Annotated in this window: 41 protein-coding genes (2 of these 41 running past the window's edge); 17 read left to right on the top strand and 24 right to left on the bottom strand. The window is 41.4% G+C overall.

Features of this window, described 5'->3' with window-relative positions:
• From CTN01_RS13145 to hemL, 7 genes are all read right to left on the bottom strand, one after another.
• Positions 1-88 carry the 5' end (the start) of an ABC transporter permease gene (locus tag CTN01_RS13145; RefSeq protein WP_045149114.1) on the bottom strand. Its footprint begins 956 nt before the window's first position, so only the first 88 of its 1,044 coding nucleotides appear in the window; the start codon lies at positions 86-88; the stop codon falls past the left edge of the window.
• 2 nt (positions 89-90) lie between these two features.
• Entirely contained in the window at positions 91-1,077 is a 987-nt protein-coding gene (locus CTN01_RS13140) for an ABC transporter permease (protein WP_045149115.1), read from the bottom strand.
• Between the two features lie 148 nt (positions 1,078-1,225).
• Positions 1,226-2,902 carry an ABC transporter substrate-binding protein gene (locus CTN01_RS13135; protein ID WP_005369739.1) on the bottom strand — a complete coding sequence of 559 codons (1,677 nt, stop codon included), beginning with the start codon at positions 2,900-2,902 and terminating at the stop codon, positions 1,226-1,228.
• A gap of 779 nt (positions 2,903-3,681) precedes the next feature.
• On the bottom strand, positions 3,682-7,068 hold the full coding sequence (locus CTN01_RS13130) for a response regulator (RefSeq protein ID WP_045149117.1): 3,387 nt from the start codon (positions 7,066-7,068) through the stop codon (positions 3,682-3,684).
• Positions 7,069-7,366: 298 nt separating this feature from the next.
• On the bottom strand, positions 7,367-8,389 hold the full coding sequence (gene rsmC / locus CTN01_RS13125) for a 16S rRNA (guanine(1207)-N(2))-methyltransferase RsmC (RefSeq protein WP_045149118.1): 1,023 nt from the start codon (positions 8,387-8,389) through the stop codon (positions 7,367-7,369).
• Between the two features lie 145 nt (positions 8,390-8,534).
• A complete protein-coding gene (locus CTN01_RS13120; RefSeq protein ID WP_005369736.1) occupies positions 8,535-9,620 on the bottom strand; it encodes an AI-2E family transporter in 1,086 nt (361 codons plus the stop codon).
• 346 nt (positions 9,621-9,966) lie between these two features.
• Positions 9,967-11,277, bottom strand: coding sequence for a glutamate-1-semialdehyde 2,1-aminomutase (gene hemL, locus CTN01_RS13115; RefSeq protein ID WP_045149119.1), 1,311 nt, complete (start codon positions 11,275-11,277; stop codon positions 9,967-9,969).
• A 325-nt stretch (positions 11,278-11,602) separates the two neighbouring features.
• Here hemL and clcA point away from each other — a divergent pair, with 325 nt between their 5' ends.
• A complete protein-coding gene (gene clcA, locus CTN01_RS13110; RefSeq protein WP_045128344.1) occupies positions 11,603-13,006 on the top strand; it encodes a H(+)/Cl(-) exchange transporter ClcA in 1,404 nt (467 codons plus the stop codon).
• A 61-nt stretch (positions 13,007-13,067) separates the two neighbouring features.
• On the top strand, positions 13,068-13,409 hold the full coding sequence (erpA, locus tag CTN01_RS13105) for an iron-sulfur cluster insertion protein ErpA (RefSeq protein WP_005369727.1): 342 nt from the start codon (positions 13,068-13,070) through the stop codon (positions 13,407-13,409).
• 76 nt (positions 13,410-13,485) lie between these two features.
• Here the strand turns inward: erpA and CTN01_RS13100 are convergent, their stop codons facing one another.
• On the bottom strand, positions 13,486-14,790 hold the full coding sequence (locus CTN01_RS13100) for a peptidoglycan DD-metalloendopeptidase family protein (RefSeq protein ID WP_045083706.1): 1,305 nt from the start codon (positions 14,788-14,790) through the stop codon (positions 13,486-13,488).
• A gap of 126 nt (positions 14,791-14,916) precedes the next feature.
• Between CTN01_RS13100 and tyrS the strand changes: the two genes are divergently transcribed.
• Together tyrS and CTN01_RS13090 are read left to right on the top strand one after the other, a co-directional pair.
• Entirely contained in the window at positions 14,917-16,104 is a 1,188-nt protein-coding gene (gene tyrS, locus CTN01_RS13095) for a tyrosine--tRNA ligase (protein ID WP_045149120.1), read from the top strand.
• A gap of 212 nt (positions 16,105-16,316) precedes the next feature.
• On the top strand, positions 16,317-16,937 hold the full coding sequence (locus tag CTN01_RS13090) for a DedA family protein (RefSeq protein ID WP_005369721.1): 621 nt from the start codon (positions 16,317-16,319) through the stop codon (positions 16,935-16,937).
• A 53-nt stretch (positions 16,938-16,990) separates the two neighbouring features.
• Here the strand turns inward: CTN01_RS13090 and CTN01_RS13085 are convergent, their stop codons facing one another.
• The 8 genes from CTN01_RS13085 to gltB (CTN01_RS13050) form a co-directional block, all read right to left on the bottom strand.
• Positions 16,991-17,602, bottom strand: coding sequence for a trimeric intracellular cation channel family protein (locus tag CTN01_RS13085; RefSeq protein ID WP_045083709.1), 612 nt, complete (start codon positions 17,600-17,602; stop codon positions 16,991-16,993).
• Positions 17,603-17,700: 98 nt separating this feature from the next.
• Positions 17,701-18,543: a vitamin B12 ABC transporter substrate-binding protein BtuF gene (gene btuF / locus CTN01_RS13080; RefSeq protein WP_045149121.1), complete on the bottom strand. Its 843-nt coding sequence runs from the start codon at positions 18,541-18,543 to the stop codon at positions 17,701-17,703.
• A complete protein-coding gene (locus CTN01_RS13075) occupies positions 18,543-19,499 on the bottom strand; it encodes a cobalamin biosynthesis family protein (protein WP_045083711.1) in 957 nt (318 codons plus the stop codon). Before CTN01_RS13075 ends, btuF begins: the two co-directional genes overlap by 1 nt.
• Before the next feature lie 72 nt (positions 19,500-19,571).
• Positions 19,572-20,270, bottom strand: a complete 699-nt coding sequence (mtnN, locus tag CTN01_RS13070) for a 5'-methylthioadenosine/S-adenosylhomocysteine nucleosidase (protein WP_045083712.1) — start codon at positions 20,268-20,270, stop codon at positions 19,572-19,574.
• Positions 20,271-20,433: 163 nt separating this feature from the next.
• Positions 20,434-21,846, bottom strand: a complete 1,413-nt coding sequence (locus tag CTN01_RS13065; protein WP_045149122.1) for an FAD-dependent oxidoreductase — start codon at positions 21,844-21,846, stop codon at positions 20,434-20,436.
• Positions 21,847-21,860: 14 nt separating this feature from the next.
• Entirely contained in the window at positions 21,861-26,324 is a 4,464-nt protein-coding gene (gene gltB, locus CTN01_RS13060) for a glutamate synthase large subunit (protein ID WP_045149123.1), read from the bottom strand.
• Between the two features lie 384 nt (positions 26,325-26,708).
• Positions 26,709-28,175 carry a glutamate synthase subunit beta gene (locus CTN01_RS13055; protein ID WP_045149124.1) on the bottom strand — a complete coding sequence of 489 codons (1,467 nt, stop codon included), beginning with the start codon at positions 28,173-28,175 and terminating at the stop codon, positions 26,709-26,711.
• Positions 28,168-32,715, bottom strand: a complete 4,548-nt coding sequence (gene gltB, locus CTN01_RS13050; RefSeq protein WP_045149127.1) for a glutamate synthase large subunit — start codon at positions 32,713-32,715, stop codon at positions 28,168-28,170. Before gltB (CTN01_RS13050) ends, CTN01_RS13055 begins: the two co-directional genes overlap by 8 nt.
• Before the next feature lie 648 nt (positions 32,716-33,363).
• On the opposite strand from gltB (CTN01_RS13050), the gene mnmL reads away from it, so the two are divergent.
• Both mnmL and arcB read left to right on the top strand, forming a co-directional pair.
• Positions 33,364-34,302 carry a tRNA modification radical SAM protein MnmL/YtqA gene (gene mnmL / locus CTN01_RS13045; RefSeq protein WP_045149128.1) on the top strand — a complete coding sequence of 313 codons (939 nt, stop codon included), beginning with the start codon at positions 33,364-33,366 and terminating at the stop codon, positions 34,300-34,302.
• 150 nt (positions 34,303-34,452) lie between these two features.
• Positions 34,453-36,822, top strand: a complete 2,370-nt coding sequence (gene arcB, locus CTN01_RS13040) for an aerobic respiration two-component sensor histidine kinase ArcB (protein ID WP_045149129.1) — start codon at positions 34,453-34,455, stop codon at positions 36,820-36,822.
• 72 nt (positions 36,823-36,894) lie between these two features.
• Here arcB and arcA read toward each other — a convergent pair whose 3' ends face one another.
• Positions 36,895-37,614, bottom strand: coding sequence for a two-component system response regulator ArcA (gene arcA, locus CTN01_RS13035; RefSeq protein WP_008988472.1), 720 nt, complete (start codon positions 37,612-37,614; stop codon positions 36,895-36,897).
• A 715-nt stretch (positions 37,615-38,329) separates the two neighbouring features.
• On the opposite strand from arcA, the gene CTN01_RS13030 reads away from it, so the two are divergent.
• On the top strand, positions 38,330-38,827 hold the full coding sequence (locus tag CTN01_RS13030) for a putative 4-hydroxy-4-methyl-2-oxoglutarate aldolase (protein WP_045083718.1): 498 nt from the start codon (positions 38,330-38,332) through the stop codon (positions 38,825-38,827).
• Positions 38,828-38,841: 14 nt separating this feature from the next.
• Here the strand turns inward: CTN01_RS13030 and CTN01_RS13025 are convergent, their stop codons facing one another.
• Together CTN01_RS13025 and aceK are read right to left on the bottom strand one after the other, a co-directional pair.
• The gene (locus tag CTN01_RS13025) at positions 38,842-39,309 is read right to left on the bottom strand and encodes a hypothetical protein (RefSeq protein ID WP_045083719.1); all 468 of its coding nucleotides are present in this window, start codon (positions 39,307-39,309) and stop codon (positions 38,842-38,844) included.
• 173 nt (positions 39,310-39,482) lie between these two features.
• Positions 39,483-41,201, bottom strand: a complete 1,719-nt coding sequence (gene aceK / locus CTN01_RS13020; RefSeq protein WP_045083720.1) for a bifunctional isocitrate dehydrogenase kinase/phosphatase — start codon at positions 41,199-41,201, stop codon at positions 39,483-39,485.
• A gap of 423 nt (positions 41,202-41,624) precedes the next feature.
• On the opposite strand from aceK, the gene thrA reads away from it, so the two are divergent.
• The 3 genes from thrA to thrC are packed head-to-tail and all read left to right on the top strand — an operon-like array spanning position 41,625 to position 46,334.
• Positions 41,625-44,084 carry a bifunctional aspartate kinase/homoserine dehydrogenase I gene (gene thrA / locus CTN01_RS13015; RefSeq protein WP_045149130.1) on the top strand — a complete coding sequence of 820 codons (2,460 nt, stop codon included), beginning with the start codon at positions 41,625-41,627 and terminating at the stop codon, positions 44,082-44,084.
• Position 44,085: 1 nt separating this feature from the next.
• Positions 44,086-45,042: a homoserine kinase gene (gene thrB, locus CTN01_RS13010; RefSeq protein WP_045083722.1), complete on the top strand. Its 957-nt coding sequence runs from the start codon at positions 44,086-44,088 to the stop codon at positions 45,040-45,042.
• Positions 45,043-45,044: 2 nt separating this feature from the next.
• Entirely contained in the window at positions 45,045-46,334 is a 1,290-nt protein-coding gene (gene thrC / locus CTN01_RS13005) for a threonine synthase (RefSeq protein WP_005369694.1), read from the top strand.
• A gap of 131 nt (positions 46,335-46,465) precedes the next feature.
• Here the strand turns inward: thrC and grcA are convergent, their stop codons facing one another.
• Complete coding sequence (gene grcA, locus CTN01_RS13000; RefSeq protein ID WP_005369692.1) at positions 46,466-46,843, bottom strand: autonomous glycyl radical cofactor GrcA; 378 nt, start codon at positions 46,841-46,843, stop codon at positions 46,466-46,468.
• A gap of 322 nt (positions 46,844-47,165) precedes the next feature.
• On the opposite strand from grcA, the gene nfo reads away from it, so the two are divergent.
• Both nfo and ung read left to right on the top strand, forming a co-directional pair.
• Positions 47,166-48,014: a deoxyribonuclease IV gene (gene nfo / locus CTN01_RS12995; protein ID WP_045149190.1), complete on the top strand. Its 849-nt coding sequence runs from the start codon at positions 47,166-47,168 to the stop codon at positions 48,012-48,014.
• A 92-nt stretch (positions 48,015-48,106) separates the two neighbouring features.
• Positions 48,107-48,769, top strand: coding sequence for a uracil-DNA glycosylase (gene ung, locus CTN01_RS12990; protein WP_045083724.1), 663 nt, complete (start codon positions 48,107-48,109; stop codon positions 48,767-48,769).
• Positions 48,770-48,839: 70 nt separating this feature from the next.
• Here the strand turns inward: ung and CTN01_RS12985 are convergent, their stop codons facing one another.
• Positions 48,840-49,022 (bottom strand): DUF3545 family protein, encoded by a 183-nt coding sequence (locus tag CTN01_RS12985; protein ID WP_005369686.1) that lies wholly within the window; start codon positions 49,020-49,022, stop codon positions 48,840-48,842.
• Positions 49,023-49,466: 444 nt separating this feature from the next.
• On the opposite strand from CTN01_RS12985, the gene CTN01_RS12980 reads away from it, so the two are divergent.
• Both CTN01_RS12980 and yaaA read left to right on the top strand, forming a co-directional pair.
• Complete coding sequence (locus CTN01_RS12980) at positions 49,467-50,894, top strand: alanine/glycine:cation symporter family protein (RefSeq protein ID WP_045083725.1); 1,428 nt, start codon at positions 49,467-49,469, stop codon at positions 50,892-50,894.
• Positions 50,895-51,003: 109 nt separating this feature from the next.
• Positions 51,004-51,777: a peroxide stress protein YaaA gene (gene yaaA, locus CTN01_RS12975; RefSeq protein ID WP_045083726.1), complete on the top strand. Its 774-nt coding sequence runs from the start codon at positions 51,004-51,006 to the stop codon at positions 51,775-51,777.
• 78 nt (positions 51,778-51,855) lie between these two features.
• Here the strand turns inward: yaaA and srmB are convergent, their stop codons facing one another.
• Both srmB and CTN01_RS12965 read right to left on the bottom strand, forming a co-directional pair.
• Positions 51,856-53,106: an ATP-dependent RNA helicase SrmB gene (gene srmB, locus CTN01_RS12970; protein WP_045083727.1), complete on the bottom strand. Its 1,251-nt coding sequence runs from the start codon at positions 53,104-53,106 to the stop codon at positions 51,856-51,858.
• A gap of 194 nt (positions 53,107-53,300) precedes the next feature.
• Complete coding sequence (locus CTN01_RS12965) at positions 53,301-54,023, bottom strand: tRNA1(Val) (adenine(37)-N6)-methyltransferase (protein WP_045149132.1); 723 nt, start codon at positions 54,021-54,023, stop codon at positions 53,301-53,303.
• Between the two features lie 378 nt (positions 54,024-54,401).
• Between CTN01_RS12965 and brnQ the strand changes: the two genes are divergently transcribed.
• Positions 54,402-55,715 (top strand): branched-chain amino acid transport system II carrier protein, encoded by a 1,314-nt coding sequence (brnQ, locus tag CTN01_RS12960; RefSeq protein WP_045149134.1) that lies wholly within the window; start codon positions 54,402-54,404, stop codon positions 55,713-55,715.
• Positions 55,716-55,789: 74 nt separating this feature from the next.
• Here brnQ and fldB read toward each other — a convergent pair whose 3' ends face one another.
• Positions 55,790-56,311 carry a flavodoxin FldB gene (gene fldB, locus CTN01_RS12955; RefSeq protein WP_045128359.1) on the bottom strand — a complete coding sequence of 174 codons (522 nt, stop codon included), beginning with the start codon at positions 56,309-56,311 and terminating at the stop codon, positions 55,790-55,792.
• A 213-nt stretch (positions 56,312-56,524) separates the two neighbouring features.
• Here fldB and xerD point away from each other — a divergent pair, with 213 nt between their 5' ends.
• Both xerD and dsbC read left to right on the top strand, forming a co-directional pair.
• Complete coding sequence (gene xerD, locus CTN01_RS12950; RefSeq protein ID WP_005369667.1) at positions 56,525-57,421, top strand: site-specific tyrosine recombinase XerD; 897 nt, start codon at positions 56,525-56,527, stop codon at positions 57,419-57,421.
• 160 nt (positions 57,422-57,581) lie between these two features.
• Positions 57,582-57,671: the start of a bifunctional protein-disulfide isomerase/oxidoreductase DsbC gene (dsbC, locus tag CTN01_RS12945; RefSeq protein ID WP_045083731.1), read on the top strand. 639 nt of this gene lie beyond the right edge of the window; the window shows 90 of its 729 coding nt (coding positions 1-90); the start codon lies at positions 57,582-57,584; the stop codon falls past the right edge of the window.

Genomic DNA, 57,671 nt, shown 5'->3' with positions numbered 1-57,671 from the left:
AAATAGCCGCTAGAACAAATATAGTGATGATACTAAGGCCAAACATTGCCTTAGGGTTACTAGATAATAATTTAAATAAGGCTTTCATAATTATTTGCCTCCTTTACGTAGGCGAGGGTCTAGCACAACGATCAGGATGTCGGCCATGAAGTTAAAGAACAGCATGAACATGGTCATAATCAGTAATTGTCCCTGAAGAACTTGGTAGTCACGAGAGTGAATAGCATTAAGCATTACTGTGCCAAGGCCTGGGTAGTTAAAGATGATTTCAACAATTAGCTGACCACCGATAGCCATACCCAATGCCATAGAAAGTGCCGTTACACTTGGTAGCATTGCGTTACGTGCTGCGTAGTTAAATACCACACGGTTTTCACTTAAACCCTTACCTTTTGCCATAGTGATGTAATCTTCGTTTAGCAGGTTGATCATGTTATTACGCATATTGATCAAGAAACCGCCGATTTGAATGACTGTGGCACAGAATAGTGGCAGTGCTGCGTGGTAAAGTACGTCTTTGTAGAAAGCCCAACTTGACCAGTCAGGAATAACGCCCGGAGTATATGCATTGCCTGTAGGGAACCAACGCAAGCCGATCGCAAAGGTGAACATCACAAGCATTGCGATTACAACTGGTGGAACCGCTTGAATAACCAACATACCTGGAGAAATGAAAGCATCATAAGTACTGCCACGTTTCCATGCAGCGAAAATACCTAAGACCGAACCAATACAAAAAGAAAGGATTACAGCAGAGCCTGCTAAAAATAGTGACCAACCGATGGCACCGCCTAACAGTTCATTAACTGATAGTGGATAAAATTTGATTGAGGTACCTAGGTTCCAAGTAAATACATTAGATAGATACGTGAAATATTGCTCATACCAAGGGCCATCAACAAAGCCTAATAGCTTTTGCATTGCAGCAATACGCTCAGGGGTTACCTGCGCAGTTGCGTTGGCGAACATCATGGTAACTGGGTCACCAGGCATCGCACGCGGAAGAATAAAGTTTAGCGTTGCCGCGAAAATTAGCGCGATAAAATAAAACGATAAACGACGTAGAAAAAATCCCATAACTCACACCTTACACATCCAGCTTGCCTTCCTGAGCTGAATTCAGGACGTAAAACCCCCTGACGCAAGGCGCCATACCTTTTATAGAAGAAAGGATTTAGGGGAAGAGGCGGTGCACAAGGTGTGCACCGCAAATATTAAGCAGATATTATGCTTTTGGTTTTAGATCCAGTACTTGAAGTAGACGCTCAGGAACACCTGCCCATACCATTGGACGGCCTTGAGGGTTCTTCTCATTCCACCAACCAGTGAAGCGAGTTTCGTTGTATTGGAAGTTGTTCGCACCAGACATTACTGGAACCGTAACTTGGTTTTCAGCGATGATTTTCTGGATGCTATGAGCAATCTTAGTTTGCTCACCTTTATCAGCAGTCTTATAGAAGCTGTCTAATAGCGAGTCTAGCTCTGCATTCTTGAAGAAGTGCATTGCAAAACGAGGCATGCCATCACCAGACTGGTAGCGTGAGTTGTATGCGCTATCCCAGTATAGGTAAGGATCAGCACCGTTGAAGTAGTTTGTGTAAGCTACATCGTAAGTACCGTTTAGCATTGCTTCGTTGTAAACAGCGAAGTCAGGTGTACTTGCTTTCGCGTTAATACCTGCTTCTTGAAGCTGCTCTACACCTAGCTGTACAGTATTGTTGAAGTCAGTCCAACCGTTTGGAGATTGAACTGTAAGTTCGATCTTCTTGCCTGTTGGTGATTCTACAAAACCGTCGCCATCAGTATCTTTAAAGCCAGCTTTCGCTAGAAGTTCTTTAGCACCTTTCACATTGTATGTGTTAAATGCTTTGTACTTGTTGTGTACAGCTTCATCAGACCAAGTTTTGAAACCATCACCTAGGCCCGATGCGTAATCGTTCGGAGTACCCGCACCGTAGAATGCGATATCGATGATTGTTTGACGGTCGATAGCCATTGAGAACGCACGACGGAAATCAACGTTGTTGATTGCTTCTTTGTTACCCGCTTTTGGCGACTTGAAGTTCAACATGAATGACTGAGTACCTGCTGCTGGGTACCAGTATTTGTGATTTGGGTTCGCCGCAGCGTAAGTGCTATCGATGTCAGGAATGAACGATGAAGTCCAATCTAGCTCTGAGTTGATGATCTTCGTTAGCAACTGATCGTTGTTCGCGATCTGAGGAACACGTAGACAGTCAACTTCTAGGTTGTCGTTATCCCAGTAGTTAGGGTTACGACATTGAACGTATAGCTGAGGAGTAAATGTATCAATCTCAGTAAACGGACCTGTACCTACTGGGTTTTCGTTAGTGAAAGTTGATGGATTTTCAACTTTGCTCCAGATGTGTTTAGGCACTACTGGTACGAAAGAAATTTCGAAAGGAACGTTCGAGTTCGCTTCAGTTAGATCGAAGATAACCTTGTTACCGTCTTGCTTAACTGATTTAACCCACTTGTTGATACCACGTTGATCTAGTTCTGGGTTCTTTTTAATTAGATCAAAAGAATAAACTACATCATCAGCAGAAAACGCTTTACCGTCAGACCACTTAACACCATCACGGATTTCGAACGTAACTTGCATTAGGTCGTCAGACATGTAGTAGTCTTTCGCCAAACGCATAACTGGCTCATTACCTTTCATTTGGTTGAAAACAACCAATGGCTCGTAAACGAAGTCACTTGTAGTGTGTAGGTTTGTCGATAGGTACGGGTTAAAGTTGCGTACCATTGTAGGGTAGAAATTTGGTACGACTGTTAGTTCACTTTTTTCTGCTGCAGATACTACTGGTGCTGTAAAAGCGGTTGCTGCTGCAACAACGGCAAGTGCTAACTTAGTTTTGTTAATATTGGCAAGCATAGCTGTTCCTTACTCTTAGCTCTGTTTCACTTAATGGAAATTAAATTGCTCCATCATTGGAGCCCTTGAACTTACTTCATCGGAACTGAGTAACGCTGAACCGGTGAATGGCCTTGTAAGCTCTCAGTGGTTTAAATATTCGCTGTAATAGATAAATCGTCAATCAGGCTTCTCGTCAAAATCGTCAAAATAACTAATGACAACGTCAAAAACGTTAATTTCTGTTTTTGTTGTTATCGATAGGTAGATGTTAACTGTGTGTTACATCACATTTATTTCTTATGTTAACGAAATCATACTAAAAAGCACGGGCGGATTAAGTGATTGTTTTTGTTTGCTTTAATTTGCTTTAATTTGGTTTTTTTTGGTGTTGTCTATGTAATAAGAGTTTTTTAAGGCATTATTTCTGTGTGTAAAATTTATCGTCAATGTTTGTTGTGATTCGCTTCTCATAAACAAAAACTAATTACCTTTTCTATCGTTAAGAACCTAATTTAGCTAAAATTGCTTTAAAAATAGTCAGAAAATAGAGTGTGATTCATGTCATTTTATGGCTTTTAATGCGATATTTTTTTATTAAAAAAAACAGTTTCATCGGGTGAATCATAATAAAAAAGACCACATAGTTATGGTGCTAGATGAGGCTCATCTGACGTGAATATTTGCTTATGGATGTAATGCTAAAGAAGTAATAAGGGGACTAGTTTTCACATTTGTATCTTACAGGCATAAAAAAGGCTCCCGTAAGAGCCTTGATATTTAGTATTTAATAAACTTAATCAGCTGGTACTAATTGTATGGTGCAGTTTGTCTCGCATTGCTACAACATGTTGACGCTCTACTGTGGTTTGAGTACAACGCTCTAATACGTAATCCATTGTGTTGATCACTGTTCGCCAACGTGGGGTTTTAGGTAACGTATCGATATGTAGATATTTATCGAGGGTACGAGTTTGTAAGGTGCTGCGATCAAGATACACTCGCCATAATCCACTTTCCTCAGCTAATTCAAATTTGGTTTTCTTAGCGTCATTTTCCCATAATGAAAGCGTCATCGTCATCGACTCAACCATAAGTTGACGAATAAGATCCCCTTTATTTTGTCCGCTACCATCCAGCTTATCAGCCAAGCGTGTGAATTCACCACCAAGCTCTCTGAGTTGTTGTAAGTTATTCTTGTCGCCGTTAAAAGCAAACTCTGACAACATATCAACAGCATTTTCTAGTAAGCCTATACGATGATCTGCCGAAGGACCTTGGTTATCAAAAACAAACATTTGTTTAAGTCCTGATTCTTCAGGAAGGTTAATAATGTCGGTTGATAATGTTTGGATCTCATCATTAATAATGAAGCTCAACTTACCATTGTAATGGTGGCTGTCGTTGATACTTATCGGTAGCTCTGTAGCGATAATATCCGAAATGGTATGGCGCTCTAGTTGCTCTGGTGAGCGTTTAAATAACTTACCAGCGGCACTATTAACATAGCGAATACGACCTTCACTTTGTACACAGATAATCGCTTCATTGGTCGAGTCAAGAAGCCCTAGCAAGCGGCTTTGAGCTTCAATTAAGCTGATTTCTACTTGCTCTCGACGATGGATCTCTTGTTGTAAGCTTTGGTTCTTTTGCTTTTCATGTTCAGTCTTACTGGCTTGTAGATAAGCTTGAATACGAGCAATTAACTCTTCTTTATTAAAAGGTTTAGTTAAGTAGTCATTAGCCCCACACTCAAAGCCTTTAATGCGATCTTGAATTTGTCCAAGTGCAGACAACATCATTATTGGTAATTCAAAAATAGAGTACTGCTTTCTTAATAGGGTACAGACTTCGTAACCACTCATCTCCGGCATCATAATATCGAGTAAGATCAGATCTGGACGTTGTTGCTGCACAATATCTAATGCCTGATGACCGCTCTCCGCTGTTTTTACTCGATAGCCAGCAAGCCGTAGGAAATTATTTAAAATCTGAAGGTTTACGGGCTCATCATCCACTACAAGAATAAGATCACCTTCAGGGTTTTCAGGTAAATTGGTGCTTTCACAACTTCTAGAGTCTAGCGACGGTACTTGGAAGTGCTGGAGTATAGAGTCATTAGATATCGCATTGATCTGCTCATTGGTTGCAAGGTTTAAGGTAAAGCTAAAAGTAGTGCCAATCATAGGCTGACTACTTACATATAAGCGTCCGCCCATTAATTCAATAAGTTGACGACTAATCGATAAACCTAGACCAGCCCCTTGTCGGTAGTTTGCCGAATTTGAGTTTGCTTGAATGAGGGGTTCAAAAATATGCTCTAACTGTTCACTTGGAATACCTTGCCCCGTATCGACGACTTGTACACGTAATTGCTGTTCTAATACTGTGGCAGAGATAATGATCTTACCTTCAGATGTGTACTTAATCGCGTTACCAACAAGGTTGTAAAGAACTTGTTCTAAACGTTGTTCATCAGCATCAACGAGTGGCAAATTTGCTGGAATTTGATTAATGATCCTTACCGGTTTGTTACCAAGCAAATGACTAGAAAGCTCCAGTACTAATCTCACTGCTGCAGACAGATCAATCGCATGGCGATGAATGTCTAAATCACCATAACGCATTTTGTGGTAATCCAGCAGATCATCAACAAGGTTAGTTAAACGTTGTCCACTGTTGATGATCATTTCTAACTGACGACGTTGAGAATCTTTTACGGGTCCATTCGCTCCAGCAAGTAAAGATTCTGCAATCCCGACCATACCATGAAGTGGGGTGCGTAACTCATGGGATGTGGTTGCAAGGAACTCATCTTTAAGTTTATCTGCCGTCTGTAGTTCATTGTTTTTCTGCTTGATAATTTTAAGGCTTTGTTCTAACTCGTCATTTTGAGTTTTAATTAAACCTATTTTTTCGCGAATAGAGCGCTGCATACGTGAAAAGCTTATCGCAAGGCGACCAATTTCATCACTACGCTCAGTGCCTTCGATGACTTGGTCTAAATCGCCGCCAGAGGCTTTTTCTGCCGCCCAAGTTAACCGCAGTAAAGGTGCTGTAATTGAATTAGACAATAAGTGAGAAGCAAAGATCACCAAAATAATAGCGGTGATCATTGCTACACCGAATATTTTTTCTAATTCAGTAATACGAGCAAAGGCTTCTTTTTCTGGTAGTTCAACGACTAGTGCCCATTTATTGTTAAGGATATCGAGTGGTGAAAAGGCACTAAGTACTGAAATGTTATCGTAGTTTTTAAAGCTACCTACACCTGATTTGCCAGCCAGTGCTTCACTGATACTTTCACTTTTTAACGTTGTGGGAACCCCTGTTTCTGCAGAGAAACGCAGTTTGTGATCTTGACCAATCAATAAGGTTTGAACGTAGTTCGCATTATTACCAAGATCTTGAATAAGTTCAGAAATCGCCTTATTACTTAACTCCATAAAGACATAACTGTGCAAGTAGCCTTGCTGAATGATCGGTGCGGCGAACCATGCGGTTGTGTCGTCGGTGTTTGTGGATTGACTAAAATCGGTAAAAGTAACCGGTACCTGATCTGGTTTAGCCTGACTTTGTTTGGTTTTTTCAGTAATCGCTTCAAAGGTTTGTTTTAAAGCTGGCGATGCTTGGGCGTTGGTAAGTAAATTGACGCCAAATAACTGGTGATTGTGAACGGAGTAAACCACGTTTCCTGAACGATCAACTAACATGATATCTTTGAAGTCAGAGCGTTTTAAATACTCTTTATAAACAGCGTTGTAGCGCTTATACATCAAACGATAGCGCTCATGTCCTACATAAGTCGTTTTATTATGGGATTCATTTTTTTTGGTGAGGGTTTGCGAAAAATAATTAGCATGCCCTTGAGATGCAAGTTGCTGCTCTATATCACCGAGTTGATGGTAAGCACCGACTAAGCCATAAAAACGACCGCCACTGTTATTCGATAATTCAGAGCGAGCGAAACTCTTCACCTCGGATTCTTTGGCTGCGAAAAAGCTATAAAGTTGCTTTTGCTTATTATCACGTAAAGAAGCTAAGTGATTGATGCTTTGTTCAGCAAGATCTTTGGTATGAGAGTTAAGAAAATATAAGGCAGATAAAACCAAAGGTGTGATGCTAAGAACAATAAAAGCCAGCATTAACGTATGCTGGAGACGTTTAAATCGTTTAGTATTCTGCATTCCGGTGCCTGAATAAAATGATTATCGTTCGATTTGGATTGAGGGTCAGAGACTAACGTTAAATTATAAAACGTTTTAAAAGTAACGTTTTTGACAATTTTTCCGTTCGTTAGAAATCACTAAGTCCATATATATTAATATAATACTGCTTATACTGACTTATTTAAAGTGATCAAGCACAGCGATAATGAAGCGTGTTGTAAAACACAGAATTAACGGTTTTGACGGAGTTTTAATTATAAAAAAGGGACAATAATGTCCCTCTTTAGATAAATGTTCCGTTAAAATAAATTAACGGTTATTTGGTTGCGGCGTAAATATTAAATTTGTTTGTTTTAGCCGTAATATTGCACTCACCAAGGCTTGCTTCAATTAATGGCGGATATTGTAAGAAGCTGTTGGCTACAATGACGAGTTGACCATTATGGCTAAGGTATTGTGGTGCATCATTGATAAATAGCTCAGTTGCGGCATAAAACGTTTTTAACCCCGCATGGAACGGTGGGTTGCTGATCAAGAACTGGTAAGGGCCCGTTAACGTCTTATAGACATCGGTAGCAGTGAACTTGCTCGCTTCAAGGTTATTGACCTTAAATGTTTCTTTTGCCGATTCAATGGCTAGCGCACTGATATCACACAGCTCTAAATCAATAGTCTGGTATTTAGCTTTCATCACCGCGCCAATCACACCAGCACCACAGCCAAAATCTAATACTTTACCGTGTAATTTAGGTAGATTGTTAAGCAGTAATTCTGAGCCTTTATCAAACTCACCGTGGCTAAATACGCCAGGTAATGAGCGCACAGTAAGTTGTACGCCTGCAATATCGATAGGATAACTACGGAACCAATCTGATAGGTTGAAGGCTTTTGGCGTGTTATCACAACGCCCCCAGTAAAAACTGCAGCGACGTGCAGAATCATATTTTGTCAGTGGGCCATATTCTGCAAAGAGTTTTTCTGCACTGCGAACCCCTGAGCGGTTTTCACCAACGATACAAATTTCAATGCCTTTACCGAACTTATTCAGTAGCATAGTTAACAAGTAATCTGCTTCTGCTTTTGCTTTAGGCCAGTAAAGCAGGATCATATCGATATCTAATGTTTCTGTTAATTCAGCCCCGAAGTAACTACTTACATTGTTAAAACGTTTGATATCTGAGTAGAAGCCATAGTTTGTGGTAAATACCGATACCGTTTGAGCGGTTTGAGATAGCTCTGATGCGAAGGTATCACTTAATTCGCCAGCGATAAGGACTTTACGGTTTTCAAAAAACTCAGATTGACGAGCAACAACCTGGCTCGCGGCGCAATAAGACATGTAACTGGCCTCAATGTAGACATCATAAATTTGGGAGCGAATTGTTCCATAATTATGTGCCGTTGAAAAGAAATCAGCAGTAGAGAGGAAGATTGAATAGAAGAAAAATGCCGCCCTAGAATAGAGACGGCATTGTAATGACGGATTAGTTAGAATCTTGTTGTTCTAAGAAGTCTTTAAATTCAACTTCATACATTTTAAACAACACTAATGTTACGCCAAAAATGATTGGACCGTAAATCATACCGATCAAACCAAATAATTGGATCCCCCCAATGATTGAGAAGAAGATCAGTAGGGTATTCATGCTTGAACTGCCTTGCATCAGCAATGGACGGACAACGTTATCGATTGAACCGACGACAAGCACTCCCCAGCCAGCTAAGAATAATGCCCATTCCCATTGACCGACTAACAGTAAGTATAGAGATGCAGGTAGCCAGATAAGTGCGGTACCTACGACAGGGATTAATGAAGCAAAAGCCATCATTGAGCCCCAGAACAGCCCTGGGAATCCGCATAGCCACATTGCAAAACCACCGGCTAAACCTTGCGCAACGGCGGTTAGAAATGAACCAAGTACGGCAGATTTTGCGACTTGTTCAACTTCTTCCATAATCGCATCTTCTTGACTGCGAGATAGTGGGATCACATGGCGGATCGCGGCAATCATCTTGTCGTTATCACGTAGCAGGAAGAACAATACAAATAGCATCATCATAAAGTTAACCAATATGCTAGTGGCGTCTCCAAGAATACGTGCACTAATGTTTATTGCTTGAGAGCCCACTTGAGATGCTGTGGTTGCAATTTTCTGAATGATGACCTGAGGATCAAAATCATGGAACGGCGAGTACTTATCAATATAAAACAATACTTTTTGAGCGTAAGGATGAGCAAATAGTTCTTTCGGGCCACCGGATGTGATCCATTGATAGCTTTCTTTAGAAACGGTTGTACCTTGATGAACAATGGATGAAAACACCACAAGTAGTGGGATCACAATAATGACGGTAAGCACAAAGCAAGATAGCATGGCAGCAGTATTTGCACGGGTTGGCATTAACGCTAATAAACGTTTATGTAGCGGTGCAAAGAGTAATGAAATAATAAAGGCGAGAACAATCGGCCCTAAATAAGGTTCGATGAGTTTGTAACTGGCAAATGCAGCAACAAATAAAGCAATAATAAGGAGCCAATGGCGTGGCTCGATTTTAAATGGCTGTGGCACTGTATGTTTCCTTTAATTAATAAGCGTCTTCATTACTGCTTTTATTGATAAAGATTATCATTATAATCATTGTCGCTATAACTTATCGATTATACCCTTTATCGCGGAGATGGCTTATGGGATGTTGTAATTGTGGCTGTGATGACAAAAAAAAGCGCAGACCACCGATTGCACTAATTATTTTAGTCATCATGGTACTGCTTGCGTTATATTTTTGGCAATAACCTAGCTTTTATCTACGGCAGTAGTTAAATACAATTTCTGTGTTTTAGATACTAAAATAATGTCATAAAAAAAGGTCACTAATTGTGACCTTTTTTATTATTATTTATTTCAGCTTTCTGAATTATTCAGGGCTGTTTTCATGTGCAAGCGTTGCAAAAGCAAAGTCAGCTGCTTCAAGTGTTGCATCAATGACTTGATCTGTGTGTGCTAGCGAAGTAAAGCATGCTTCATATGCAGAAGGTGCAAGATATACCCCTTTTTCTAGCATTAAATTAAAGAAACGCTTGAAACGCTCTACATCGCATTTTGTTACATCTTCGTAGCACGTTACAGTTTCTTGCTCAGTAAAGAAGAAGCCAAACATCGCACCTACTTGATTAACGGCCAGTGGAACACCGTGCTTATCTGCTAATGCTTTAAAGCCATCAGCAAGACGTTTAGTGGTATTAGCAAGGCGTTTTTCATTACCGTCTTCAGTTAACACGCTTAAACACGCGTGACCTGCCGCCATTGCAACAGGGTTGCCTGATAGCGTACCCGCTTGGTAGACAGGACCTGTTGGTGCAACAAATTCCATCACTTCACTACGACCACCGAATGCACCGACTGGCATACCGCCGCCGATGATTTTACCTAGTGTTGTTAGGTCTGGTTTAATGTTGTAGTAGCCTTGAGCACCACCTTCTGATACGCGGAAGCCTGTCATTACTTCATCAAGAATTAATAGCGCGCCAAATTCATCACAGATGTCGCGTAGTCCTTCAAGGAAGCCAGGTACAGGCGGAATGCAGTTCATGTTACCTGCAACAGGTTCAACGATAATACAAGCAATCTCTTCTGGGTGAGTTGCAAACGCTTCACGGACAGAATCTAGGTCGTTATAGGTTGCTGTTAGAGTATGTTTTGCAAAATCTGCAGGTACACCAGGCGAGCTTGGTTGACCGAGGGTTAATGCGCCAGAGCCTGCTTTAACAAGTAGACAATCAGCATGGCCATGGTAACAACCTTCAAATTTTAAGATCTTATCGCGACCAGTAAACCCGCGTGCTAGACGAATAGCGCTCATGGTTGCTTCAGTACCAGAGCTCACCATGCGTACCATTTCCATCGATGGTACTAGCTTTGATACAAGATCAGCCATGGTGATTTCCATTGCTGTTGGCGCACCAAAACTTAAACCTTGTTGCGCTGCATCGATCACTGCATCACGAATAGCGGCATGGTTATGGCCTAAGATCATTGGACCCCAAGAGCCAACGAAATCGATGTATGCATTGCCATCAGCATCAAAAATATAAGCGCCATCGGCACGCTCAATAAAGAGTGGTGTGCCACCAACACCAGCGAACGCTCTCACTGGAGAATTAACGCCACCTGGAATTTTTTGTTTTGCTTTGGCAAATAAATCAGCCGATTTGCTCGTTTTGCTCATTGTGAGATCCTATATAAAATAATCAGGCGTAGATCCAATCCACATAGTTTTCTGTCCTAGGGATTGTAGGCCAGAGAAGTGTGTAGATTGTTATTAATCTATTGTACCTAAAAGGATGCAATTTAGGGAGGGCGATTTATGGTAGTTATTTGAGCGTATTGAACAATTAATTACAGCAATATTGCAACACAAGTCACAGTTGGAAAGCTATTTTTCAACATTAGCAGTATAATAAACGCCCATCTTGGATTACTCTTCTAAATCCAATAGTTTTATTTATCCTTCCTGCATTCTATATGCAATCTTTTAACAATACGGCCGAAAAATGACTGATAAAACGCATGGGATCCACATGCCTCCTCATCTTCAACCTCGCGTTTTTGTAAGGCAACTGCTTACTCGTGATAAAACGCCTGTCTCTGTTCTATTTTTATCAGCTCTTGTCGGTATTTTAGCGGGCTTTGTCGGAACCTTGTTTGAAATTGGTGTCAACTGGGTAACCGATCAGCGGACAGAGTGGTTACGTGATGAAATAACCAGTGTACTTCCTCTGTGGCTTGCAGCGTTCATTGTCAGTGCCTCGCTCGCTTTTGTTGGCTATTACCTTACAAGTCGTTTGGCCCCTGAAGCTGGTGGTTCTGGTATTCCTGAAATTGAGGGGGCGATGGAAGAAATGCGCCCTGTTCGCTGGTGGCGCGTGATCCCAGTTAAGTTTTTCGGTGGTTTAGGTGCGTTAGGCTCGGGTATGGTGCTGGGGCGTGAAGGTCCAACCGTGCAAATGGGCGGTAATATTGGACGAATGATCTCTGATATCTTTCGTTTAAAAGATAAAGAAGGCCGACACTCTTTACTCGCTGCAGGTGCTGCAGGAGGCTTAGCAGCAGCATTTAATGCCCCGATGGCGGGGATCATGTTTGTACTTGAGGAGATGCGTCCGCAGTTTCGTTACAGTTTAATTTCGGTAAAATGCGTAATGATCTCTGCGGTAATGTCAAATATCGTCTTTCGTCTGTTACGTGGTCAAGAAGCCGTAATTTCGATGCCGCAATATGATGCTCCGGCACTGAAATCATTATGGTTATTCTTAGTGTTAGGGATGCTATTTGGTGGTTTTGGTGTCCTATTTAATCGGATGATTATTTTTGCGTTAGATAGCTTTGTTAAAATTCACCGTAATGAGCATAAGCGTTACCTTATCACTGGCGCATTAATTGGTGGTTGTTTCGGTTTACTTCTGTTGTATTTTCCTGAGTTAACCGGTGGCGGCATTTTCCTTATTCCTCACGCGACTAACGGTGACTACGGTTTAGGTATGTTAATGCTGTTGTTTTTTGCGCGTATTGCAACAACATTACTGTGTTTTGGCTCTGGTGCACCTGGCGGTATTTTTGCTCCAATGTTGGCGTTAGGGACATTGTTTGGTACTTTCTATGGCATGATCACACAGGGCATTTATCCTGATTTAGGCATTGATCCTGGGCTATTTGCTATCGCTGGTATGGGAGCGCTTTTTGCTGCAACGGTACGTGCGCCTATTACGGGGATTTTGCTGGTTATTGAAATGACCAACAACTATCACCTTATTTTACCATTGATTGTTACCACTCTCGGTGCGACTATGCTTGCTCAGATGTTAGGCGGACAACCGATTTATTCGCAGTTGCTACACCGAACAATTAAAAAAGAGCGTTTACGCCATGATTCTCCAACAAGTGAGCCTAATACTTGAACAACATAGTCAGGTATTGGATAATCAGCGTAATTAACGGAAGTGTGTGAGAGGTTTTGTAATGAGCGATGCTAATTTGCCGCTAACTTTTTCTGATGTTGCAGCGAATAAAGTAAAAACACTGATCGCTGAAGAAGAAAACCCGAATCTAAAGCTACGTGTTTATATCACTGGTGGTGGCTGTAGTGGCTTTCAATATGGTTTTACTTTTGATGAAAAAGTAAATGATGGTGATATGACCATTGAAAATAGCGGTGTAACGCTAGTGGTTGATCCTATGAGTCTCCAGTACCTAATGGGTGGTACGGTTGATTACACTGAAGGTCTAGAAGGTTCGCGTTTCTTTGTAAACAACCCAAATGCAACAACGACTTGTGGTTGTGGCGCATCATTTAGTGTTTAATCTTAACTCAATAATTATTGAATTAAATAAAAGCCGACAATATTGATTGTCGGCTTTTTTGTATCTAAACAATGGCTTAGTTTAATAATATGTCATTGTTAGCAACCAAAGTGCTCAATTGCTGAATATGTTCAAGTTGTTGTTTAGCTTGCTTTTTAAACGTGACTTGCTCGTTGCCTGATAATGAATTGGCTTGTGGTAAATCTACCGTACGAGGGTTTTTATGCTGACCATTAACCAAGAATTCATAGTGTAGGTGGGGGCCTGTGACGCGACCAGTACCTCCTAAAGTACCGACGGTATCCCCTTGTTTTACTCGTTGCCCTTTTTTTACCGTACGCTTGGTTAAGTGAAGGTATTTGGTGACATATTTAGCACTATGCTTGATAAAAACGTAGTTACCATTGTATTTGTTATACGCCGACTCTAACACTACACCATCACCTGCCGCCCAAATTGGTGTGCCAACAGGAGCAACATAATCAGTGCCTCGGTGCGGCTTTACTTTTCCTGTAACAGGGTGGAGACGACGCGGATTGAAGTTTGAACTAACATAACGGAAGTTTACAGGAGAGCGTAAGAAAGCTTTACGCATCGCTAGCCCGTCTTTATCGTAATATTTGCCGTCGTTATTGCGAACTGCGGTAAAAGTTTGCCCCATATTGGTAAAGGTTGCGGCTAAAATCTCACCGCGATCGACTGGATTACCATCTAAATAGTGCTGTTCAAATAACACTTCAAATTTATCACCAGCCCGAATATCGAGAGCAAAATCAATATCCCAACCAAATAGCGCGGCGATTTCCATGATCTGATTGGCGGTTAATCCTGCTTTATCTGCGGCATTCCAAAAACTGGTTTCAATGGTGGCATGAGAGAAATTGGTATGAGTTTTAATTTCTTTTTTATCCATCTCACTGGAAAAGGTATTGCCATCATGGCGTACAATCAAGGTTTCTAAATGATTGCGAGGTTGGCGAAGTTCAACTAATTTCCCTTCTTTATTAAAGCCAAATTTAAGGATATTGCCTGGACGAAGTCTTTCTAATTGTTTTGTATTGTCATCGGTATTGATAAGGGAATGTAGAGTTTTACTATTTAAGCCGATGTTATCAAATGCGATCGCTAAACTCTCTCCACTTTCAATAACGTGCTTTTTCCACGTAAGCTTATCTGTTTTATCCTTACCTGAAAGAGGTGTTGCCGAAGCGGTTGCAATGGAAATAGGGTAAGGTGTGCCAATTTTAAATTTACGCTCAGCTTGAGAAGTGGTTTCTTGCTCAGCACTCGGCATTAGCGCAAGCCCTAGCATTGCTATGCTGATCAATATGATAAAAAAGATGTTCTTCCGTGGAAAACGAGGTGATGAAGTTCCTTTCATACTGAATTTTTCACATATATTCCGAAAAAATAAACGACCTTCAGTCTAACTGGTTTCAAAAAAGCCTGCTATTCAAGTAAGATGGTCGGCTTATTATTTTTGCCAATTTTGTGGGAGCGAACAAGAATGGCCAGCATTGAACAAGCACTTATTGAGATAAAACGTGGGGTAGAAGAACTTATCCCGGAAGCTGAGCTAATTGCAAAGCTAAAAGAAAACCGTCCATTACGTATTAAATTAGGTGCCGATCCAACGGCGCCAGATATTCACCTTGGACACACGGTTATTCTTAATAAGTTGCGTACTTTTCAGGAATTAGGCCACGAAGTCACTTTCTTGATTGGCGATTTTACTGGTATGGTCGGCGACCCTACGGGTAAGAACGCGACACGCCCGCCACTTACGCGTGAAGATGTATTACGCAATGCGGAAACATATAAAGAGCAGGTATTTAAGATCCTTGATCCTGCTAAAACTACGATTGCGTTTAACTCTACATGGTTATCAGAGTTAGGTGCTGAGGGAATGATCCGTTTAGCGTCTAATCAAACCGTTGCTCGTATGCTAGAGCGAGACGATTTTAAAAAGCGTTACGGCGAGAATCGTCCAATCGCGATCCATGAATTCATGTATCCATTACTACAAGGTTACGATTCAGTAGCAATGGAAACAGATGTAGAGTTAGGTGGTACTGATCAGAAGTTCAACTTGTTAATGGGTCGTGAGTTACAAAAATCGCACGGTCAAAAACCACAGGTTGTACTGACGATGCCATTGCTGGTGGGTTTAGATGGCGTGAAGAAAATGTCTAAATCGGCGCATAACTACATTGGTGTTGCCGATGCGCCAAGCGACATGTTTGGTAAGATCATGTCTATCTCTGATGATCTGATGTGGAGCTACTTTGAATTGCTTTCATTCCGTCCATTGGATGAAATTGCTCAGTTTAAAGCTGATGTCGATGCAGGTAAAAACCCACGTGATGTGAAGTTCCTACTAGCAAAAGAGATCATTGCACGCTTCCATTCAGAAGAAGCGGCAGAAGCGGCATTGCAAGAATTTATCAGTCGCTTCCAAAAAGGTAACCTACCTGATGAAATGCCTGAGTTTGAATTCGAAGCAGGTCTTCCTATTGCGAACTTATTAAAAGAAGCAGCATTGGTTAATTCAACGTCTGATGCAATGCGTATGATCCGCCAAGGTGCTGTGAAGCAAGATGGTGAGAAAGTAGGAGATACTAAACTAGTACCGACTGCTGGCAACTATGTTTTCCAAGTGGGTAAACGTAAATTTGCTCGTGTGATGATTAAATAATCACATTTATCTCGCAGCGTTATTCAAATAAAAAAGGATGCATTTGCGTCCTTTTTTATTATCTATCAAATAGTCTTAATTAATAATAACTTGGCTTTAAATCTTAATGTTTGGTGGTTTATGAAAGCTTACTTTCTAGCTTTGATCATTATGCCGACGACAAGAGACAAGCTACTATAAAAAATTACTCTTCATTTTTATATCAACTGGCTATGGAATCGATTCAACATATTATTACTGATCTCACCCCGCTGCTGCAGCAATACGGGTACTATATTTTGGCATTGGCAATTGCTGTTGAAGGTATGGGGATCCCAGCGCCTGGTCAGTCGTTATTAATCGTCGCGAGTTTATTGGCTTCGTCAGGTAAAATGTCGTTACCTATGGTGCTATCTGTTGCTTGGGCAAGTAGCTTTATTGGTAACAGTATTGGCTACTTTATTGGACGCCAATTTGGTCATATCTTAACGAAGAAAGAATGGATTAAACCGCGAACGCTGACCAAGTTACATCAGTTTATTGACCGCTATGGCATGCTAGGGCTTGTGATCAGTCGCTTTGTTGAAGGCATTAAACAGTTCATGTGTATTGGCTGTGGTATTGCGCAAATGCCAGTTCAACTTTTCTTATTAGGTAACTTCTTAGCAGTAACGATCTGGCTATTGGTATTTGGCGTAGCTCCTGCTTATTTACATGACGAATTAGGGCCTATTTTAGCCTTCTATCATAAATATCAGATGCAATGTTGGTCTGTCGTCGTTGTACTTGCTTGTATACTTGGATGGTGGCTTGTCCGTCGATTCAAACGCCGTAAAATCTCGATTGAAGAATAAGTTAGCCTTGTTTGTATCACATTAAAAAACCGCCAGTGTTGGCGGTTTTTTTGTTAATTACGCAGTGCAAAAATAGGCAGAGACAGATTCCACTTAATGGCTGCAAGTCTTATGGTGAGTGTAGTAAAGATACCGATCACTGCAGCAACAGAAGGCAGTACGCCTAAAGATAAGCCTATGGTGTGTACCATACCACCTAGAATACAGGCTGTTGCATAAACCTCTGTACGTAATACCATTGGTATTTCTCGTCCGAGTACATCTCGGATTACGCCACCACCACAACCTGTTATTACACCCATGATCACAGCGACCATTGGCGATGCACCATAACGTAATGACTTTTCGACACCTATAGCAACAAAGACTGCTAATCCAATCGCATCAGCGACAGGAAGAAAATACCATGGCATCCGTTTGGGGCGTTGAGTGGCGAGCATAGTAATAATACAGGTAATAAAAATCACCCATAAGTAATTGGTATCTTTGATCCAAAACACAGGGGTAGCACCTAATGCCATATCACGAATAGTGCCGCCACCAATAGCTGTTACGCTGGCTAGCACGACAACGCCAAAAGGATCCATGCGTAATCGTCCAGCCATGAGTACTCCCGAGGCTGCAAAGATTGCAGTACCAAACATATCGAGAATATAGATGAGCATGTTTATCCCTATTTAATAGAAAAGGGGGGAAGTAGGCAGGCGATTGTACTGCCTACGTAGCTAGGTACAACTATAAAATCCACCTTTAGTGAGGTTATTCACAGCAAAGGTAGGGTTTTTCTTGCATTTTCCAGTAGTTGACACACTTGCTTTACGGCTTTAAGAGTGCGAAGTGTCGGGCGGTTTAACCAATCACTATTGAGTTGATAAAGCTGATGATTATCAACTGCAGGCAGTTTTCCTTGCCACTGTAACCATGGGCTATTTTCTTTTGATGTTGCATGACGTGAACCGAAAATGACGCTGGGTTGGCGAACAACAACTTGCTCTTGATTGACTTGTGGGTATGCCGCGGTGCTGGTGGCAAAAATATTTTCTCCACCGCAAATATCAAAGACAGGACTCGGCCAGTTGCCATCTGAAATCGTCAACATAGGGCTATCACTTAATTGATAAAAGTAACGTACAGGAGACTTGTTCTGATAGCGTGCTTTAATTTTGGCGAGTTGTGTTCTAAATGTTGTAGCTGCAGTAATCGATTGACTTGGATCATCAGCAAATTTACCCAGTTTGATAATCGTATCTGCAATATCGGTTAATTGCGTTGGATTTGAGTAAAAGATCTTAATCCCAAGTTGCTGTAAACGAGTCATTTCACGACTGGGGTTCCCTCCTTTCCATGCCAAAATTAAATCAGGCTTTAAAGTAATAATTCGTTCCATTTTGATGCCGCGATAATTTGCAACACGTTCTAATTTTTTCGCTTGCTCTGGGAAATCACTGTAGTCGCTAGCTGCGATGAGTTTGTTTCCCAAACCAGCGCTATAAGCGAGCTCCGTCATGTGTGGCGATAAGCTAATGATGCGTTGAACAGACTGTGATTGTTCAGCAAAGGCAGAGGTAAATGGGAATAGAACAACAATGAGAAGTAGGAAGCGCATTAAGCTAGTCCGTGAAAAATAATCAGTAAGCCACTTTCAATAATGATCCAACACCATAAACGACTTGTCATTAATTGCTGAATTTGTGCAAGGTGTAACGATGCGGGGGCAATTTTCCCTCCAATACGCGGTCGTTCCATTTTCACTTGGTTGTACATTGCAGGACCGCCAAGGGATAAAGACAGTTTGTGTCCGGTTGCGGCTAATAACCAACCCGGCCCTGGTAGTTGCCAATTCTCACCTTGCTGCATTAAACCATGAAAAGCATTTTTGGCATTTTGACCAAGAGTAATTAATAGAGCAAACAGGCGAAGCGGAACAATATCTAAAATAAGTGCGATGCGAATCGCGGGTAAACCAAAAAAGCGGAACTGTTCACGGCTTGGTGACCAAGATCGCGCAAGGCTAATGGCTAAACGATACATAATCGCCGCAATACCACCACCAATGGCATACCAGAATAAGACGCCAATGACATTACGGCCGTAACCAAGTAATAGGGTTTCAGCACCCGCTTTACCTAGTCCAAGTAATGATAAATTTTCAGTATTACGATTAACGTGATCGGCTAATAACTCACGGCATCTGCCTTTGTGTTCAAGGTTATAGGCTTGGTTAAATTGTTTGCCTAATTTAGCAGATGTTTGCCAGTCTATTGCCATCCACAACAGGGTCATCTGGAAAATCGTCTGATACCAAACCAGTTGGCTAAAAGCGAACAATAAGATCAGTACCGTGCCTGACATTAAAAACCAAGCAAGTGAGCCAGCGAGAATACGTTGAGAGGGATTTTCTTTCGGGTGATTAACACGCTCTGCAATGAGCAGTGCGAGACGTTGCCAAATAACAATGGGGTGAAGCGGGTAGGGAATGGGTAAAACCCAATGCAATAATAACGCTCCCCACAAAGCGAGTAGGGAGCTATTAGTTGTGAGTAACGCAACAAGTGATTCCATCATCCGTGACAGCTATTCTCGTTTTAGGCTAGATGCTAAGCAAGGCCACTTAAATTAGTTACTACAATGAGGTTACTTAAGTAACTCAACCATTTTCTCAACCATGATTGATGAGCTTTTTGCTGCAAGAGGCAGGAACTCATCAAAGCTCATTGGCGATTCTTTATCTGCAACATCAGAAATGGCACGAACCACAACAAATGGTACTTTGAATTGGTGACAAGCTTGAGCAATAGCCGCTGCTTCCATTTCAACTGCAACTACTGATGGGAAGTGAGTGCGAATGAATTTTTGTTTTTCAGTACTACATACAAATGCATCGCCAGTACAGATCAGTCCGCGAACAGCGTGTGGCTTTTCAGGTAAAGCAGATAGTGCTTGCTCTGCTACATCCATCAGTTTTTCGTCAGATAGGAAAGCGGCTGGCTGCTGTGCCATTTGACCGATCTCATAACCAAATGCTGTCACGTCTGCGTCGTGGTAGCGAACTTCCGTTGAGATCACAACATCACCAACGTTAAGGCTTGATTCAAAACCGCCTGCAGAGCCTGTATTGATCACAACATCAGGTTGGAACGTTTCAAGTAATACGGCTGTGCCTACTGCTGCTGCAACTTTACCAATACCAGATTGTAACAAGACAACATCAGCACCATTTAGCGTACCAGTGTAGAGAGTACAACCTGCTTTGTTGTGTGTTTCGCAGTTTTCTAGTTGTGATTTTAGGATCGCAACTTCTTGCTCCATTGCGCCAATAATGCCGATTTTCATTGATTCGTTCTCTTGTTGTTCAAGCTGTGCACCGAGGGTGCTGTCGTGTTAATTAGTGTACCATGAGCAATAGAATTTATACCAAAAGTTATCGAACGCTAATTTTTAATCAATAAAAAAGCGGAAGGTTGCCCATCCGCTTTAGTTTTTTTAATTAACGTATTTAAACGTTCAGATAGTCCAGTATGCCATCAGCTGCTTTACGGCCTTCATCAATGGCTGTTACCACTAAATCTGAACCACGAACTGCGTCACCGCCGGCAAAGATTTTCGGATTTGTGGTTTGATAGGCAAAGTGTGCATCGAATGAGGTTTTGATCCGTCCCCATTGATCCAGTTCAACATCATATGGTGTAAGCCATGGCATCGCATGAGGTTGGAAACCAAACGCCATGATCACAGCATCTGCACCTAATACGTGCTCACTACCAGAGACAGGTTCAGGGCGACGACGTCCAGCGCTGTCTGGCTCACCTAACGCTGTTTTCACTACTTTAACGCCAGTTACTTTGCCTGAATTATCCACTTCAATACCTAATGGCTGAAGGTTAAACATAAAGTTTACGCCTTCCTCGCGGGCATTTTTTACCTCACGTTTTGAACCCGGCATATTGGCTTCATCACGACGATAAGCACATACCACATCTTTTGCACCTTGGCGGATTGATGTACGCACACAGTCCATCGCGGTATCACCACCACCGAGTACGACCACGCGTTGATCTTTCATATCTAAGAATGTCGATGGACTTTCTAGTTCCATTACCTTGTAAGTATTAGAAATCAAAAATGGCAATGCGTCATATACGCCTGTTGCTTCTTCATTTTCCAATCCTGCACGCATGTTTTTATACGTGCCGACACCTAAGAACACCGCATCGTAGTCAGCTAGTAGAGATTCCATCGTGACGTCTTTACCGATTTCAGTATTGAGCTGAAACTCAACTCCCATTTCAGTAAAGATTTTACGACGGTTAATCATTACATCTTTTTCAAGCTTGAATGATGGGATACCAAAGGTCAGCAAGCCACCAATTTCAGGGTAGCGGTCAAATACCACGGGTTTTACGCCGTTACGAACAAGAATATCAGCACAAGATAATCCGGCAGGGCCTGCACCGATGATCGCAACTTTTTTATCTGTCCACTCTACCCCTGACATGTCAGGTTTCCAGCCCATCTCAAAGGCTTTATCGGTAATGTATTTTTCAACATTACCAATTGTCACCGCACCAAAGTCTTCGTTTAAGGTACAAGAACCTTCACATAGCCTGTCTTGAGGACAAACACGACCACATACTTCCGGTAAAGTATTCGTCTGATGAGAAAGCTCAACGGCTTCAATAATACGCCCCTCATTGGCCAATTTTAGCCATTGAGGAATATAGTTATGAACAGGACATTTCCATTCACAATAAGGGTTACCACAATCTAAACAACGATCCGCCTGCGCACCTGCCTGCTGTTTGGTAAACGGTTCGTATATTTCAACGAACTCGATTTTACGTACATTTAGCGGTTTCTTTGGTGGGTCGATACGTTCGACGTCAATAAATTGGTAAACATTCTGGCTCATTCGGTTTCCCTCCCTTATTGCGCCTGAAGACGTAGTTCAGAAGCTGAACGACTTTGGTGACCCAGCAGGGTGTTAATGTCTGCTGACTTCGGCTTCGCAAGATAGAATTTCGGGATCCATTGATCAAAGTTCGCCAAAATTTCTTGTGCTCGACTTGAACCTGTTTCTTGTAGGTGACGGTCGATTAAACCACGTAAATGTTCTTGGTGGATTTGTAGCTCGTCAAGAGGTAATGCTTCAACTAGCTCTGGATTCACGCGTCCTGCGAAATCGCCATCTTCATCAAGAATATAAGCAAAACCGCCCGTCATACCTGCGCCAAAGTTAACGCCTGTTTTACCTAAAATAGCAACGATACCGCCGGTCATATATTCACATGCGTTATCACCAGCACCTTCTACAACGGTAATGGTGCCAGAGTTACGCACAGCAAAACGCTCACCCGCTTTACCTGCAGCAAATAACTTACCGCCCGTTGCGCCATACAAACAAGTATTACCAATGATGGTCGCTTCACTTGATTTAAATGCAGAACCTTGTGGTGGACGAATAGTAATAATACCGCCCGTCATGCCTTTACCCACATAGTCGTTTGCATCACCTGTTAATTTCAGGTTTAGACCGCCTGCATTCCACACCCCGAAAGACTGACCCGCAGTACCGGTTAAGTGCAGTGTTACTGGACTTGCAGACATACCTTGGTTGCCATAACGCTGGGCGATTTCACCAGATAAACGTGCGCCAATAGAGCGGTCGGTATTACAGATATCAAAGTAGAAATCACCACCACTACGACTTTCAATCGCAGGTAAGATTTGATCGACTAAAGTCTGGCTTAGCTCTGCGTTATCAAATGGTGTGTTAGGCTCGCTGCAGTAAAGTGTTTTACCTTCTTTCGCTGTTGGAGCAACCAAAATTGGGCTTAAATCAAGCTTGGCTTGTTTCGCTGTAAAGCCTTCCAATGATTCAAGAAGGTTAGTACGACCAATCAGGTCAGTGAGCTTTTCTACGCCTAATTGCGCTAATAGTTCACGTACTTCTTGCCCAACACCGATGAAGTAATTCATAACTTGTTCAGGCAAGCCTTTAAAGAAATCACGACGCAGTTTTTCATCTTGGGTCGCAACACCTGTCGCACAGTTATTAAGGTGACAAATACGCAGGTATTTACAACCTAGAGCAACCATAGGTGCGGTACCAAAACCGAAGCTTTCCGCACCTAAAATTGCTGCTTTTACAACATCAAGGCCGGTTTTCAAACCACCATCGACTTGCAGACGGATTTTGTGACGTAAGCCATTACTCACAAGTGCTTGCTGAGTTTCAGCAAGACCAAGCTCCCATGGGCTACCGGCATATTTCACCGATGTTAGTGGACTTGCGCCTGTACCGCCGTCGTAACCTGAAATGGTAATTAAATCAGCATAGGCTTTAGCCACACCCGTTGCGATAGTGCCAACCCCAGGTTCTGATACCAGTTTGACCGATACCATGGCACTTGGGTTAACTTGTTTTAAATCGAAGATCAGCTGAGCTAAATCTTCAATCGAATAAATATCATGGTGAGGTGGTGGTGAGATCAGGGTTACACCCGGTACCGCATAACGCAGTTTCGCGATTTCGGTTGTTACTTTATGGCCGGGTAGTTGACCACCTTCCCCAGGTTTAGCTCCTTGTGCTACTTTGATCTGAATAACATCCGCATTCACAAGGTAGTGTGGAGTCACGCCAAATCGACCTGAAGCCACCTGCTTAATGCGTGAGTTACGTTCGTTACCAAAGCGACGAGGATCTTCACCGCCTTCACCGGAGTTTGAACAACCGCCTAAACGGTTCATGGCGATAGCTAATGCTTCGTGCGCTTCTGGGCTTAATGCACCAATCGACATTGCGGCTGAGTCAAAACGCTTATAAAGCTCAGTCGCAGCTTCAACCTGTTCAACCGGAATCGATGTTGTGTCATCTTTTAGCTTAAATAAGTCACGAATAGCAGCCACTGGGCGCTCATTTACTTCTTTAGCAAAGGCTAAGTAATCTTGATAATTACCTGATTTAACAGCTTTTTGTAGTGTGCCGACAACATCAGGGTTATAAGCATGGAATTCACCGCCGTGCACGTATTTCAGTAAACCGCCATGTTCAATCGGTTTACGTTTCAACCATGCTTTACGCGATAAGTTAAAGAGATCTTGTTGGAAGTCACTAAAGTCAGCGCCTGCAATACGGCTTGAAACACCTTTAAAGCAAAGCTCAACGACTTCATCACTTAAACCGACAGCTTCAAATAGCATTGAGCAACGGTATGAAGCAATGGTCGAGATCCCCATCTTCGACATGATCTTAAATAGACCTTTATTCATGCCGTTTTGGTAATTACTCATCACTTCACGGTAAGACTTATTAATTGCCCCCGCATCGATTAATTTACCGAGTGATTCATAAGCAAGGTAAGGGTAGATAGCGGTGGCACCAAAGCCGAGTAGTACGGCAAATTGGTGAGGATCGCGGGCAGTTGCTGTTTCAACCACGATGTTAGTGTCACAACGTAGGTTATTATCAACCAAACGTTTTTGAACCGCACCTACAGCCATTGCTGCTGGAATTGGCAACTTGTCTTTATTGATCCCGCGATCTGATAAAACAACCAGTACAGCACCATCTTTTACGACACGTTCAGCTTCATCGCACAGATCTATTAGTGCTTGTTTGAGATCTTTTTCATTTGGATTGTAGTTAATATCAATAATGCTGTTGGCATAATATTGATCATCTAACTCAAGTAATTGAACAAGATCAGAATACACTAATACTGGCGATCCAAACGCCACACGTTGTGCATGGCTATCGGTTTCACAGAACACGTTAATTTCGCGACCAATACAGGTAGCGAGTGACATGACATGCTTTTCACGCAGTGGATCGATAGGTGGGTTAGTGACCTGTGCAAACATTTGACGGAAGTAATCGGTGATCGGTCGTTCTTTTGATGACAATACTGCCATTGGCGCATCATCACCCATAGAGCCTGTGGCTTCTTGGCCATTTTCACCGACAACACGCAGTACTTGATCTAGTTCTTCACTGCTTACCCCAAATTGCTTGTGATAAACCGACAGTTCGTCATCAGTTAGCGAGCGGCAACCTACTTGCTCATCCCCTAATTGTTCAAAAGGGGTTAAGCGTTTAACGTGACTATCCATCCATGCTTTATAAGGATGACGTCCCATTAGCTCGTTATCGATATCTGATGAATGCCAAATTTTGCCAAACTTTGTATCAATAACTAATAATTCACCGGGACCAACACGACCTTTTTCAGCGACCTCATCTGGGGTGTAATCCCAAATGCCGACTTCAGACGCTAGGGTGATCAATTTATCTTTGGTGATCACATAACGAGCTGGACGAAGGCCGTTTCGGTCAAGGTTACAAGCAGCATAACGTCCATCAGACATTACGATACCAGCGGGGCCATCCCATGGTTCCATGTGCATCGAGTTAAAGTCGTAGAAAGCACGCAGTGCTGGATCCATATCAGGGTGGTTTTGCCAAGCAGGTGGAACAAGCATGCGCATGGCACGGAATAGATCCATACCTCCTGATAAAAATAGCTCTAGCATGTTATCAAGGCTAGAAGAATCAGAGCCTGTTTCGTTAACAAATGGCGCTGCTGTTTTTAAATCAGGCAGCAGTGGAGAGCTAAATTTATAGCCTCGTGCTCGTGCCCATTGGCGGTTACCTGTAATGGTATTGATTTCACCATTATGGGCTAAATAACGGAAAGGCTGTGCTAACGGCCAGCGTGGCTGAGTATTGGTTGAGAAACGCTGGTGGAATAAACAAATCGACGACTCTAATCGAATATCACCTAAATCTAAGTAGAATTTAGGTAGATCCGATGGCATGAATAAGCCTTTGTAGACAATTACTTGAGTTGAAAGGCTACAAATGTAGAAATCACTATCTTCGGTAATACGTTTTTCAATGCGACGACGAGCGATGTAGAGGCGGCGATCAATATCGCGAGGCTTCCAACCAGCAGGAGCATTGATAAAGACTTGCTCAATATTAGGTAGGGATTCTTGAGCAATAGGACCGAGAACAGCAGGATTAACAGGGACTTCACGCCAACCTGCTATCGATAATGTTTCTTTTGCCAGTTCTTCATTAATAATGGTTCGGGCTTGCTCGGCAAGTACCGGATCTTGGCTTAAGAAAATTTGTCCCACGGCAAATTCACGGGATAGGTTCCAGCCCTTTTCATCAGCAATAATACGGTAGAAATTATCTGGTTTTTTAATCAATAGACCACAGCCATCACCTGTTTTACCGTCAGCGGCGATACCACCACGGTGAGTCATGCGATCTAGTGCGGATATAGCGGTACGAACAAGTTTGTGGCTGGTTTGGCCTTCGATATGGGCAATCAGGCCAAACCCACAGTTATCTTTTTCCAGTGATGGGTCATACAGTGACATTGCAATTCTCCCTTGCACCTGTTTGGTATAAACAGGTTTACTGCATCAATATGATAATCATCCTGATCATCAGTATGCTTCCTGCGATTCATCAAAGTACCCATAATTTACAAAAAGGTCAAATAGACATAACAACTAGCGCTAAATATTATGATGCACATTAAAATAGTAATAACATCTTAAAGTTCAATTAAATATAGTGAATAGCAAGTGTTTATCCTGATTGGAAAGGCGTGATTAAAGTCTTAATATTAATAATTAAGTATAGGTTTTCAGGGATGTACGGGGAAATGTTGAGGCTAACATTGAATATTGAGAGTTATAATAGTAAAAAGCCAGCTCATTTGAGCTGGCTTTAGATTAAAGATTAACTTTACGTAGAAGTTAAGAAAGCATTAATGAATCAGCTTTTGCTTCAAGGTTTGTATTACCCATAAGGTAAGCATCAACTGCACGAGCAGACTCTCGACCTTCGTTAATACAACGTACAACCAATGATTGACCTGTACGCATATCACCTGCTGCAAATACACCAGCTTGGTTAGTTGCGAAATCTTCAGTTGCAACATTACCACGCTCGTCTAATGCGATATCAAGTTGAGCAAGAACGCCTGTTGGTTCTGGGTGTAAGAAGCCCATCGCTAAGAAAGCAAGATCACAGGCAATCACACGCTCTGAACCTTCAACTTCATCAAACCCTGGGCGCTCGCCTGGTTTTGCTTCTTGCCAAACGATATCAGCAATACGTAAGCCTTTCACATTACCGTTATCGTCAGAGATAAACTCTTTGGTTAAGATGTTCCAGTAACGATAACAACCTTCTTCATGTGAAGTTGATGTTTTCATGATCATTGGGTATGACGGCCATGGCTGATTAGCTGGACGCTTTTCAGGTGGAACAGGCATGATTTCAACTTGAGTAATACTTGCAGCGCCGTGACGGTTTGATGTACCTACACAGTCAGAACCGGTATCACCTCCACCAATAACCACAACATGTTTACCTTTGGCGTGAATCTCTTCGGTTTTTAAATCCATCTCGTTGGCACGACGGTTATTTTGCGCAAGAAATTCCATCGCAAAATGTACGCCATTTAGTTCACGACCTGGGATTGGCAGGTTACGAGGAACGGTTGAACCGCCTGTAAGTAATACGACATCAAAGTCTTGGCGTAATTGCTTAGCATTGATATCTACACCAATATGCGCGTTAACTTCAAATTTAACGCCAGCTTCAGCCATTAGGTTGATCTTACGATCAATGATATCCATACCTAGCTTAAAGTCAGGAATACCAAAACGAAGCAGACCACCAACTTTTTCATCACGCTCAAACACTGTCACAGTGTGACCTGCGCTGTTTAGCTGCTCTGCGGCTGATAAGCCTGCTGGGCCTGAACCGATAATTGCAATGGTTTTACCTGTTCGCGAACGTGGTGTTTTAGGTTTGGCATAACCTTCACGGTAAGCTGTTTCAACAATTGTTTTCTCGATATTACAAATCGTGATGGGATCTTGGTTGATACCTAATACACAGCCACTTTCACAAGGGGCAGGACACACACGACCCGTAAACTCTGGGAAGTTATTCGTTGAACTTAGGATGTTCCACGCTTCTTCCCAGCTATCGCGGTAAACCGCATCATTAAATTCAGGAATAATATTTCCAATTGGACAAGAGTTATGACAGAACGGTACACCACAATCCATGCAGCGTGATGACTGTTCATTGATCTTGTCACCAAATTCATCGTTTAGAACGAATTCTTTGTTATCTTGAATACGAACACTCGGATCCAATTTTTTTGGCAATTCACGGCCAAATTCTAAAAATCCAGTTGGCTTACCCATTGACTGCCTCCAACGCTTCCTTGTCTTGAGCTTCAGCTTTACGCTTTTGTAATACGGCTTTGTAATCCCTCGGCATAACTTTCACCATCTTCTTCAAGTTATCTTCGAAGTTAGATAGGAAAAGCTCTGCAACCGTACTACCTGTTAATGCAACATGTTTAGTTAGCATGTTCAGTAGCAGTGCTTGATCTTCTTTTTCGATTGGATCTAAATCGACTAACTCAGGGTTCAGTTTGGTTTCAAAGTCATCGAACTGATCCCAAACATAAGCAACACCACCACTCATACCAGCAGCAAAGTTACGGCCTGTTTGACCAAGAATAACGGCAACACCACCTGTCATGTACTCACAACCGTGGTCACCGACACCTTCAACCACAACTTGTGCGCCTGAGTTACGAACACAGAAACGCTCGCCAGCAAGACCGCGAATGTAAGATTCACCTGATGTTGCGCCGTAGAAACAAACGTTACCCACAACGATGTTATCTTCAGCAACGATGTCAGATTTCGCATCAGGGTAGAGTACTAGAGTACCGCCTGATAGACCTTTACCCCAGTAATCGTTCGCATCGCCTTCAACTTCAAATTTCACGCCTTTAGCAAGGAATGCACCGAAGCTTTGACCAGCTGAACCAAAGAACTTCACGTTCATCGGCTGTGGTAACCCGCTGTCTTTGTATACTTTCGATATTTCATTCGACAGCATAGTACCTGCACTTCGATCGGTATTGATGATAGGCAATTCAGCGTTGACTGCTTTACCTTCTGTCAGTGCTGGCTGTGCAAGTTCAATTAATTGACGGTCTAGTACGTTATCCAAACCATGATCTTGAGGACGTTGGTTGTAAATACCATCTTCAGCACGTGGCTTTTCAATGTAAAGTACAGGACTAAGATCTAGGTTCTTGTATTTCCAGTGACTGACATTATCACGGATTTTCAGCTTGTGAGATTGTCCTACCATTTCTTCAATAGTACGGAAGCCAAGCTCTGCCATTACTTCACGTAAACCTTCTGCCATGTATTGGAAGAAAGTCACAACGTCTTCTACGCGACCATCAAAGCGTTCACGTAATGTTTTGTTCTGTGTTGCGATACCGACAGGACAAGTATTCTTGTGACACTTACGCATCATGATACAGCCTTCAACAACCAGTGCAGCTGTTGCTACGCCCCATTCTTCAGCACCCAGAAGAGTTGCGATAGCAAGGTCACGAGGTGTTTTCATCTGACCATCAGACTGAACAACGATACGGTTACGTAAACCATTCTTCAGTAGCGTCTGGTGCGTTTCTGCCAGACCTAATTCCCACGGTAGACCTGTGTGGCGAATAGATGACATTGGTGATGCACCTGTACCGCCATCAAAACCAGCAATAAGAACAACATCTGCTTTGGCTTTAGCAACGCCTGATGCAATCGTACCTACTCCTGCTTCTGATACGAGTTTGACGTTGACACGACCTGCGCGGTTAGCATTTTTCAAATCGTAGATCAGCTGGGCTAAATCTTCGATTGAGTAAATATCATGGTGAGGAGGCGGAGAAATTAAGCCAACCCCTGGTGTTGAGTGGCGTGTTGCACCAATCCAGTCATCGACTTTATCACCTGGAAGCTGACCACCTTCACCCGGTTTCGCACCTTGAGCCATTTTGATTTGCAGCTCATCAGCGTTAGTTAGGTAGTAAGAGGTTACACCAAAACGACCTGATGCTACCTGCTTGATAGCAGAACGTTCCCAATCACCGTTGTCTTTCTTCTCAAAGCGAACTGGATCTTCACCACCTTCACCTGAGTTAGATTTTGCACCGATGCGGTTCATCGCAACAGCCAGTGTTGAGTGCGCTTCGTAAGAAATCGAACCAAAGCTCATTGCACCTGTGGCAAAACGCTTAAGGATATTCTCGATAGGTTCTACTTCTTCGAGTGGAATAGAGCCTGCAGGGTTTTTGATGAAATCAAGTTGGCTACGCAGTGTTGCAGCGTTATCACCTTGATCATCAACCGCTTTCGCATATTGCTTAAATTGCGCGTAATCTTTTTCACGGGTTGATTGTTGCAGTAGTGAAATAGTTTCAGGGTTAAACAAGTGTTTCTCACCACGTTGCTTCCACTGATATACACCACCGACATCAAGAACTTGTACTGGGATTTCACGAGTAGGGTAACCAACACGATGACGGACTAAGACTTCTTGCGCAATATCATCAATCGTTAGACCTTGAATACGCGTTACAGTACCGGTGAAGTACTTATCAACTACAGATTTACTGATACCAAGCGCCTCGAAAATTTGTGCACCGTGGTATGACTGTAGCGTTGAAATACCCATCTTAGAGAAGATTTTCAGCAGACCACCGTTAACCCCTTTACGGTAGTTATCAAATAAAGTGTCTGTCGGTAATTCAGGATCCAGTTTACGTTTGCGTTGTAAATCAACCAGTGTTTCAGTGACCAGATATGGATTAACTGCGTTAGCACCGTAACCAACTAGGGTTGCAAAATGGTGGGTTTCACGTGCATCACCGGTTTCAACTACGATGTCACACTTCGCACGAAGGCCTTTGCGGATCAGGTGGTGGTGAACCGCACCAACAGCCAGCATTGCAGGAATAGCCGCATGGTTAGAATTAACTGCACGGTCAGTTAGAATAATGATTGAATAACCATCAACGACTGCATCTTCTGAATATTGACAAATACGTTTAAGTGCACGTTCTAGCTTGCCTGGTTCGCCACTTGCATTAAACACAATATCCAATGTTTTCGATTGAAGATGTTCATTATCAATCTCACGGATTTTCTCAAGTTCAGCATTAGAAAGAATAGGAGATTCAAGTTCAACTTTTTGGCAATGAGCAGGTGTCTCAGCAAGCAGGTTTTGATCTTTACCGAGGTAAGTATTCAATGACATTACCATACGCTCACGAATTGGATCGATTGGCGGGTTAGTCACCTGTGCAAATAGCTGTTTAAAGTAGTTTGATAAGTGCTGAGATTGATGAGAAAGCACGGCTAGCGGCCAGTCTGCACCCATCGCACTTAGTGGCTCATAAGCGGTTTTCGCTAAGGGAACGATAATGTCGTTCACTTCTTCTGAGCTCACACCAAACGCTTGTTGATGATGTAATAAACGCTCAGGTGTTGGCTGATGATGCATATTATCAGCTTCAGGTAGCGTTTTTAGGCTTAATAGATTGTCTTTAACCCATTGCTCATACGGTTGTGCTGTCGCAATGCTGTCTTTTACTTCTTCATCAGAAATAATACGACCTTGCTCTAGATCAGCAACGAAGATACGACCCGGTTGCAGACGACCACGGAATTGGACATTCTCAGGCTCAATTTCAACCACGCCTGATTCAGATGCCATGACAAGGAAATCATCTTTGGTCACGGTATAACGGGATGGACGTAGACCGTTACGGTCAAGCGTTGCACCTACTTGAACACCATCGGTGAAACAAACAGAGGCAGGGCCATCCCATGGTTCCATGATATTGGCGTGGTACTGATAGAAAGCACGACGCTTAGGATCCATGTTTTTGTTTTCTTGCCACGCTTCAGGGATAAGCATCATTAATGCATGTGGCAAACTACGACCAGAAAGCACTAGCAGCTCTAGTGCCATATCGAAGTTAGATGAATCTGAGCTACCTTCCTGACAAATAGGCAGTAGCATATCGATTTCTTGCTGACTAAATAAATCAGATTCAAGAATCGCTTCACGGGCTTTCATCCAGTTCAAGTTACCACGAACGGTATTGATTTCACCGTTGTGAGCAATGTAACGGAAAGGCTGTGCTAAGCGCCAACGTGGGAATGTATTGGTTGAGAAACGAGAGTGAACTAATGCAAGTGCGGTCACCATCGTTGGATTTTGTAGATCTAGGAAGTACTGAGGTACTTGTTCTGTTGTTAACTGGCCTTTGTAAACCAAAGTTTTGTATGACAGAGAGTTGATGTAGAAGTCATCGCCAATATTCGATACGCTTTCCAGACAAACACGTACAGTATAATTACGTAATACATAAAGTTTACGCTCTAATACAGCTGGATCTAAGTTTGCACCACCGGTGATGAAGACATGCTCAAATTGTGGTTCTGTGCTCAATGGATCTTCTCCGATCATTGAGTTATCAACTGGAAGCACACGGTAGCCGATTACTTCAAGATCAAGACGTTTAGCGTTACGTTCTAAGATCTCACGACATTGCTGGCGTTTATGTTCATCTTTTGGAAATAGCACAACACCGACGCCATATTTATCGAAGGCGGGTAATTTAATACCGAGTGTCAGTGCTTCTTCTAATAAGAATTCGTGGGGCTTTTGCAGCAAAATACCTGCACCATCACCACTACATGGATCACAGCCTTGACCGCCACGGTGCTCCATACGCGCTAGCATATCGAGAGCCTGAGTAACAATCTGGTGAGACTTACGGTTTTTTAGGTGGGCGACAAAGCCGATACCACAGGCATCGTGCTCCATTTCAGGCACATAAAGTCCCTGATCGTTCAGCTCTTGATCTGTCATAGATACATCCTTCCAGTTGCATCAAGCCATATTCCTAAGGCTTGGTTATCCCTAATTTATTGTCACAACCATGCGGTATTGAAATGAACTATCCTGTTCTACCCAACATGATTGAGTGTCTGCACAAAGAGAAAATCGTCCTTTATTGGCAAACTTAATTTTGCTGTTTTCGCTTTGCTATGAACGAATACACTGTATTTCTTGAGAAAGGGCGACACAAAGCACTTTAAAGTAGGGTGATGGCGTCGCTTTTATTGTTCAGAAATTGCACACAAGTGTAACTATCCTACAATTTTGATACATTAATTACCAATAAAAATTAACATTTAGCCATCATAATATTGCCATTTTGTTGCATTGTTAAACATAAAAAAGTCTTTTTTACGGTGATAATCATTCGCAATTGCGTTTAAATGCAAAAAACGTTCGTTGAGTGATTATTTATAAGAAGACAACATTGTGTTGTAAGGGACTCTTTTTTGTATTTTATTTACGATTAAGTGTCTTTTTTGTTGAGGAAAGGAAAGGGCTTTGTTTGTTTTAGCACAAATTTATTACTTGTAATTGATGCTATCTTGCGACTCTTTTTCAATATTGCTCGCTATTCATCGCGGTGTTTACGGCTATTTATTTGCAATCAGGTAAAGCATGCAACTGCACGAACTCGTTAATACATTTGGTCAAGATTTACAGCGCCGTTATGGTGAAAAAGTTCATAAGTTAACTTTGCACGGCGGCTTTAGTTGTCCTAATCGTGATGGAACCATTGGTCGGGGGGGGTGTACATTTTGTAATGTGGCCTCTTTTGCAGATGAAAATACCCAGTTTTTACCCATTCAACAGCAATTAGCTGAGCGTGCCGATGAAATTCATCGTGCAAAACGTTATTTAGCCTATTTTCAGGCTTACACCAGTACTTATGCTGAAGTTCAAACGCTAAAGAAAATGTATGAAGAGGCGTTAAAAACGACGGAAATTGTAGGGTTATGTGTGGGGACTCGACCTGATTGTGTTCCTGATGCGGTATTAGAGTTACTGTCTGATTATGTTCAACAAGGCTATGAGATTTGGCTAGAGTTAGGTTTACAGACGGCGAATGAAAAGACATTAAAGCGGATTAACCGAGGTCACGATTTTGCTTGCTATGAAGCGATCACTCAGCGCGCTCGTGCGTTACGGATTAAAGTTTGTACCCACTTGATAGTGGGATTACCGGGCGATACAAAAGCAGACAATATCGATACTATTAACAAAGTGGTCGCAGCGGGTGTTGATGGTATTAAGTTACACCCATTACATATTGTTGAAGGCAGTAAAATGGGACAAGCATTTAAAGCCGAACGCTTAGAGCCCATTAGCCTTGAAGAATATACAAACATTGCAAGTGAAATGATTCGATTAACACCTGCTGATGTGATTTATCATCGTGTTTCAGCATCTGCACGAAGACCAACCCTGCTGGCGCCAATGTGGTGTGAAAATCGCTGGTTAGCGATGACGGAAATTGGACGTAATTTAGATATTCACGGTGGGCAAGGAAGTCTAATTAATGATGCTTTTGTATATCAACGGCCACAATTAAAATAGAATACAAAACAAAGCCTACGTGATGTGGGCTTTTTTACATGTAAAGGTTACAGTTTCAGCCTTTTATTTTGGCGCAATTGACATCAGCGCTTATGATTAACAGGCTTATACGTCGCCTTGACGGCATCTTTCTTCTTTTGGTATTCAGTGATGAAACAAGTCAAAATATTAGCTCAGTATTATGTCGATCTTATGGTTAAGTTGGGGATCGTTCGTTTTAGCCTACTCCTTGCATTAGCCTTGGTTGCATTAGCCGTTGTTGTTCAGGTTAGTGTGACGTTAGTGCTACATGGCACCGTGAATGATATTGATATCGTGCGCTCGGTGACATTTGGTTTATTAATAACACCTTGGGCTGTTTATTTTTTATCTGTTGTAGTCGATCAGTTAGAAGATTCACGTCAACGCTTATCGAAGTTAGTCACTAAACTAGAAGAGATGCGCTCGCGAGACATGGAGTTAAATAAACAGCTTCAAGACAATATTGCGCAGTTAAATTTAGAAATAGAAGAAAGAGAAAAAGCGGAAGAAGCACGTGAAGAAGCGATGCATGATCTCGAAAATGAGGTGTATCAGCGAGAAAATGCCCAAGTAGCTGTGGCAGAGCAAAGTGCATTATTAAAGTCTTTCTTAGATGCGTCGCCTGATTTGATTTACTACCGCAATGAAAAAAACCAATTCTCAGGCTGTAATCGTGCAATGTCGGAGCTAGTGGGTAAAACAGAAAAAGAGCTAGTGGGATTAACACCATGGGATGTTTACCCTGAAGAAGTTGCTAAGAAAATCATTAAAACAGACGAAGAGTTGTTTAGCGAAGATAGTGCCATGACAGATGAGCAGTGGTTAGTTTATCCAAATGGTAAACGTGCGTTATTTGAGCTTCGTAAAGTGCCATTTTATAACCGCAATGGACGTCGTCTTGGTCTAATGGGCTTTGGTCGTGATATTACCGAACGTAAAAAATATGAAGATGCGTTAGAAAAAGCCAGTAGCGATAAAACCTCATTTATTTCGACTATTAGTCATGAATTACGCACTCCACTTAATGGTATTGTTGGCTTAAGTCGTATGTTACTAGATACAGATCTTACTGATGAGCAACGTGGTTATTTACGTACCGTACATGTTAGTGCGATCACCTTAGGAAATATCTTTAACGATATTATTGATTTAGATAAATCAGATCGACGTCGTTTAGAGTTGATGCCAAAACCATTGGATTTCAACGAGTTCATTGATGAAATGGGGAATATTTCTCAGTTAATGGCAGAGCAGAAAGGATTGCGTTTTGACCTAGAGTGCCTAACTGAACTGCCAAAAAATATTGAAGTCGATAGTACGCGATTGCGTCAAGTGTTGTGGAATCTTATCGGTAATGCGACCAAGTTTACTAAACAAGGTGGCGTGATTTTATCGGTTAGCAGCGAAATTCATGAGCACGATGCTGATATTATCTTTGAAGTAGAAGATAGCGGTGTTGGTATTCCTAAATCTGAAATCGATAATATTTTTGCCATGTATTATCAGGTAAAACAAGGTGACGATAATATTCATGCTGTAGGTACAGGGATTGGACTTGCCGTGTCTCGCCAACTCGTTCAGTTAATGGGAGGAGACATCACTGTCCATTCTGAAGTGGGGGAAGGTAGTACTTTTACGGTTAAAATTCGCGTTCCGTTAGTGGAAGATGTTATTGAAGAAGAAATCGTGACCGAAGTAAAACCAGAGCTTACAGGTTTAAGTATCTTCATGGTGGAAGATATTGAGTTAAATATCACGGTTGCTAAATCCTTGCTTGAAAGTTTAGGTCATGAAGTTACGGTGGCAATGCGAGGTGATGAAGCCTTAGCGATGTTTAAACCAGAAGACTATGATTTGGTCTTGTTAGATATTCAATTACCCGATATGACAGGCTTTGATATTGCGCAGAAACTACGAGAAAAATACCAAGATTTGCCAGCATTGGTTGCTCTAACTGCTAATGTTATCAGTGATAAAAGCGAATACCTTGAAAAAGGGATGGATGAAGCGATTAGTAAACCATTAAGTGTGAAAGCTATCACTAGCGTGATTGAAAACCTCGTTCTAAGTTGTAGTTATGAGGAAGATGAAATTAACGATTTAACAGATACTAACAGTGATGGAACAGGGCCTAGTGATAAAATGATCGACAAGTTGCTCGACTTGGAGATGTTGACCTCTTACGTTGATATTGTAGGAACAAAACCTGTTTATGCGAGCATCGAAATGTTTGAAAAAATGATGCCAGATTACATTGCAATTTTAGATTCGAATATGGTCGCGAAAGATCAAGATGGGATTAAGTTTGAAGCGCATAAAATTAAAGGTGCAGCAGGCTCTATCGGTTTGAAACACATTCAGCAAGTCGCACAAAAAGCACAGTCTCCTGAACTTCCTGCTTGGTGGGAAAACATTAATGACTGGGTTGATGAAATTAAAAATGGTTACCCTAACGATATTGATGTGCTGAAAACATGGTTAAAGCAGTACGAGAAATAGAGTGGTGGTATTACATTAAATATAAAAAAGGCTCCTTAGGAGCCTTTTTTATTATGGTCTGAACTTAACGAATTACTCTTCGCCAAGATCACCACAGAAACGGTAACCTTCACCGTGAATTGTTGCAATGATCTCTGGCGTATCAGCAACAGATTCGAAGTGTTTACGGATACGACGAATAGTTACATCAACTGTACGGTCATGTGGCTTAAGCTCACGACCTGTCATCTTCTTAAGAAGATCTGCACGAGTTTGGATCTTGCCTGGGTTTTCACAGAAGTGAAGTAGTGCGCGGAATTCAGAACGTGGAAGCTTGAATTGATCACCGCTTGGGCTTACTAGTGAACGACTGTTGATTTCAAGAGACCAACCGTTGAACTCGTAACGCTCAACCAATTTCTTATCTTCAGTAGGAAGACCTTGGTTCATAGCACGAGTCAGTAAGTTACGTGCACGGATAGTTAATTCACGAGGGTTGAAAGGTTTTGTGATGTAATCATCAGCACCAATTTCAAGACCTAGGATCTTATCTACTTCGTTGTCACGACCTGTTAAGAACATTAGCGCCATATCGCCTTGTTCACGAAGCTCACGAGCAAGTAGAAGACCATTTTTACCTGGCAGATTAATATCCATGATCACAAGGTGAACAGGATTCTCAGAAAGCATTTGGTGCATTTCTGCGCCATCGTTAGCTTCAAAAACTGTGTAACCTTCCGCTTCAAAAATACTTTTTAGGGTGTTACGTGTTACGTGCTCGTCTTCTACGATAAGAATGTGAGGGGTTTGCATTGGCAGTACCTAATATCAAAAACCAAATCTGCATGAACAGAGTAAGTTAAATTCTATAAAAAAAATTCACATATAGGCAAAGTATTAACAAGAATACTTATTTGTTACGAAATCGCTGCCTATGTTGGTACACCATCCTTTTCCCGATAATTAAAACTATCGAAATACCTCATATATTGAGGTGTTGGCTACACTCTCCCTAATTGATGCAGCGATTGTATTCACTTAACAGCTCTCTAACAATGTTGTGTGTTTGTTTAGTATAGCTATTTATATCTTTGTTGATTTATATCAAACAGAATGAGCAAAGATAGATTATTCACTCTTATTTTTAACAATATCGACAAAACTATCGTGGGTAGATTACCCCCAAGTTAAATCTTCATGAAAAACATACCGATTGTGTGTTTTTCGAGCTATAACTTACATTAACTACAACATGTTATTTACGTTATGTTTTTAATTGTAACATTGACGTCGTTATGTTGCATGTTTTATGTGTGATGAATTTAAACCTGATTTTTTATTAGATTGGCGCTAAAAGCTGTTAATACGTCTTCTATATAGCTATTTTGTTTATAACGTTACCTTTGTTCTGAGCGGTGTTGTTTTTTTGCGTTTAACCATTAAGAGGTAGGTAACATTGTTAATTTACTTTTTGATGTTAGAGAAGATGAGTATTGATCAAGTTAACTGATACTAAGGAGAGTGAGTGATGAAAGATTTACTACCGGATTTATGCGATCACTATGAACAAGATATCCATCTTTTGCCAATTGGATGTCATGATTATGGTGGAAAAAACATTTTTTACGGACAATGTGTCACGCTTCGATGTTTTGAAGATAATAGTTTAGTACGTGACATATTATCTCAAGACGGCACTGGTAAAGTGTTATTTATTGACGGGCATGGTAGTTGTCGACGTGCGTTACTTGGTGATCAATTAGCATTGTTGGCAATTAAAAATAATTGGCAAGGAATCATTGTTAATGGTGCGGTTCGTGATATATCAACATTAGCGACATTAAATTTAGGTGTAAAAGCATTAGGGGGGTGTCCGATTAAGACAGTGAAACGTCAAATGGGAGAGCTTAATGTGACATTAAATATCAGTGAAAAACTAGTTTATCCTGGTGATTATATTTATGCGGATTTAAATGGAATTATCTTGTCTAAGCAGGCGTTGGATTTATCTGTTTTAAGTGGCTAATAGCTAAATTTTACTTAAAAGCTAAACCCTAATCCAAACTCTATGACTTGTTCGAGTTCTTCATAATCAACCGTTGCTCTAAGGTTCAGTTGGTCAGATACATCATATTGACTACTGACCTCTATCCCTAACTTTGTATTCTCCTTAGTCGTTGCAGTATTTATTTCACTTTGTAGGCTGACTTTGGGCGTAAAATTATATTTAACACCTGATGCAATACCTCTCGATCCTCGCTGGGTTGCTGTGCCTGATGTTAATTGGGTACTTAAATAAAGTTGAGTATTTTTAGTAATGGTATAGGCGTATCCGCTGTCAATTTGCCAAACATCAAATGCTTGTTGATGACGTGACTGTGACGATAGAAACCATCCTGATGATTGTTCTTTATTGCTATTATAAGTGGGTTCGAAGTCATCGAATTCAGAGGCAAATACAGGCTGAATACCTAATAATAAAATCGTCCCTAATAATAATCTCGCCATACCATTATCTCTAATTATTATTTTATGTTACTAACTTTAGGGTATTGGTAGATAAAATGGCATTTCAGATTTGAGAAATAGACATCCTGTTTTACATTGTATGAGCCAGTACACTTATTTTATGTAACTAGTGTTTTAATTGTTACAATATGATGGCGTTTTTGTAATATTCATTAGTACTGATGGAATCGATATTCCGATGGATAAGGGATCACATCGGGATAATTTTCCTCAGAAATATTCTGTTGTAACTTTTGCCAATAGCTTGCTTCAAACAAATCACTATGCAGTTCGTCAAATAATGTGCGTACTTTAGGGTTTATTAATAAAAAAGTACGAAACTCTTCGGGAAAGACATCATTGATCCCTACGCTATACCAAGGCTCTGCTGCTAGTTCATCTTCTGGGTATCTCGGCGGTGGAATTTTACGAAAATTCATCTCTGTCATGTAGGTGATTTCGTCATAATCGTAAAATACCACACGTTTATGCCGAGTCACGCCAAAGTTTTTAAATAGCATATCACCAGGAAAAATGTTGGCTGCGGCTAACTGCTTTATAGCTTCGCCGTATTCATTAATGGCATAGCGTAGCTCATCATCGTCTGCTTTTTCGATATAGAGATTGAACGGCACCATGCGTCGTTCCATATATAAATGCTCAATCATAATCGTATCATCAGTCAGCGTAACGATTGAGGGAGCGATCGACTGTAGCTCTTGGATTAATGCTTCGCTAAAACGCTCTCGAGGAAAACAGAAATTACGATACTCCTGTGTATCCGCCATACGACCCACACGATCATGTTCTTTTACTAGCTGATATTTTTCTTTGACAGTGTTGTGGCTTATATCCTTTTGAGGTGCAAATTTATCTTTAATGATCTTAAAGACAAAATCATAAGATGGGAGGGTAAATACCGACATCACCATGCCTTTTATGCCAGGCGCTACGACAAATTGATCGTCAGTTGTCGCTAAATGGGCTAAAAATTCACGGTAAAACTCTGTTTTTCCATGTTTTTGGCAGCCAATCGCAGTATAAAGTTCAGCAAGGGTTTTATTGGGAATTAACTGTGAAAGGAAACGTACTAATGCGGCTGGTGCTGGTGCATAAACCATAAAATATGATCGCGCAAAACCAAAAATAATACTGACATCGTTGACATCACAAATACACGCATCAAGATAAATTTCATGATTATTATCGTTTAAAATCGGAACAACAAAGGGACAGAAATCTCCATTAGAGAATGTGAGTTTTCCGATTAAATAGGCGGCTTTATTACGATAAAAAGGCTCACGAATAAGCTCTAACGTTGTATCTTGATTGAACTTATTACCTAGATCCCGTTGTAAGTGTTTAAGTAATAGTTGGATATCTCTCGATTTATCTTGCCAAGTTAACGTAAAGGGCGTGTCGTCGAGCATTCTTTCAAACATCGCACTCAGCGTCGTTTTAACACGATAGTGGCGAGTTAGTGATGTTGGGTAGGGGGGAACACGATCTTCTTGTGAAGTATGAACGAACAATTTATCGCGATTAATATTTCGGTGTTTAAATATACGGCAATATACCGAATTGAAGAAGCTCTCAGCAATATCGTAACGAGGATAGTCTAAGAGTAAATCTTGGTAGGCCACTTTTACAGCCATTAAAAAATCATGATTGGCGTAACGTTCACCTAGCATAATTTGAATTTGGTTTGTGACTAATTCAACATGATGGTCATAAAAGCTGATCCGCTTCTTTAAAGCATTATGAACAAGCCCCCAATGTTGTTTTTCAAAACGTTCTTGTGCTTCAGCTGTTACATCGAGAAAGCGACCGTACATGGCATCAAAGCCTTGTAAGATGGTATGGGCAATTAATGATTCCATGGCAGCGCTCATTTGGTACTCCTCCCGATGCAATATATTCACGCCTAACTATGCAACGTAGTCCGCATGACTGCAAATAGAATAGCCATTTTTGTTAATTAAAATGACTGATAATTGATTAATTTCACTGTCTATTGTGTTGTGCAATTGTAAAGAGGTTATTGACTCTAATGTATGATTGCTGTAAACGTAAGCTATTAGCAAAAAAGAATTTGTAGACCAATGAAAAATGTATTCAGCTCTCACGCCATTACACGCATTATTATTACCATTAACATCTTCGGTGTTGGTGCGGGCTGATATACGCAAAGATTAACAATAAGCCCGCAACTCATAATGAGCTGCGGGTTTTTTTTTACGATTTTAAATTCACATATTTGAGTATATCTAGATGCGATAACTAGATAGATCAGGATAGTCACTCGGGAGTAGGGAATGCGAGTATTTAAATTTGGCGGTTCATCATTAGCCGATGCAGAGCGATTTTTAAGAGCAGCAGATATTATTGCGAGTAATGCTCAGCAAGGTGATGTTTCTGTTGTGCTATCAGCACCAGGGAAAGTAACAAATAAATTAGTTTCAGTGATTGATAACACCGTGAAAACGGGTGAATCATCACTACAGTTGGCTGATCTTGAAAAGGTATTTACTGAATTGTTCAGTGGCTTAAAAGCTTTAGAGCCTCAGTTTGATAAAGCCGCTTTAGATGCCAAACTGGCGAGCTCTTTAGGACAACTAAAAGAGTATGTTCACGGTATTAAATTATTAGGTTTATGTCCTGATAATGTGTATGCGACAATCATCAGTAAAGGTGAACATCTTTCTATTGCAGCGATGAAAGCTTTACTTGAAGCGAAAGGTCAGCCTGCAAGTCTTATCGATCCGGTTAAATATCTCTATGCTGAAGGTGATTACCTTGAAGCTCATGTCGATATTGAAATTTCAACGCAGAATTTCCGACGAGATCCATTACCTGCAGGGCATGTTTGTATTATGCCGGGCTTTACCGCAGGTAACAGCAAAGGTGAGCTAGTAACACTGGGTCGTAATGGTTCTGATTATTCTGCAGCAGTACTTGCCGCATGTCTGCGCGCGGATTGTTGTGAAATTTGGACTGATGTTGATGGTGTCTACAGCTGTGATCCTCGCTTAGTCCCTGATGCGCGCTTGTTGAAATCTTTAAGCTATCAAGAAGCAATGGAACTGTCTTACTTTGGCGCTTCGGTACTTCACCCTAAAACTATCGCTCCTATCGCCCAGTTTCAAATTCCATGCTTAATTAAAAATAGTTTTAGTCCACAAGCACCTGGGACATTGATTGGTCAAGATACAGGTGAAGATCAATTAGCCATTAAAGGTATTACCACCCTAAAAGATCTTACGATGGTGAACGTATCAGGCCCTGGTATGAAGGGGATGGTAGGTATGGCTGCACGCGTATTTGGCGCTATGTCATCTGCGGGGGTATCTATTGTGTTGATCACTCAATCATCGTCTGAATACAGCATTAGTTTCTGTATTGAATCGGTAGATCACGTTCAAGCTGAAAAAGCACTAAACGAAAGTTTTGAATTGGAATTAAAAGAAGGTCTGCTTGAGCCTGTTGAGTTTTCTGATGACGTATCTATTGTTACTTTAGTTGGCGATGGTATGCGTACTTCTCACGGCGTCGCATCGCGTTTCTTTACCTCTTTGGCTGAAGTAGATGTCAATATTGTTGCGATTGCACAAGGATCATCTGAGCGTGCTATTTCAGCCGTTATTCCACAAAATAAAGTGCCAGAAGCTGTTAAAGCGTGCCATGAGAACTTATTTAATAGTCAGCATTTCTTAGATGTTTTTATAATTGGTGTCGGTGGTGTTGGTGGTGAGTTGATCGATCAGATCCAGCGTCAGCAAAGTAAACTTGCTGATGACGGTATTGTTATTCGAGTTTGTGGTATGGCGAACAGCAAAGGATTACTCCTTAGCAGTGAGGGCTTTGACTTAGATAACTGGCGCGATCAAATGGGGGCGGTGAATGAGCCACTCAATCTTGCTCGTATGATCCAGCTTGTTCAGCGTAATCACATTATCAACCCAGTGATCATTGATTGTACGTCGGATCAAACTATTGCTGAGCAATATGCCGATTACCTTGCTGCAGGCTTCCATGTTATTACACCGAATAAGAAAGCAAACACGGCTAGCATGGCTTATTACCAGCAATTACGCCAAGCGGCACGTTTAAGCCGTCGTAAATTTATGTATGACACTACGGTAGGTGCAGGTTTACCCGTTATTGAAAACTTGCAGAACCTATTGGCCGCAGGTGATGAACTACAGCGCTTCTCAGGCATTTTATCGGGCTCAATGTCATATATCTTCGGTAAATTGGATGAAGGCATGAGCTTTAGCGAAGCGACAACCGTTGCGCGTAATAATGGCTTTACTGAGCCCGATCCTCGTGATGATTTATCAGGTATGGATGTTGCACGTAAGCTACTTATTCTGGCACGTGAATCAGGGCTTGAATTAGAACTTTCAGACGTTGATGTTGAACAAGCACTACCACCAGGCTTTGATGCTTCAGGCTCTGTCGATGATTTCATGGCGCGTTTATCACAAGCGGATGCATACTTTACTCAATTAGCTCAAGAAGCGGCAAAAGAGGACAAAGTACTGCGTTATGTTGGTGAAATCGATAACGGCCATTGCTCGGTGAAAATTGTTGCGGTGAACCCTGATGATCCAATGTTTAAAATTAAAGATGGTGAGAATGCTTTAGCTTTCTACAGCCGTTACTACCAACCTATCCCACTTGTATTACGTGGTTACGGTGCGGGTACGGAAGTAACGGCGGCGGGTGTATTTGCCGATCTAATGCGTACATTAGGCTGGAAGCGAGGAGTATAAGATGAGTGTTGTTGTTTATGCTCCGGCATCAATTGGTAATGTGAGTGTTGGTTTTGATGTTTTAGGCGCGGCAGTATCACCAATTGATGGCACCTTATTGGGCGATCGAGTAAAAGTGGCTGCGGGGCAAACATCTTTTAGTTTGCAATGCGTTGGAGCCTTTGTTGATAAACTGCCGCAACAGGCTGAAGAGAATATTGTCTATCGTTGCTGGCAAGTGTTTGCACGAGAGCTGGATAAAAAAGGGGGCGCGTTACTCCCTGTTGATGTGACATTAGAAAAAAATATGCCGATTGGATCTGGCTTAGGTTCAAGTGCTTGTTCGATTGTTGCAGCATTAGATGCACTTAACCGTTTCCATGATCAACCGCTTAATGAAACAGAGTTATTAGCGCTCATGGGGGAAATGGAAGGTGAGATCTCAGGAAGTCTTCACTATGATAACGTTGCACCGTGCTTTCTTGGTGGATTGCAGTTCATGGTGGAAGAATTAGGGATCATAAGTCAGAAAGTCCCTTGTTTTGATGATTGGTATTGGGTAATGGCTTACCCAGGGATTAAAGTTCCAACCGCTGAAGCGCGTGCAATTTTACCTGCACAATATCGTCGCCAAGATGTGATCACTCATGGTCGTCATTTAGGTGGTTTTATTCATGCTTGTCACTCAAACCAGCCACTGTTAGCGGCGAAGATGATCAAAGATGTCGTGGCTGAACCTTACCGTGAAAAGCTGTTACCTGGCTTTGCGCAAGCACGTCAGCATGCGTTAGATGCAGGGGCGATTGCGAGTGGTATTTCAGGCTCTGGACCAACCATGTTTAGTGTTTGCACCGATTTAGAGGTCGCTAAACGACTTGCACGTTGGCTCGAAGAACATTATGTTCAGAATGATGAAGGATTTGTTCATGTTTGTCGATTAGACAACTTGGGCGCAAAAGTAACAGGAAGTGAGCTATAACAATGAAATTGTATAATCTAAAAGAACATCAAGAGCAGGTTTCATTTGGTCAGGCTGTACGTCAAGGATTAGGACGTAACCAAGGTCTATTCTTTCCATCAGAACTCCCTCAATTTAGCGATATTGATGCATTGCTAGAGATGGATTTTGTCACTCGTAGTAGTAAGATCCTTTCCGCGTTTATCGGTGATGAGCTAAGTGAAGAAACTGTTAGCCAAATGGTTGATAGCGCATTCCAATTCCCAGCACCTATCAATAAAGTAAAAGACGGCGTGTATGCATTAGAATTGTTCCATGGCCCAACCTTAGCATTCAAAGATTTTGGTGGTCGCTTTATGGCGCAATCACTAGCAGCAGTAACGGCTGATAGTGAAAGTGATATCACGATTTTAACCGCGACATCAGGCGATACAGGTGCCGCTGTTGCGCATGCTTTCTATGGTATGGATAACATCAAGGTTGTGATTTTGTACCCGAAGGGGAAGATCAGTCCATTACAAGAAAAGATGTTCTGTACTTTAGGGAAGAACATTACAACGGTTGCGGTGAATGGCACGTTTGATGATTGCCAAGCGCTAGTGAAACAAGCATTTGATGATGCTGAGTTACGCAAAGAAGTGGGTTTAAACTCTGCAAACTCGATCAATATTAGCCGATTAATGGCGCAGATCTGTTATTACTTTGAAGCTGTTGCTCAACTGCCTAAAGCGGAACGTGAGCAATTAGTTATTTCAGTACCAAGTGGTAATTTTGGTAATTTGACGGCAGGCTTATTAGCTAAATCGCTAGGTTTACCCGTTAAACGCTTTATTGCGGCAACGAATGAAAATGATACGGTTCCACGTTATTTACAAACGGGTGAGTGGTCTCCAAAAGTAACCGTTCCAACTATTTCAAATGCGATGGATGTTAGCCAACCGAATAACTGGCCACGTATCGAAGAGCTTTGTCAGTTAAAAGGTTGGGGCTTAAATGAATTAGGTTATGGCGCGGTGACAGATGAGCAAACAGCTGAAACCTTAAAGCAAATGACTGCAGAAGGTTATTTATGTGAGCCTCATGGTGCGATTGCTTATCGTATTCTTAACGAGCAATTAAATGATGGCGAAACAGGTTTGTTCCTTTGTACTGCGCATCCGGCGAAATTTAAAGAAGTCGTGGATGAGATCTTAGATAAAGATATTCCATTACCCGCACCGTTAGCGAAGCATAATGCGATGGAATTATTGTCTTTAGAACGTGATAATGATTTTGAAGCAGTGAAGGCGGTATTACGTTCAGTACAGTCATAGCGAATAGTATATAGGCTAAAAAAGGAGCTGAGGTTCCTTTTTTATTCTGTTATTACAGATAATAAAAAACGGCACATTAAACGTGCCGTTTTTTTATTGCTACGTACCTAATAAGGCAAGCTAACAGGAAATTATAGGCTGCTAGTGAAAGTACGTGCGATAACGTCTTGTTGTTGCTCACGAGTTAGTGAGTTGAAACGAACAGCGTAACCAGAAACACGGATTGTTAGCTGTGGGTATTTTTCTGGGTGCTTAGCAGCATCTTCTAATGTTTCACGCTTAAGAACGTTTACGTTTAGGTGCTGACCGCCTTCGATTTTTGCTGGAGCTTCGATAGCAAGCTCACGGTACTCGATGTCACCTAGATCTGCTTGAGCAACAACTTGGTCAGCTTCAAAACCAGATAGAGCACATACACAACGAGCTTCGTTTGTTTCGCTGTCTAGGATCCAGATAGTGTTTAGTAGATCATCGTTTGCAGCTTTAGTAATTTGAATACCAGTAATCATAACTTATCTCCGAGAAAGTGGTGTTAATTTACTCTTTTTTGCTGAGTTATTTACTCTTAACTCAGCACGGCTACTTGTGCATTGACTTAGATCAAATTACAACAAAAAACCTTAAATAAAGTAGGGCTGTTTTATTGAGCTAAGTCAATCTAACGCCATTTTAAGGGGGAATCAAGAATAAATTTTAATCGATAAAAAATATTTTAGCGTCCAAATGTTGTTATTTTACAACATATTTGATTTTTAATTGTGATTGTAATGTTTATTAAATGTTTATGTTTGGCTTGAAATGCCAAGTGATATAAGTGAGGTAAAAATTGCTATGAAACTGATTGGTGCTCATGTTTCTGCTGCTGGTGGGGTATTTAATGCGCCAGTAAATGCTGAAAAAATTGGTGCGAATGCTTTTGCTCTATTTACTAAAAATCAGCGTCAGTGGGTGGCTAAGCCGTTAGAGGCGGATGTTATTGCTGCGTTTAAAGCGCGTTGTTCTCAATTAGAGTTTAATGCCAATGCTATTTTGCCACATGACTCTTATTTGATTAATTTAGGTGCACCAGAGGCTGAAAAGTTAGAAAAATCGCGTGCTGCTTTTATTGATGAAATGTCGCGTTGTAAACAGCTTGGATTGCACCTTTTGAACTTCCATCCGGGGAGTCATTTAAAAAAAATTTCTGAAAAAGAGTGTTTAAAGCTGATTGCTGAGTCAATAAATCTTGCGCATGAACAAGTAAGTGATGTGGTTGCAGTGATCGAAAATACGGCGGGACAAGGTTCAAATTTAGGTTGGCAGTTTGAACATTTAGCGGAAATCATCGATCAAGTTAAAGATAAAACGCGGGTAGGTGTCTGTATTGATACCTGCCATACCTTTGCGGCTGGATATGATTTACGTACTGAAACTGCTGCAGATCGAACGTTTGCTGAATTTGATGATGTTGTTGGAATGCAATATCTCCGAGGTATGCACTTAAATGATTCCAAAGGTGATTTAGGGAGTCATTTAGATCGCCACCATAGTCTAGGTGAAGGAGTGATTGGCTGGGATTGTTTCCGCTATATCATGCAAGATGATCGTTTTAATCATATGCCTCTTATTTTAGAAACGATTAATCCTGATATTTGGCATCAAGAAATTGCGACATTACGTGATTTTGCCGCTAAAAAATAAGTGGCTATAAATGAAGGCGTCGACTATTTGTCTCGCCTGTGAGCTGATTTTGATATTCTTACTGAGTAAATTCTATTGATGAGGAAGTACTTATGACCGCTAGCTGGTCTACATTTATCGAGCAACAACGAGCACAAGCGTATTTTTCTGAGATTGAACAGGCGGTTGACGCTGCTCGTGCATCAGGAAAAGTGGTATTTCCTCCTCAAGAAGATATTTTTAATGCATTTATCTCGACGCCATTAGAGCAAACCAAGGTCGTGATTTTAGGACAAGATCCTTACCATGGGCCAAAGCAAGCTCATGGTTTAAGTTTCTCTGTACTCCCGGGTGTTAAAACGCCACCGTCATTGGCGAATATGTATAAAGAATTAGCCACTGATATTGAAGGTTTTGTAGTGCCTGAACATGGTTATTTGCAGCCGTGGGCAGAGCAAGGTGTTTTATTACTTAATACCGTCCTAACAGTAGAACAAGGGAACGCGCATTCCCACGCTAAGATTGGTTGGGAAACATTTACCGATCGTGCGATTGAGTACATTAACGATAATACAGAAGGAGTGATCTTCTTACTGTGGGGTGCACATGCTCAGAAAAAAGGTAAAAAGATAAATACCGAGCGTCATCATGTTTTACATTCTGCGCATCCATCACCGTTATCTGCATATCGGGGTTTCTTTGGTTGTCAGCATTTTTCTAAAACCAATCAGTTACTCGCTGAAATGGGAAAATCAGCGATTAATTGGCAGTTATAAACGAATTTATTTCGGTAAACAAAACGCCAGCAAAATGCTGGCGTTTAATTTTTTCGTCTGGAACGGTTTGTTAAAAGTCGAATTCATCGGCATTGTAACTGCCGCACATATCCATATCTTGAAGCTCACGGCGAAGTCGTTGACGATCTTTTAAGGCTTCAATTTCACGCCATTTACGTTTTTCAGGTTTTGCTCGAGAGCGACGAGAGACGGTTTCTGTTGTGAACATATCATCAAATGCAAAGCTATCCATAAAGCACCTCTTCCTATGATATAGCTAACTATAAGCTACAAGGTCATTAATTATCACAATATGGGGTAGAGTAAAATTGAAGTGTTTCTCATTTGTTGCTTAAAGATGAAATTTTTATGTGCTAAAAGTCAAATATATCCTTTTTATGACCGAAAATGTAAGAAAACAACTCGCGGTAAGGCTTTATTTATGTTTGGATTTAGTGGGAGGGTTTTAGATATTTACTTAAAAAATATACCCTTAGTGTATTTCATGTGATAATGAATGAAATTTTTTGATATATCCCATCATAATAGGTCTATACAAATAAAAGAGGAAATATCAATGTGCAATTGCTTTATTTGGTTACTAAATTGTAATGATTTAGTTTGAGTTGGTGAAGATGAATACCACATCCACTGCCATTATTTATTCAATACGTACTGCGTTGTAGAAGGAACCCACTTGTCCAGCCAAATTACCTTTTTAAATGACTTACTCTGGGGCTCGGTATTAATTTATTTACTGATAGGAGTCGGTATTTACTTCACCTACCGTTTGAGCTTTATCCAGTTCCGTCATTTTGGCCATATGTTTAAGGTGATGAAAAACAGTCGCAAATCAGACAGTGCAGGCATTTCTTCCTTCCAAGCATTATGTACGAGCTTAGCGGCTAGAGTCGGCACTGGTAATATGGCGGGAGTAGCCGTAGCTTTAACTTTGGGTGGCCCTGGCGCGATCTTTTGGATGTGGCTGATCGCTATGCTTGGTATGGCGACCGCTTTTGCAGAAAGTGCATTAGCTCAGCTTTATAAAACCCGTGATGATGATGGTAATTATCGTGGTGGTCCTGCGTATTATATGGAAAAAGGATTAGGCATGCGCTGGATGGGCGTTATGTTCTCGGTCTTTTTGATCATTGCTTTTGGCTTAGTGTTTAACTCGGTTCAAGCTAACTCGATAAGTCAGGCTGCTCACGTCGCTTTTGGCTGGTCACCGATATATGTTGGTATTGGACTTGTGATCATGACGGGAGTCATCATTTTTGGTGGTTTGCGTACTATTGCAAGAACCGCGGAAATTTTAGTTCCTGCCATGGCATTATGTTATCTGTTGCTTGCCCTTTATATTATGGCGATCAACATTGAAAAACTGCCCGAAATTATCATGATGATTTTTCGCAGTGCTTTCGGTCTAGAAGAAGCCGCATCGGGCGCATTGGGATATACCATCGCTCAAGGAATGATTAATGGATTAAAGCGTGGTTTATTTTCGAATGAAGCTGGCATGGGATCAGCACCGAATGCGGCAGCATCTGCAACACCTTATCCGCCTCATCCCGCCTCGCAAGGATATGTGCAAATGCTTGGTGTGTTTATGGATACAATGGTGATCTGTTCATCTACTGTCGCGATTATTTTGATGTCAGGCGAATATGTCCCTCATAGTGAGGTGACAGGGATTGAGTTAACTCAGCGCGCTTTGAGTTCACAAGTCGGTGACTGGGGCTCTGTGTTTATCGCTATTGCAATTTTCTTCTTTGCGTTTACATCGCTCGTTGCTAATTATTCCTATGCTGAAACCAACCTTATTTTTCTTGAGCATAACCATAAAATCGGATTGAATATTTTTCGTGTTGTGGTGCTATTTATGGTGATGTTTGGGGCGTTAGCTGATCTTCCAACGGTATGGGCAATGGCGGATGTATCAATGGGGATGATGGCACTGATTAACTTAGTCGCGATAGTTTTACTGTCAGGCACTGTGGTGAAGTTGGCAACTGATTATAATAAACAGTTATCGCTTGGTAAGGTACCGACGTTTGATAGCAATGATTATCCAGAGCTACATGCACAACTGGAAGAAGGGATCTGGGATAAGCAGAAATCCTAATCATTGTTAAAGCCTATTATTGAAATAACTAAAGCCACTTAGTTTCTAAGTGGCTTTTTTATTGTTTAGTGGTAGTCTTTTTGTGTCAGACTTTAAAGGAAAAAGCCTTATGTTAATTGTGGTTTCCCCCGCTAAAACCCTTGATTATGAATCGCCATTGGCAACATCAACCTATACTTTGCCAGAGCTTACGGATCACTCTGCTGAACTGATTGATGTATGTCGTGAGCTTACGCCAATGGATATTGCAAGCTTGATGAAAGTAAGCGATAAAATTGCAGGTTTAAATGCTGCTCGTTTTGCTGAGTGGCAGCCACAATTTACGCAAGACAATGCCCGTCAGGCAATATTGGCTTTTAAAGGTGATGTGTATACCGGCCTTGCGGCTGAAACCATGACAGAAGAACAGTTTGCTTATGCTCAACAGCATTTACGTATGCTTTCTGGTTTATATGGTTTATTGCGTCCATTAGATTTGATGCAACCTTACCGCTTAGAGATGGGTACGAAATTGGCGAACCCTCGCGGCACTAACTTATATCAATTTTGGGGTGATATTATTACCGATAAATTGAACCAAGCATTAGTAGAGCAGGGCGATGATATTCTGATCAACCTTGCATCTAACGAATATTTTAAATCGGTCAAACCGAAGAAATTGAATGCTCAACTGATCACGCCAGTTTTTAAAGACTGTAAGAACGGTAATTATAAAGTGATCAGCTTTTACGCCAAAAAAGCTCGTGGCATGATGGCGCGTTACATTCTTGATAATCAAATCACATCGATTGAAGCGTTAAAAGAATTTGATACCGCAGGTTATTACTTTGTAGAATCGGAATCAACGGCGAAAGAATTCGTATTTAAGCGAGAAGAACAATAGTTCTTTAATATTGTTTTGAAAAAAGGCCAACTCCTGAGAGTTGGCCTTTTTATTTTATCTATATAGTAAAAGAGAAAATTATGATTTGGCTTGGCCTTTTTTTGCCGCTTGTTTGATTTTCTTTTTCGCTTTCGCTTCTTTTACTTTTTTACTCACTTTTTTCTTTTTCTTGGCCGTGTTTGCTTTTTTGGTCTGTGGACGTAGGCCAGGAATAAAGCGTTCTTGCACTTCTTCTTTCATGTAGCGGCTGATACGTTCAATCATGCTTTGGTCATGTGCTTCCACCAATGAGATTGCCGTTCCTTTCTTACCAGCTCGCGCAGTACGACCAATACGGTGTACATAAACTTCAGCTGTTCGTGGTAGATCAAAGTTGATCACATGGCTAACATCAGGTAAATCAATACCACGTGCTGCAACGTCTGTCGCAATCAGTACGTTAACAACACCATCACGAAAACGAGTGATCATGTTTGTACGTGCAGCCTGTGCCATTTCACCTTGGATCCAGTTACAAGGGATCCCCATGGCTTCTAGTTGACCACGAAGGATACCTAGACGCTCACGTGTTTTCACAAAGATAATCGTACGTTCTGCTTGTTCTTTAATGATGTTTTCTAACAGAGCAAGCTTGTGATCCATGTTGTCACAACGAAGGTACATTTGATGGATCTTTTTACGTTCGCGGCGAGAAGGATCTGCATTAACTTCAACAGGTTCATTTAAAATTGTTTCTGAAAACTCACGTACACCTTTACCTTCTAAGGTAGCGGAGAACAATAAGCTTTGACGACGCCAGCGACACTCATGGTTAAGACGCTCAACAATTTTACCAAAGCCCATGTCTAGCATGCGATCGGCTTCATCAAGGATCAAACATTCGATAGCACGACAGTCAAACTTTTCAGCTTCAATGTACTCCATAAGACGACCCGGTGTTGCTACCACGATATCCTGAGTTTTACCCAGCATTTCGGCATGTTCGTCATATGAGATACCGCCGGTGATGGTAAATACTTTTAGTGTTGTATATTTTGCTAATGCTCTTGCTTGATCGGCAACTTGAATAGCAAGTTCACGCGTTGGCGTTAAGATCAGAATACGTGCAGGTCCTGGTCTTTTGCGTGGAAAATCTTGCAAGTGTTGGATCATCGGTAGAAGAAAGGCTGCTGTTTTTCCGGTCCCTGTTGGCGCAGAAGCCATTACATCTTTACCGTCAAGGGCATGAGGGATAGCCTGCGCTTGAACCACTGTTGGGCGGCTATAGCCGATTTCTTCAATTGCTCGTAACAGCTCGCTATCTAACTCTAATTCGGAAAAGTCTTTCACCAGTTATCTCTCCCAAGACAAATGCTATGTGTCGTTATCGTATGCCAATTGCAAAGAATAACAACAAGGGTATTAAATATTTAAGGGGCGGCATTATAGCCACTCTTGGCGTAAGTGACACCGATTAAAACATAAAAACTTCAATCATTGATGATTATTACAACGTCTACATGGTATATAAATGTCCTTTTAGGTTACATTTTTAGATAGAACCCTTTCGTTAATGCTTTGAATTCAATTGAATAATCACCATCTTTATGAATACAAAGGTGAGATGAAGTACAGATTTGTTTCTTTTTACTTAATTGTAGAAGTAGTCGAATAGGTGCTTTTTTCTCGGTGCTTTGGACATCGCAACTTTCGATACAGTGTAAATGATATTCAGCCGCGGCTTCAATTAAGCGCTGTCCTTCGTAACTTGGCAAGATAATACTGGCGATCCCTTCTTCTGTGAGTAGCCATTGAAGCGTTTTAAGTAGCTGTTGATGGCTAAATGTATCGGTATGTCGAGCAGTGGCACGGTGTGATTGTTCTGCTTGCTGACCAAAGTTGAAATAGGGGGGATTACAAACAATCGCATTAACACTGTTAGGGGGCTGTGTATGTCGCCATTCAGTGACATCTTGTTCAATACACTGTAAGCGTTGATGCCAAGGTGAATTTATGAAATTTTGGCGTGCTGCCGCTGCGGCTTGTGGATCTATTTCGATAGCTTCGATAGTAATAGGTAAAGTTAACGTGCTTGTTCGCTGTGCGGCCATAAGTGCTAATAAACCACTGCCGGTACCAATATCAACCACTCTACCTTGTTGAGGCATGGCAGCCCATGCTCCTAGCAATACACCATCGGTACTGATTGGCATTCCGCAGCCTAAATCATTGACGTGAAATTGTTTAAAGCTAAAGCCGCGTGACATGGCTATTTCTTCCTGTGTTTTGAACTAAATAATGGAATAAACGATTAATCGTAATGGTTATAACGCTAACCATCACAGTTGCTTGGTTATTGAACGTTTTTTGTTTCGATATGGTTAACTGTTATGTTTGAATTTTGTTTATATATTAATCTTTTGTTTTTAATTGGTGTTATGTTCTTATTTATTGGCTCTTGATGGTTCTTTGTTTTGCGTTTAACCCTTTATGTATGGATTATGTGGTGTTTATTTCTACACTATTGCCAAGAATGCTGTTTTTATCCATTATGTTTTCGTTGGTTATATATGTTTAATTTTGTAGTCAACGCAGATAATTATAAAAACACAACACATAACCCATAGAAGAGTGGAAGGTGCAGTTTGAAAAAGACACTCAAAGTAACAGACATTATAGCGTTAGGTTTTATGACTTTCGCTTTCTTTCTTGGTGCTGGGAATATTATTTTTCCACCATTAGCGGGTCAACTTGCCGGTGAAAATATGCTTTCGGCTATGTTTGGCTTTTTAGTCACAGCCGTTGGTCTACCTTTAATTGGTATTATTGCCGTTGCAATGGCGGGTGGGGGCTGGCAGGGGTTAACACGTGATTTACCCTCAAAAATCGCAACATTAATGGCGGTGTTGATTTTTATTATTATTGGTCCTGCTTTTGCTGCGCCGCGTACAGGTTTAGTCGCTTATGAAATGGCAGTAAAACCATTTATGGCTGCAGACGCTGGTCAAGCAAGCTTAACGACTTTTTCTGTGATCTTTTTTGCAGTAGCCCTATTTTTTGCTTGGTCTCGTGGCAAGCTGATCGACATGATTGGTAAGTTCTTAACACCTGCACTGTTTATCGTATTGGCTGTACTGGCCATTGCGGTATTTGTAAATCCACAAGGTTTGATTGTTGCAGCACAGGGTGAGTATGTAACACAGGCATTTACTAAAGGTTTCCTTGAAGGCTATAACACCATGGATACTTTCGCAGCCTTGATGTTTGGTATGCTGATTGTTGATGTGATCCGCAGTAAAGGTGTTAGTGATGAAAAGACAACCTGTACCTACCTGATCTACGCCGGTCTTATTGCTGCAGCAGGCTTAGCCTTTGTATATATCTCATTATTTTACTTAGGCGCGACAAGTACAGCGATTACACCTAATGCGGGTAATGGTGGCGTTATCTTAACGGGCTATGTGATGGCATTATTTGGTGCGCCGGGTCAGGTAATCCTATCTGCAATTGTATTACTTGCCTGTTTAACAACTGCGATCGGTTTGATCAGTGCATGTGCAGATTACTTCAGCTCTTTAACATCATTGTCTTACAAAAAGTGGGCGGTGATCTTAGCGGTAATATGTGCAGTAGTAGCCAATGTGGGCTTAAACCAGTTGATTGCGTTATCAGTACCTGTGTTATTTGCTTTGTATCCTGTTGCTATTGCACTGGTCGCATTAACCTTAGTACGTAAATGGTTACCGAATCCACGTTTAGCATACCGTGTTGTGCTGTTGGTTTCTTTTATCTTTAGCATGATTGATGTGGCGAAGTACCTGAAGTTTGATGTATCAATGTTCAGTGATTTACCACTATTTAATTATGGTATGGGTTGGGTGTTACCTACTTTGATTGCGCTTGCGATCACGCGCTTTATCGGTGGCAAATCGATGGGGCCACAAGATAAGTTAGCGTAAGTTCACTGTTGAAATAAACATAGAAAAGGGATGTCATGTGCATCCCTTTTTATCGATATACGATTTGTGATTGCTCACAGGGTCTCGGCGTACTCAAGCATAATTTGCTCACACCATTGGGTGATTCGCTGGTCGGAGAGTTCATATTGACCATCTTCATCTAACGCTAAACCAACAAAAAATTGTTTATCTTCTGTAAGGGCTTTTGATGCTTCAAATTGGTAGCTATCATCATTAGGCCAATAGCCAATAAATTGAACGTCTGCTTCTAATAGTTTGTCATGCAGCATTCCCATCGCATCAAGGTACCACTCGGTGTAGCCTTCTTGATCGCCTAAGCCAAACAATGCAATGGTTTTATTGGTTAAACGTAATCCATCAAGCTGCTGCCACACGGCTTCCCAATCTTCTTGCAGTTCACCAAAGTCCCAAGTTGAGATACCTAAAATAAGCATATCAAACTGGTTCATCTCACTGATGTCTGCTTCTTTTATATTACGCAGTTCAATCAGTTCAGTACCAATACAATCACGGATCTTTTCTGCTGCCATTTCGGTATAGCAGGTGGTTGAGCCATAAAACAAACCGATTTTCATGCTGAGTATCCTAGTATTTTTATTTATTGTTTGAGTGTACCTGTAATGACCTTACAAGCTCAATAAAGTGAATAAAAGCATCCAACATTTTTTCGCTTATTATCTGTTGTAATAAGCCTCGTTACTTTTGGTTTAAAATACCCTATGATGAATAAAGTACTGTGTTTTTATCCATGTGTTCAAGCTTTGCTAACACAGGTTTTGGAGTGATAAATGGAAAACGATGACGTTATTATCGAACGTTTTCTGGATGCGATGTGGATGGAGCGAGGATTATCTGAAAATACCTTGTCGTCTTACCGCAATGATTTAACCAAGCTATTACGCTGGTTAAAACAAGAGTCACGTAATGTCATCAGTGTTTCAGTTGATGATTTACAGCGTTATCAACAATGGCTATTTGATAAAGATTATAAGCAAACCTCACGTGCACGTATGGTTTCTGCGATTCGTCGTTTATTTCAATATTTACATCGTGAAAAGATGCGCGACGATGATCCGAGTGCGATGCTAGTGACACCTAAGTTACCTAAACGTTTACCCAAAGATTTAAGTGAAGCGCAAGTCGATGCGTTATTAGAAGCGCCCGATGTTAATGATCCGATTGAACTACGCGATAAAGCGATGCTTGAATTATTGTATGCAACAGGCTTGCGTGTAACCGAGCTCGTGACATTAACAATGGAAAATATTAGTTTGCGCCAAGGTGTTGTGCGGATCACTGGTAAAGGTGATAAAGAGCGATTAGTCCCGATGGGAGAAAATGCCGTCGATTGGATTGAACAATTTATTGAAACAGGGCGTCCGCAACTACTGGGAGAAAAAAGCTCTGATGTGTTATTTCCTAGTCGCCGAGCAAGACAAATGACCCGTCAAACCTTTTGGCATCGGATTAAACACTATGCTGTTTTAGCTGGAATTGACGCAGATACATTATCACCTCACGTGATGCGTCACGCCTTTGCAACGCACTTATTAAATTACGGTGCGGATCTTCGTGTGGTACAAATGTTGCTAGGACATAGTGACCTATCAACCACACAAATTTATACCCATGTTGCAACGGAAAGGTTAAAACAATTACACCAAACTCACCATCCTCGCGCATAATTGTGAGAGAGTGTTAGGTAAATTAGTGAATACTATTTGCGTTCCGTTAGAGTTAACTTATTCTTGCCTAACAAATGATAGTAGAAAATTTGAAACTATTTTACGATGGATTAGGTCTCATAAATATTGAGAATATCATCATTAATTAAGGATAAATTAAATGCACTTTATCAGCCGAACAATTGTGGCAACAGCGGTTGCTTTAACGGCTTTTTCAGCGGCAGCGAAGCCAGATGAAGCGGCGATTAGT

It is taken from the genome of Photobacterium angustum, from assembly GCF_003026365.1.
In the GTDB taxonomy this organism is placed as follows: domain Bacteria; phylum Pseudomonadota; class Gammaproteobacteria; order Enterobacterales; family Vibrionaceae; genus Photobacterium; species Photobacterium angustum.
This window is presented reverse-complemented; position numbering and strand designations above follow the sequence as displayed.

What these genes read in the sequence shown, in the direction of transcription:
- CTN01_RS13140 (WP_045149115.1), bottom strand. Translation starts at nt 1,077, where the DNA reads ATGGGATTTTTTCTACGTCGTTTATCGTTTTATTTTATCGCGCTAATT.
- CTN01_RS13135 (WP_005369739.1), bottom strand. Translation starts at nt 2,902, where the DNA reads ATGCTTGCCAATATTAACAAAACTAAGTTAGCACTTGCCGTTGTTGCA.
- CTN01_RS13130 (WP_045149117.1), bottom strand. Translation starts at nt 7,068, where the DNA reads ATGCAGAATACTAAACGATTTAAACGTCTCCAGCATACGTTAATGCTG.
- rsmC (WP_045149118.1), bottom strand. Translation starts at nt 8,389, where the DNA reads ATGTCTTATTGCGCCGCGAGCCAGGTTGTTGCTCGTCAATCTGAGTTT.
- hemL (WP_045149119.1), bottom strand. Translation starts at nt 11,277, where the DNA reads ATGAGCAAAACGAGCAAATCGGCTGATTTATTTGCCAAAGCAAAACAA.
- clcA (WP_045128344.1), top strand. Translation starts at nt 11,603, where the DNA reads ATGACTGATAAAACGCATGGGATCCACATGCCTCCTCATCTTCAACCT.
- erpA (WP_005369727.1), top strand. Translation starts at nt 13,068, where the DNA reads ATGAGCGATGCTAATTTGCCGCTAACTTTTTCTGATGTTGCAGCGAAT.
- CTN01_RS13100 (WP_045083706.1), bottom strand. Translation starts at nt 14,790, where the DNA reads ATGAAAGGAACTTCATCACCTCGTTTTCCACGGAAGAACATCTTTTTT.
- tyrS (WP_045149120.1), top strand. Translation starts at nt 14,917, where the DNA reads ATGGCCAGCATTGAACAAGCACTTATTGAGATAAAACGTGGGGTAGAA.
- CTN01_RS13090 (WP_005369721.1), top strand. Translation starts at nt 16,317, where the DNA reads ATGGAATCGATTCAACATATTATTACTGATCTCACCCCGCTGCTGCAG.
- CTN01_RS13085 (WP_045083709.1), bottom strand. Translation starts at nt 17,602, where the DNA reads ATGCTCATCTATATTCTCGATATGTTTGGTACTGCAATCTTTGCAGCC.
- btuF (WP_045149121.1), bottom strand. Translation starts at nt 18,543, where the DNA reads ATGCGCTTCCTACTTCTCATTGTTGTTCTATTCCCATTTACCTCTGCC.
- CTN01_RS13075 (WP_045083711.1), bottom strand. Translation starts at nt 19,499, where the DNA reads ATGGAATCACTTGTTGCGTTACTCACAACTAATAGCTCCCTACTCGCT.
- mtnN (WP_045083712.1), bottom strand. Translation starts at nt 20,270, where the DNA reads ATGAAAATCGGCATTATTGGCGCAATGGAGCAAGAAGTTGCGATCCTA.
- CTN01_RS13065 (WP_045149122.1), bottom strand. Translation starts at nt 21,846, where the DNA reads ATGAGCCAGAATGTTTACCAATTTATTGACGTCGAACGTATCGACCCA.
- gltB (WP_045149123.1), bottom strand. Translation starts at nt 26,324, where the DNA reads ATGTCACTGTATGACCCATCACTGGAAAAAGATAACTGTGGGTTTGGC.
- CTN01_RS13055 (WP_045149124.1), bottom strand. Translation starts at nt 28,175, where the DNA reads ATGGGTAAGCCAACTGGATTTTTAGAATTTGGCCGTGAATTGCCAAAA.
- gltB (WP_045149127.1), bottom strand. Translation starts at nt 32,715, where the DNA reads ATGACAGATCAAGAGCTGAACGATCAGGGACTTTATGTGCCTGAAATG.
- mnmL (WP_045149128.1), top strand. Translation starts at nt 33,364, where the DNA reads ATGCAACTGCACGAACTCGTTAATACATTTGGTCAAGATTTACAGCGC.
- arcB (WP_045149129.1), top strand. Translation starts at nt 34,453, where the DNA reads ATGAAACAAGTCAAAATATTAGCTCAGTATTATGTCGATCTTATGGTT.
- arcA (WP_008988472.1), bottom strand. Translation starts at nt 37,614, where the DNA reads ATGCAAACCCCTCACATTCTTATCGTAGAAGACGAGCACGTAACACGT.
- CTN01_RS13030 (WP_045083718.1), top strand. Translation starts at nt 38,330, where the DNA reads ATGAAAGATTTACTACCGGATTTATGCGATCACTATGAACAAGATATC.
- CTN01_RS13025 (WP_045083719.1), bottom strand. Translation starts at nt 39,309, where the DNA reads ATGGCGAGATTATTATTAGGGACGATTTTATTATTAGGTATTCAGCCT.
- aceK (WP_045083720.1), bottom strand. Translation starts at nt 41,201, where the DNA reads ATGAGCGCTGCCATGGAATCATTAATTGCCCATACCATCTTACAAGGC.
- thrA (WP_045149130.1), top strand. Translation starts at nt 41,625, where the DNA reads ATGCGAGTATTTAAATTTGGCGGTTCATCATTAGCCGATGCAGAGCGA.
- thrB (WP_045083722.1), top strand. Translation starts at nt 44,086, where the DNA reads ATGAGTGTTGTTGTTTATGCTCCGGCATCAATTGGTAATGTGAGTGTT.
- thrC (WP_005369694.1), top strand. Translation starts at nt 45,045, where the DNA reads ATGAAATTGTATAATCTAAAAGAACATCAAGAGCAGGTTTCATTTGGT.
- grcA (WP_005369692.1), bottom strand. Translation starts at nt 46,843, where the DNA reads ATGATTACTGGTATTCAAATTACTAAAGCTGCAAACGATGATCTACTA.
- nfo (WP_045149190.1), top strand. Translation starts at nt 47,166, where the DNA reads ATGAAACTGATTGGTGCTCATGTTTCTGCTGCTGGTGGGGTATTTAAT.
- ung (WP_045083724.1), top strand. Translation starts at nt 48,107, where the DNA reads ATGACCGCTAGCTGGTCTACATTTATCGAGCAACAACGAGCACAAGCG.
- CTN01_RS12985 (WP_005369686.1), bottom strand. Translation starts at nt 49,022, where the DNA reads ATGGATAGCTTTGCATTTGATGATATGTTCACAACAGAAACCGTCTCT.
- yaaA (WP_045083726.1), top strand. Translation starts at nt 51,004, where the DNA reads ATGTTAATTGTGGTTTCCCCCGCTAAAACCCTTGATTATGAATCGCCA.
- CTN01_RS12965 (WP_045149132.1), bottom strand. Translation starts at nt 54,023, where the DNA reads ATGTCACGCGGCTTTAGCTTTAAACAATTTCACGTCAATGATTTAGGC.
- fldB (WP_045128359.1), bottom strand. Translation starts at nt 56,311, where the DNA reads ATGAAAATCGGTTTGTTTTATGGCTCAACCACCTGCTATACCGAAATG.
- xerD (WP_005369667.1), top strand. Translation starts at nt 56,525, where the DNA reads ATGGAAAACGATGACGTTATTATCGAACGTTTTCTGGATGCGATGTGG.